60 protein-coding genes (2 of these 60 only partly in view) are annotated in these 54148 nt (G+C 74.1%); 30 read left to right on the top strand and 30 right to left on the bottom strand.

Annotated features, from left to right (window positions below; all coding sequences use genetic code 11):
- The 4 genes from AC6JBM_RS12200 to AC6JBM_RS12185 all read right to left on the bottom strand — a co-directional run.
- Positions 1 to 1452: the 5' portion of a glycoside hydrolase family 3 N-terminal domain-containing protein gene (locus AC6JBM_RS12200; protein WP_497983712.1), read on the bottom strand. Its footprint begins 741 nt before the window's first position; 1452 of the gene's 2193 nt are visible here — the first part of the coding sequence; the start codon lies at positions 1450 to 1452; its stop codon lies off the left edge, out of view.
- 6 nt (positions 1453 to 1458) lie between these two features.
- A complete protein-coding gene (locus tag AC6JBM_RS12195; protein WP_497983711.1) occupies positions 1459 to 2718 on the bottom strand; it encodes an MFS transporter in 1260 nt (419 codons plus the stop codon).
- A 94-nt stretch (positions 2719 to 2812) separates the two neighbouring features.
- The gene (locus AC6JBM_RS12190) at positions 2813 to 4006 is read right to left on the bottom strand and encodes a Dyp-type peroxidase (RefSeq protein ID WP_497983710.1); all 1194 of its coding nucleotides are present in this window, start codon (positions 4004 to 4006) and stop codon (positions 2813 to 2815) included.
- Position 4007: 1 nt separating this feature from the next.
- On the bottom strand, positions 4008 to 4496 hold the full coding sequence (locus tag AC6JBM_RS12185; protein ID WP_497983709.1) for a copper chaperone PCu(A)C: 489 nt from the start codon (positions 4494 to 4496) through the stop codon (positions 4008 to 4010).
- Between the two features lie 68 nt (positions 4497 to 4564).
- Here AC6JBM_RS12185 and AC6JBM_RS12180 point away from each other — a divergent pair, with 68 nt between their 5' ends.
- Positions 4565 to 5113: a copper resistance CopC family protein gene (locus AC6JBM_RS12180; RefSeq protein WP_497983708.1), complete on the top strand. Its 549-nt coding sequence runs from the start codon at positions 4565 to 4567 to the stop codon at positions 5111 to 5113.
- On the opposite strand, the gene AC6JBM_RS12175 is transcribed toward AC6JBM_RS12180, so the two are convergent.
- Together AC6JBM_RS12175 and AC6JBM_RS12170 are read right to left on the bottom strand one after the other, a co-directional pair.
- Positions 5040 to 6461 (bottom strand): PepSY-associated TM helix domain-containing protein, encoded by a 1422-nt coding sequence (locus AC6JBM_RS12175; protein WP_497983707.1) that lies wholly within the window; start codon positions 6459 to 6461, stop codon positions 5040 to 5042. The genes AC6JBM_RS12180 and AC6JBM_RS12175 overlap by 74 nt on opposite strands.
- 45 nt (positions 6462 to 6506) lie before the next feature.
- Complete coding sequence (locus AC6JBM_RS12170; RefSeq protein ID WP_497983706.1) at positions 6507 to 8405, bottom strand: bifunctional copper resistance protein CopD/cytochrome c oxidase assembly protein; 1899 nt, start codon at positions 8403 to 8405, stop codon at positions 6507 to 6509.
- A gap of 154 nt (positions 8406 to 8559) precedes the next feature.
- On the opposite strand from AC6JBM_RS12170, the gene AC6JBM_RS12165 reads away from it, so the two are divergent.
- The gene (locus AC6JBM_RS12165; RefSeq protein ID WP_497983705.1) at positions 8560 to 9264 is read left to right on the top strand and encodes a YcnI family protein; all 705 of its coding nucleotides are present in this window, start codon (positions 8560 to 8562) and stop codon (positions 9262 to 9264) included.
- Between the two features lie 13 nt (positions 9265 to 9277).
- Here the strand turns inward: AC6JBM_RS12165 and AC6JBM_RS12160 are convergent, their stop codons facing one another.
- The 3 genes from AC6JBM_RS12160 to AC6JBM_RS12150 are packed head-to-tail and all read right to left on the bottom strand — an operon-like array spanning position 9278 to position 12383.
- Positions 9278 to 10012, bottom strand: a complete 735-nt coding sequence (locus tag AC6JBM_RS12160) for an SDR family oxidoreductase (protein WP_497983704.1) — start codon at positions 10010 to 10012, stop codon at positions 9278 to 9280.
- A gap of 41 nt (positions 10013 to 10053) precedes the next feature.
- Positions 10054 to 11199, bottom strand: a complete 1146-nt coding sequence (locus tag AC6JBM_RS12155) for an acyl-CoA dehydrogenase family protein (RefSeq protein ID WP_497983703.1) — start codon at positions 11197 to 11199, stop codon at positions 10054 to 10056.
- The gene (locus tag AC6JBM_RS12150) at positions 11199 to 12383 is read right to left on the bottom strand and encodes a thiolase family protein (RefSeq protein WP_497983702.1); all 1185 of its coding nucleotides are present in this window, start codon (positions 12381 to 12383) and stop codon (positions 11199 to 11201) included. The genes AC6JBM_RS12155 and AC6JBM_RS12150 overlap by 1 nt, the downstream gene beginning before the upstream one ends.
- 95 nt (positions 12384 to 12478) lie before the next feature.
- Between AC6JBM_RS12150 and AC6JBM_RS12145 the strand changes: the two genes are divergently transcribed.
- Complete coding sequence (locus tag AC6JBM_RS12145; protein WP_497983701.1) at positions 12479 to 13105, top strand: TetR/AcrR family transcriptional regulator; 627 nt, start codon at positions 12479 to 12481, stop codon at positions 13103 to 13105.
- 9 nt (positions 13106 to 13114) lie between these two features.
- Here AC6JBM_RS12145 and AC6JBM_RS12140 read toward each other — a convergent pair whose 3' ends face one another.
- The 3 genes from AC6JBM_RS12140 to AC6JBM_RS12130 are packed head-to-tail and all read right to left on the bottom strand — an operon-like array spanning position 13115 to position 16138.
- A complete protein-coding gene (locus AC6JBM_RS12140) occupies positions 13115 to 13867 on the bottom strand; it encodes an SDR family oxidoreductase (RefSeq protein WP_497983700.1) in 753 nt (250 codons plus the stop codon).
- A 28-nt stretch (positions 13868 to 13895) separates the two neighbouring features.
- Positions 13896 to 15101 carry an acyl-CoA dehydrogenase family protein gene (locus tag AC6JBM_RS12135; RefSeq protein WP_497983699.1) on the bottom strand — a complete coding sequence of 402 codons (1206 nt, stop codon included), beginning with the start codon at positions 15099 to 15101 and terminating at the stop codon, positions 13896 to 13898.
- A complete protein-coding gene (locus AC6JBM_RS12130; protein WP_497983698.1) occupies positions 15101 to 16138 on the bottom strand; it encodes a phosphotransferase family protein in 1038 nt (345 codons plus the stop codon). Before AC6JBM_RS12130 ends, AC6JBM_RS12135 begins: the two co-directional genes overlap by 1 nt.
- 93 nt (positions 16139 to 16231) lie before the next feature.
- Between AC6JBM_RS12130 and AC6JBM_RS12125 the strand changes: the two genes are divergently transcribed.
- Positions 16232 to 17053: a TetR-type transcription factor C-terminal domain-containing protein gene (locus tag AC6JBM_RS12125; RefSeq protein ID WP_497983697.1), complete on the top strand. Its 822-nt coding sequence runs from the start codon at positions 16232 to 16234 to the stop codon at positions 17051 to 17053.
- Positions 17054 to 17434: 381 nt separating this feature from the next.
- Here AC6JBM_RS12125 and AC6JBM_RS12120 read toward each other — a convergent pair whose 3' ends face one another.
- The 3 genes from AC6JBM_RS12120 to AC6JBM_RS12110 all read right to left on the bottom strand — a co-directional run bounded on the left by AC6JBM_RS12120 (position 17435) and on the right by AC6JBM_RS12110 (position 19254).
- A complete protein-coding gene (locus AC6JBM_RS12120) occupies positions 17435 to 17755 on the bottom strand; it encodes a hypothetical protein (RefSeq protein WP_497983696.1) in 321 nt (106 codons plus the stop codon).
- 9 nt (positions 17756 to 17764) lie between these two features.
- Entirely contained in the window at positions 17765 to 18289 is a 525-nt protein-coding gene (locus AC6JBM_RS12115) for a hypothetical protein (RefSeq protein WP_497983695.1), read from the bottom strand.
- A 188-nt stretch (positions 18290 to 18477) separates the two neighbouring features.
- Positions 18478 to 19254, bottom strand: a complete 777-nt coding sequence (locus tag AC6JBM_RS12110; protein WP_497983694.1) for a HoxN/HupN/NixA family nickel/cobalt transporter — start codon at positions 19252 to 19254, stop codon at positions 18478 to 18480.
- A 308-nt stretch (positions 19255 to 19562) separates the two neighbouring features.
- On the opposite strand from AC6JBM_RS12110, the gene AC6JBM_RS12105 reads away from it, so the two are divergent.
- Genes AC6JBM_RS12105 through AC6JBM_RS12080 form a run of 6 tightly spaced genes read left to right on the top strand, consistent with a single transcriptional unit; the run spans position 19563 to position 24211 of the window.
- On the top strand, positions 19563 to 19916 hold the full coding sequence (locus AC6JBM_RS12105; protein WP_497983693.1) for a DNA-binding protein: 354 nt from the start codon (positions 19563 to 19565) through the stop codon (positions 19914 to 19916).
- On the top strand, positions 19913 to 20848 hold the full coding sequence (locus AC6JBM_RS12100; protein ID WP_497983692.1) for a PEP/pyruvate-binding domain-containing protein: 936 nt from the start codon (positions 19913 to 19915) through the stop codon (positions 20846 to 20848). The genes AC6JBM_RS12105 and AC6JBM_RS12100 overlap by 4 nt, the downstream gene beginning before the upstream one ends.
- A complete protein-coding gene (locus tag AC6JBM_RS12095; RefSeq protein WP_497983691.1) occupies positions 20845 to 21393 on the top strand; it encodes a transcriptional regulator in 549 nt (182 codons plus the stop codon). The genes AC6JBM_RS12100 and AC6JBM_RS12095 overlap by 4 nt, the downstream gene beginning before the upstream one ends.
- A gap of 14 nt (positions 21394 to 21407) precedes the next feature.
- A complete protein-coding gene (locus AC6JBM_RS12090) occupies positions 21408 to 22283 on the top strand; it encodes an LLM class flavin-dependent oxidoreductase (protein ID WP_497983690.1) in 876 nt (291 codons plus the stop codon).
- Between the two features lie 22 nt (positions 22284 to 22305).
- Positions 22306 to 23064: an SDR family NAD(P)-dependent oxidoreductase gene (locus AC6JBM_RS12085; protein ID WP_497983689.1), complete on the top strand. Its 759-nt coding sequence runs from the start codon at positions 22306 to 22308 to the stop codon at positions 23062 to 23064.
- A 58-nt stretch (positions 23065 to 23122) separates the two neighbouring features.
- Complete coding sequence (locus AC6JBM_RS12080; RefSeq protein WP_497983688.1) at positions 23123 to 24211, top strand: FAD-dependent oxidoreductase; 1089 nt, start codon at positions 23123 to 23125, stop codon at positions 24209 to 24211.
- Positions 24212 to 24224: 13 nt separating this feature from the next.
- Here AC6JBM_RS12080 and AC6JBM_RS12075 read toward each other — a convergent pair whose 3' ends face one another.
- The 3 genes from AC6JBM_RS12075 to AC6JBM_RS12065 form a co-directional block, all read right to left on the bottom strand.
- Positions 24225 to 26786, bottom strand: a complete 2562-nt coding sequence (locus AC6JBM_RS12075) for an FAD/NAD(P)-binding protein (protein ID WP_497983687.1) — start codon at positions 26784 to 26786, stop codon at positions 24225 to 24227.
- A 94-nt stretch (positions 26787 to 26880) separates the two neighbouring features.
- Positions 26881 to 27513 (bottom strand): trimeric intracellular cation channel family protein, encoded by a 633-nt coding sequence (locus tag AC6JBM_RS12070; RefSeq protein ID WP_497983686.1) that lies wholly within the window; start codon positions 27511 to 27513, stop codon positions 26881 to 26883.
- Between the two features lie 68 nt (positions 27514 to 27581).
- On the bottom strand, positions 27582 to 28472 hold the full coding sequence (locus AC6JBM_RS12065; RefSeq protein ID WP_497983685.1) for an AraC family transcriptional regulator: 891 nt from the start codon (positions 28470 to 28472) through the stop codon (positions 27582 to 27584).
- A 139-nt stretch (positions 28473 to 28611) separates the two neighbouring features.
- Between AC6JBM_RS12065 and AC6JBM_RS12060 the strand changes: the two genes are divergently transcribed.
- On the top strand, positions 28612 to 29190 hold the full coding sequence (locus tag AC6JBM_RS12060; RefSeq protein WP_497983684.1) for a hypothetical protein: 579 nt from the start codon (positions 28612 to 28614) through the stop codon (positions 29188 to 29190).
- A gap of 285 nt (positions 29191 to 29475) precedes the next feature.
- On the opposite strand, the gene AC6JBM_RS12055 is transcribed toward AC6JBM_RS12060, so the two are convergent.
- Positions 29476 to 29916 (bottom strand): hypothetical protein, encoded by a 441-nt coding sequence (locus AC6JBM_RS12055; protein WP_497983683.1) that lies wholly within the window; start codon positions 29914 to 29916, stop codon positions 29476 to 29478.
- Positions 29917 to 30544: 628 nt separating this feature from the next.
- Here AC6JBM_RS12055 and AC6JBM_RS12050 point away from each other — a divergent pair.
- On the top strand, positions 30545 to 31096 hold the full coding sequence (locus AC6JBM_RS12050) for a hypothetical protein (RefSeq protein WP_497983682.1): 552 nt from the start codon (positions 30545 to 30547) through the stop codon (positions 31094 to 31096).
- Between the two features lie 8 nt (positions 31097 to 31104).
- Here AC6JBM_RS12050 and AC6JBM_RS12045 read toward each other — a convergent pair whose 3' ends face one another.
- The 3 genes from AC6JBM_RS12045 to AC6JBM_RS12035 all read right to left on the bottom strand — a co-directional run bounded on the left by AC6JBM_RS12045 (position 31105) and on the right by AC6JBM_RS12035 (position 32971).
- Entirely contained in the window at positions 31105 to 32259 is a 1155-nt protein-coding gene (locus tag AC6JBM_RS12045; RefSeq protein ID WP_497983681.1) for a hypothetical protein, read from the bottom strand.
- Complete coding sequence (locus tag AC6JBM_RS12040; protein WP_497983680.1) at positions 32244 to 32405, bottom strand: hypothetical protein; 162 nt, start codon at positions 32403 to 32405, stop codon at positions 32244 to 32246. Before AC6JBM_RS12040 ends, AC6JBM_RS12045 begins: the two co-directional genes overlap by 16 nt.
- Positions 32406 to 32482: 77 nt before the next feature.
- Positions 32483 to 32971 carry a VOC family protein gene (locus AC6JBM_RS12035; protein WP_497983679.1) on the bottom strand — a complete coding sequence of 163 codons (489 nt, stop codon included), beginning with the start codon at positions 32969 to 32971 and terminating at the stop codon, positions 32483 to 32485.
- 75 nt (positions 32972 to 33046) lie between these two features.
- Here AC6JBM_RS12035 and AC6JBM_RS12030 point away from each other — a divergent pair, with 75 nt between their 5' ends.
- From AC6JBM_RS12030 to soxR, 3 genes are read left to right on the top strand one after another with little or no spacing between them, the layout of a single operon-like run.
- Positions 33047 to 33634: a TetR/AcrR family transcriptional regulator gene (locus tag AC6JBM_RS12030; RefSeq protein WP_497983678.1), complete on the top strand. Its 588-nt coding sequence runs from the start codon at positions 33047 to 33049 to the stop codon at positions 33632 to 33634.
- A gap of 24 nt (positions 33635 to 33658) precedes the next feature.
- Positions 33659 to 34930, top strand: coding sequence for a glycosyltransferase (locus tag AC6JBM_RS12025; RefSeq protein WP_497983677.1), 1272 nt, complete (start codon positions 33659 to 33661; stop codon positions 34928 to 34930).
- A gap of 17 nt (positions 34931 to 34947) precedes the next feature.
- On the top strand, positions 34948 to 35430 hold the full coding sequence (soxR, locus tag AC6JBM_RS12020) for a redox-sensitive transcriptional activator SoxR (RefSeq protein ID WP_497983676.1): 483 nt from the start codon (positions 34948 to 34950) through the stop codon (positions 35428 to 35430).
- A gap of 2 nt (positions 35431 to 35432) precedes the next feature.
- Here soxR and fdxA read toward each other — a convergent pair whose 3' ends face one another.
- On the bottom strand, positions 35433 to 35765 hold the full coding sequence (gene fdxA, locus AC6JBM_RS12015; protein WP_497983675.1) for a ferredoxin: 333 nt from the start codon (positions 35763 to 35765) through the stop codon (positions 35433 to 35435).
- Between the two features lie 66 nt (positions 35766 to 35831).
- On the opposite strand from fdxA, the gene AC6JBM_RS12010 reads away from it, so the two are divergent.
- The gene (locus tag AC6JBM_RS12010) at positions 35832 to 36179 is read left to right on the top strand and encodes a hypothetical protein (protein ID WP_497983674.1); all 348 of its coding nucleotides are present in this window, start codon (positions 35832 to 35834) and stop codon (positions 36177 to 36179) included.
- Positions 36180 to 36189: 10 nt separating this feature from the next.
- On the opposite strand, the gene AC6JBM_RS12005 is transcribed toward AC6JBM_RS12010, so the two are convergent.
- The 3 genes from AC6JBM_RS12005 to AC6JBM_RS11995 are packed head-to-tail and all read right to left on the bottom strand — an operon-like array spanning position 36190 to position 39792.
- Complete coding sequence (locus AC6JBM_RS12005; protein WP_497983673.1) at positions 36190 to 37215, bottom strand: ABC transporter ATP-binding protein; 1026 nt, start codon at positions 37213 to 37215, stop codon at positions 36190 to 36192.
- On the bottom strand, positions 37212 to 38726 hold the full coding sequence (locus tag AC6JBM_RS12000) for an ABC transporter permease (RefSeq protein WP_497983672.1): 1515 nt from the start codon (positions 38724 to 38726) through the stop codon (positions 37212 to 37214). Before AC6JBM_RS12000 ends, AC6JBM_RS12005 begins: the two co-directional genes overlap by 4 nt.
- A 7-nt stretch (positions 38727 to 38733) precedes the next feature.
- Positions 38734 to 39792 (bottom strand): iron ABC transporter substrate-binding protein, encoded by a 1059-nt coding sequence (locus AC6JBM_RS11995; protein ID WP_497983671.1) that lies wholly within the window; start codon positions 39790 to 39792, stop codon positions 38734 to 38736.
- A gap of 94 nt (positions 39793 to 39886) precedes the next feature.
- Here AC6JBM_RS11995 and AC6JBM_RS11990 point away from each other — a divergent pair, with 94 nt between their 5' ends.
- The 3 genes from AC6JBM_RS11990 to AC6JBM_RS11980 are packed head-to-tail and all read left to right on the top strand — an operon-like array spanning position 39887 to position 42294.
- Complete coding sequence (locus AC6JBM_RS11990; protein ID WP_497983670.1) at positions 39887 to 40480, top strand: response regulator; 594 nt, start codon at positions 39887 to 39889, stop codon at positions 40478 to 40480.
- A complete protein-coding gene (locus tag AC6JBM_RS11985) occupies positions 40477 to 41757 on the top strand; it encodes a sensor histidine kinase (protein ID WP_497983669.1) in 1281 nt (426 codons plus the stop codon). The genes AC6JBM_RS11990 and AC6JBM_RS11985 overlap by 4 nt, the downstream gene beginning before the upstream one ends.
- 9 nt (positions 41758 to 41766) lie before the next feature.
- Positions 41767 to 42294 carry a hypothetical protein gene (locus AC6JBM_RS11980; protein WP_497983668.1) on the top strand — a complete coding sequence of 176 codons (528 nt, stop codon included), beginning with the start codon at positions 41767 to 41769 and terminating at the stop codon, positions 42292 to 42294.
- A 19-nt stretch (positions 42295 to 42313) separates the two neighbouring features.
- On the opposite strand, the gene AC6JBM_RS11975 is transcribed toward AC6JBM_RS11980, so the two are convergent.
- The 3 genes from AC6JBM_RS11975 to AC6JBM_RS11965 form a co-directional block, all read right to left on the bottom strand.
- Positions 42314 to 42526 carry a hypothetical protein gene (locus AC6JBM_RS11975; RefSeq protein ID WP_497983667.1) on the bottom strand — a complete coding sequence of 71 codons (213 nt, stop codon included), beginning with the start codon at positions 42524 to 42526 and terminating at the stop codon, positions 42314 to 42316.
- Positions 42527 to 42753: 227 nt separating this feature from the next.
- Positions 42754 to 43692: a quinone oxidoreductase family protein gene (locus AC6JBM_RS11970; protein ID WP_497983666.1), complete on the bottom strand. Its 939-nt coding sequence runs from the start codon at positions 43690 to 43692 to the stop codon at positions 42754 to 42756.
- 17 nt (positions 43693 to 43709) lie between these two features.
- Positions 43710 to 44816, bottom strand: a complete 1107-nt coding sequence (locus AC6JBM_RS11965; protein WP_497983665.1) for an LLM class flavin-dependent oxidoreductase — start codon at positions 44814 to 44816, stop codon at positions 43710 to 43712.
- Positions 44817 to 44890: 74 nt separating this feature from the next.
- On the opposite strand from AC6JBM_RS11965, the gene AC6JBM_RS11960 reads away from it, so the two are divergent.
- The 4 genes from AC6JBM_RS11960 (at position 44891) to AC6JBM_RS11945 (ending at position 46933) form a co-directional block, all read left to right on the top strand.
- Positions 44891 to 45160 (top strand): hypothetical protein, encoded by a 270-nt coding sequence (locus AC6JBM_RS11960; RefSeq protein ID WP_350616850.1) that lies wholly within the window; start codon positions 44891 to 44893, stop codon positions 45158 to 45160.
- A 643-nt stretch (positions 45161 to 45803) separates the two neighbouring features.
- The gene (locus AC6JBM_RS11955; RefSeq protein WP_497983664.1) at positions 45804 to 45977 is read left to right on the top strand and encodes a hypothetical protein; all 174 of its coding nucleotides are present in this window, start codon (positions 45804 to 45806) and stop codon (positions 45975 to 45977) included.
- Entirely contained in the window at positions 45974 to 46489 is a 516-nt protein-coding gene (locus AC6JBM_RS11950; protein WP_497983663.1) for a GrpB family protein, read from the top strand. The genes AC6JBM_RS11955 and AC6JBM_RS11950 overlap by 4 nt, the downstream gene beginning before the upstream one ends.
- A gap of 39 nt (positions 46490 to 46528) precedes the next feature.
- Positions 46529 to 46933, top strand: coding sequence for a DUF3618 domain-containing protein (locus AC6JBM_RS11945; protein WP_497983662.1), 405 nt, complete (start codon positions 46529 to 46531; stop codon positions 46931 to 46933).
- Between the two features lie 110 nt (positions 46934 to 47043).
- Here the strand turns inward: AC6JBM_RS11945 and AC6JBM_RS11940 are convergent, their stop codons facing one another.
- Entirely contained in the window at positions 47044 to 47391 is a 348-nt protein-coding gene (locus AC6JBM_RS11940; RefSeq protein WP_497983661.1) for an STAS domain-containing protein, read from the bottom strand.
- 155 nt (positions 47392 to 47546) lie between these two features.
- Between AC6JBM_RS11940 and AC6JBM_RS11935 the strand changes: the two genes are divergently transcribed.
- From AC6JBM_RS11935 to AC6JBM_RS11905, 7 genes are all read left to right on the top strand, one after another.
- Positions 47547 to 48185, top strand: a complete 639-nt coding sequence (locus AC6JBM_RS11935) for a GntR family transcriptional regulator (protein WP_497983660.1) — start codon at positions 47547 to 47549, stop codon at positions 48183 to 48185.
- A 107-nt stretch (positions 48186 to 48292) separates the two neighbouring features.
- Entirely contained in the window at positions 48293 to 49930 is a 1638-nt protein-coding gene (locus tag AC6JBM_RS11930) for an ABC transporter substrate-binding protein (RefSeq protein WP_497983659.1), read from the top strand.
- On the top strand, positions 49927 to 50706 hold the full coding sequence (locus tag AC6JBM_RS11925) for a DUF1684 domain-containing protein (protein ID WP_497983658.1): 780 nt from the start codon (positions 49927 to 49929) through the stop codon (positions 50704 to 50706). Before AC6JBM_RS11930 ends, AC6JBM_RS11925 begins: the two co-directional genes overlap by 4 nt.
- A complete protein-coding gene (locus AC6JBM_RS11920) occupies positions 50690 to 51634 on the top strand; it encodes an ABC transporter permease (protein WP_497983657.1) in 945 nt (314 codons plus the stop codon). The genes AC6JBM_RS11925 and AC6JBM_RS11920 overlap by 17 nt, the downstream gene beginning before the upstream one ends.
- Positions 51624 to 52409 (top strand): ABC transporter permease, encoded by a 786-nt coding sequence (locus tag AC6JBM_RS11915; protein WP_497983656.1) that lies wholly within the window; start codon positions 51624 to 51626, stop codon positions 52407 to 52409. Before AC6JBM_RS11920 ends, AC6JBM_RS11915 begins: the two co-directional genes overlap by 11 nt.
- Positions 52410 to 52422: 13 nt before the next feature.
- Complete coding sequence (locus AC6JBM_RS11910; RefSeq protein WP_497983655.1) at positions 52423 to 53745, top strand: tetratricopeptide repeat protein; 1323 nt, start codon at positions 52423 to 52425, stop codon at positions 53743 to 53745.
- Positions 53742 to 54148, top strand: partial view of a dipeptide ABC transporter ATP-binding protein gene (locus AC6JBM_RS11905; protein ID WP_497983654.1) — the beginning only. Its footprint extends 1177 nt past the window's final position; 407 of the gene's 1584 nt are visible here — the first part of the coding sequence; its start codon is at positions 53742 to 53744; the stop codon falls past the right edge of the window. The genes AC6JBM_RS11910 and AC6JBM_RS11905 overlap by 4 nt, the downstream gene beginning before the upstream one ends.

Genomic DNA, 54148 nt, shown 5'->3' with positions numbered 1-54148 from the left:
GATCATGTTCTGGTGCTCCCCCAGCACCACGATCGCGACGTCCGAGGACTCGGCGAGCGCGACGGCCCGGGCGAACTCGGCGTCGGCGTCGAACCCGTCGGGGTCCTCGGGACGGTTGCCGCCGAACTGGTCGAACATCGACGGGAACTCGCGCTGGGACACGGGCACACCCTGGGCGTAGGACACCTCGGCGCCCGTCGCGCGCCGGATGCCGTCCAGCACCGTGACCGTCTCGGCGAGGTCGAAGTCGAACACCCACGGGCCGAGCGTCTCGCGCTGGGAGTCGGCGAGCGGCCCGAGCACGGCGATCGAGCCGAGCGCCCCGGGGTCGAGCGGCAGGAGGTCGCCGTCGTTCTTCAGCAGTACCGCACTGCGCCGCGCCGCCTCGCGCGCCGCGACACGATGCTCCGGGTCGGCCAGCACCTCCCGGGCCCGGTCCTCGTCCACGAACGGCTCGTCGAGCAGCCCGAGCCGGAGCTTCGCCTCGAGGATGCGCCGCACGCTCGCGTCGATCGCGTCATTCGCCGCCGGTACATCCGGCAGATGGTCGTAGGCGGGCTCCGACACGGCCATCTCGAGGTCGACGCCGGCCGTGACCGCGCGGGCCGCCGCGTCCGCCGGGTCGGCGGCGAACCCGTGCGTCTGCAGGTTCTTGACCGCGTTGGCGTCGCTGACCACGAACCCGGTGAAGCCCCACGTGTCCCGCAGCACCTTGGTCAGCAGCCAGTGGCTGCCGGAGGCGGGGACGCCGTTGAGGTCCATGTACGCGGTCATGATGTTGCCCGCCCCGGCCTCGACGGCGGCCTGGAACGGGGGCAGGTAGGTGTTCCACAGCTCGTACTCGGAGATGTTGGCCTCGTCGTAGTCGCGGCCGCCCAGGGACGCGCCGTATCCCGCGAAGTGCTTGGGACCGGCGATGATCCCGCCGCCCTGGAAGCCGCGGACCTGCGCGGCGGCCACGGCGGCGCCCAGGAACGGGTCCTCGCCGGCGCCCTCGATGATGCGGCCCCAGCGCGGGTCGCGGGCGATGTCGACCATCGGCGCGAACGTCCAGTGGATGCCGACGGCCCGCGCCTCCCGTCCCGCGATCGCCTGGCCGCGCTCGATCGTCTCCGGGTCCCAGGAGGCGGCCATCGCGATCGGCACCGGGAAGATGGTCCGCAGGCCGTGGATGACGTCGAAGCCGAACAGCGCCGGGATGCCCTGCGGGTTGCCGTCGATCGCGAGGCGCTGGAGCCGGTTGACCTCGGCCGGGTCGGTGACGAACAGCAGCGAGCCGGCCCCGCCGCGGCGCAGCGCCGCCTCGGTCGCCCGCGGCTGCTCGTCGGCGTCGACGCCCAGCGCGGGATCGGCCTCGCCGGGGAGCGTGAAGTAGAAGTACTGGGTCAGCTGACCGGCCTTCTCCGCCGGCGACATGCCCGCCAGGAGCGCCTCGATCCGCTCGTCGGTCATCGCGGCCTACCTCACCTTTCTGATCGGCAGTACGACCAGTGCGCCGATGAGCGACGCCACACCGGCGCTGTACAACAGCAGGGTGTAATTCTGGTTCGTGGCGCTGCCCAGCGCCAGCAGCGCCGCGCCGATGACGGGCGCGACGGTCTGCGGCAGGGCGTTGGCGATGTTGAACACGCCGAGGTCCTTGCCGGCGTCGTCCGGGTTGGGCAGCACGTCGACGACGAGCGCCAGGTCCACCCCCACGTAGATGCCGGAGGCCACGCCGAGCACGGCCTCGACGGCGTAGAACTGGCCGAGGGTCGTGACGTGGGACAGCGCCGCGGTTCCGGCGCCGAACAGCAGCGTCGAGCCGGCGACGAGGAACTTGCGGCGCCCGGTGCGGTCGGAGATCCGTCCGGCGATCCAGCCGCAGGCGATCAGGGCGATCGTGTAGATGAGCACGCCGACGGTCACCGCGGCGGGAGCGGAGTCGGCGGACAGCCCGACGCGGTCCTGCAGGAAGTAGAGCCGGAACGTGGTGAACATGTAGGTCGCCAGGGTGATGAGGAAGCGCGAGGCCCACGCGAGCGCGAAGTCGCGGTTTTCGCGCGGGTTCACCCAGAACCAGTCCTTGATGGGGGCCGGCGGCGGCCGGATGAGCAGCCGCTGGTCGGGCAGGACGATGGCGAACACCAGCATGGCCCCGATCGAGAGCACGGCCGGCGCCACGAACATGATCACGACCTGGTGCTGGAAGCGCTGCGCCACGTAGGTCCCGCCGAGGATGCCGACGTTCTGGGCGATGCCGAGCAGCGCCGAGACGCTGCCGCGCTGGAACGTCGGCACCTGGTCGGCGATGGTCGCGATGAACGGGGCCAGGGTCGCGTTGGCGCCCAGCTGGGCCAGGCACCAGCCGGCCGTGACGACCGCGACCGACTGGCCGAGCGCCATGACGAGCAGGGCCAGGGTCATGACGACGGTACCGGCGACGATCCACGGCCGCCGCCGCCCCCACCGAGACGTGGTGCGGTCGGAGAGCCGGCCGAAGATCACGTTGCCGACGACCGCGAACAGCGCCCCGAAGCCGGCGACGGTCCCCAGCGCGGAGGTCTTCTGCTCGCCGGGGACGATCTGCTGCACCTTGATGCCGATGCCGACGATCGCGGGCCCGAGGAGCGCGACGTAGAACACGAACTGGGCGACGATGAGCCAGACGACGTAGCGCCGTCCGACCGGTCGCGTCGGCTCGGTGAACCAGTGGTGCTCCTGCTGGGTCGGGACCACACGGCGCGCTACCCCGGCGCCCTCGGCCTATGCACGCCGGCTCGCGGCGCGGCAGCGCAGCAGCGCGGCAGGCGCAGCAGCGCGGCAGGCGCGTTCAGCCGAGGAGGGTCTGGCCGATCCAGTCGCCCTCCTCGCAGCCGGGCGGGATCGCGAACACCGCCGAGCCGATCGGGGTGATCCACTCGTTGAGCAGGTCCGCCTCGGCGAGGTTGCGCTGGATGGGCAGGAACTGCCGGGCGATGTCGCGCTGGAAGGAGGCGAAGACGAGGCCGGCGTCCGCGGTGCCGTCCGCGGCCGGGGGCTCGTCGTAGTTGTACGGGCGGCGGAAGATGCGCTGCCGGTCGCTGAGCACGTGCGCCCGGGCCGCGTGCGAGAACTCCGAGATGACCGGGAAGCCGATGGCGTTCTTCGCCCCCAGGTCGAGCGGGTCGTGCTCGTGCCGGCCGGTGAGCGGGGCGCCGTCGGCGAGGCGGCGGCCGACCGCGAACTCCTTGCCCACCGTGTCCGCCGCGTCCCACGTCTCGAGCTCGGCCCGGATGCGGCGCAGCACGAGGGTCGTGCCACCACCCCGCAGCCACGCCGGCCCCTCGTCGGTCCACACGGCCCCGGCGAAGACGTCGGTGCCGGGCTCGGGATTGGCGGTGCCGTCGACCTGGCCGAGCACGTTGCGCTGGGTCACCCCGTCGTCCTGCATGCCGCGAGCTCGCCGGAAGCCGCGCTGCACCCAGCGCACGGACGCGAACGCCCGGGCGTCCTTGACGAGCATGCGCTGCGCGTGGGCCACGGTGACCGGGTCGTCGGCGCAGATCTGCAGCAGCAGGTCCCCGCCGCACCACTGCGGCCGCAGCCGGTCGATCCCGAACGCGGGCAGCGGCCGCAGCGACTCGGGCCGCTGCGCGACCAGCCCGGCGGCGTCGAACAGGCCCGGCCCGAACCCGAACGTGACGGTGAGCCGGGCGGGCACGGCGGCGAGCTCCGGCTGCCCGTCGGCGAGCGGTGGCGTGCCCCGGGTGAGCCGGGCGGCGTCGTCCGTGAGCAGGCGCATGAGCCGTGCGAGCGCGGCGCGGCCGGTGCCGGGCTTGAGATCGAGCGCGACGAACGCGGCGTGCGCCTGCGCGGGCGTCTCGATGCCGGCCTGGTGCGGGCCGTGGAACGGCACGACCTGCCCGCCGAAGTCCACAGTGGACGGCTCCGGCCCGGTGGTCGTCACGAGCGCCGCCGCGCCGGCCCCGGCCAGCGTCAGCGCGCCGCCGGCGAGCAGGGCCCGCCGCGGGACCCGGTGCGGCACGTCAGCCCATCCCGGGCTGGTAGGACTCGTTGCCGCCGGCGAAGTCCTTGCCCAGCGCGGTGAACCGCACGGTGTCGCCGCCCTGCAGGGTGAGCGTGAAGGTGACCTGGTCGCCGGGCTTCACCGGGGTCTTCACGTCCATGAGCATGAAGTGGTCGCCGCCGGGCTTGAACTCGTGGCTGCCGTGGGCCGGGATGGTGAAGCCGCCCTCCTTGGGCTTCATCGCCATCTTGCCGTCGACCATCGTGGTCTCGTGCAGCTCCATCATCGGCGAGGCGGTGGACGTGACCGACACGATGGTGACGTCCTTGCCGCCGGTGTTCATCACGGTGCCGTACGCGGCCGACATGCCCGAGTCGGCGGTCTTCACCCACGGGTCCCGCACGACGAGCGCGGACTGCGAGGGGACCGCGGAAGGCGTGCTGGAGGCGCCACACCCCGCGAGGGTGAGCAGCAGTGCGGCGCCGAACGTGCGCAGCGGCAACGACATCGAACATCCTTAGTACAGTGTGGACAGTCACGGGGATAGTCGCCGCGACATGGCCTAAAGTTCCCGGCATGCGTTGCACCATTCGCGTTCTTCTCGTCGCCGCGGCGCTCGTGCTGCTCGCCCCGGCGACGCCCGCGTTCGCGCACTCCCGGCTCGTGGCCAGCGATCCGGCCGACGGGGCCACGGTGAGCACACCGTTGGACGCCGTCGCGCTGACGTTCAGCGACGGCGTCCAGCAGCAGTTCAGCACGGTCGTGGTGACCGGCGCCGACGGTTCGTCCTATGTAGACAGAGCGCCGCGCGTCGCCGACCGGACCCTCACCCAGCCGATCAGGCCGTTGCCGAACGGTGCGGTGCGGGTCGCCTGGCGCACGGTCTCCGCCGACGGTCATCCGATCGAGGGGCAGTTCTCCTTCACGGTCTCCGGTTCCGGGGTGCGGGCCGCGACCGCCGCCCCCTCGGCGACGACGGCGGCGACGACGGACACGACGAAGGACGCAGCCGGGGGCTCCGGCGCGATGCCGTGGGTCGTCGGCGGCGTCGTCATCGCACTGCTGGCCGGCGCCGCGTTCGCAGGCTCGCGGCGGCGTCGGCGACCAGGAACGCCAGCAGCGTGACGCCGAAGGTGGGCAGCGCCCAGCCGATCGCCGCGGTGACGAGCACACCGGCGACGAGCAGCGGCGGGCGCACCCCGCGCCAGGCGCCCCGGGCCGGCGGCGGGCCGGCCGGGGCCCGGCGATCGGCGCGCGTCGGGCGGCGCTGCCACCACATGCGGTAGCCCCACGTGATGACGCAGAGCAGGCCGATCGCGAGCGCGGCGAGCAGCAGCTGGTTGGCCAGGCCGAACAGGTAGCCCATGTGCGCCTGCACGCCCAGGGCGCTCAGTTTCGCGAGGAGGGGCCAGTCGGCGTAGTCGGTGCGGTGCACGATCGTGCCGCTGTCCGGGTCGATGGCGACCTTGTCGAAGTGGACCGGCCAGACGTTGTCGTTCTCGACGACCGACCAGGCCGCGCCCGCCTCGGCCGGGGGTGAGATCTCGATCGGGCCGGAGAGCCCGCCGGCCAGCGCGATGCGCAGCACGGCGTCGATCCGGGCCGGGTCGCCCGCGGCCGTGGCCGGGGCCTCGCCGTGGTGGGTGGCCCCGGCGGGGGCGGCCGCGCCGGTCAGGGAGGTGTCGAGGGCCGGGCGGCGGGCGTCCATCGCTTCGAGGGCGTCGCCGAAGTTGCCGCCCGCCCAGCGCGACCAGGTCAGGCCGGTGGCGGAGAGGAAGAGCAGGCCGACGACGAGCCAGACGCCGGTCGCGGCGTGGAAGCCGCGGGTGCGGCGGACGCCCTTGGCCGCCTTGAGGTCGTACAACAGGAAACGCTCGGCCCGGCGTCGCCGCTGGCGCTTCCACCAGAGGATCAGGCCGCCGAGCACGAGGACCCACAGCCAGCTCGCGGCGGTCTCGGAGTAGACGCGGCCGAGCGCGCCGAGGTGCAGGTTGCGGTGCAGGTCGTCGAGCCAGGTCATGAGCGGGGTCTCGCCGAACCAGGTGGTGAGCCGGCCGCGGATCTCGCCGGTGTACGGGTCGACGTACACGGTGTGCTGCCGCTCCCCCAGCTCCGGCAGGCTGAACACCACGCGCGTGGTGGCGTCCGGCGCGGCGGCGGGGATGACGGTCGCGAGGGTGCCGTCGGGGTGGGCGGCGATCGCGGCGGCGACCTGCTCCGACAGCGGCAGGGGCAGGCCCGGGCCGACCTGGGCGGCGTGCAGCTCGCGGTCGTAGACGAGCCGGTCCAGCTGCGGGCTGAACGCGAACAGCAGGCCGGTGACGGCGGCGACGGCCAGCAGTGGTGCGACGAGGACGCCGCCGTAGAAGTGCAGGCGGGTCAGCAGCGGGACGAGCGACCACGCGCGGCCCGTGGCGGCGGGCCCGGGTGGCAGCTCCTCGGTGGGCGGCGAGACATCGGTGGCGACTGACATAACCCCCTAGTCGACCGGCGGAACGGGAAAGTTCCGTCTGACCTTTCAGCGGCGCTCGGCGGTTTCCGCGGCCCGGCGCAGGAACGCGTTGTACCGGGCCAGCTCGTCCTCCTCGCCGGTCTCCTCGGCGCGGTCGGCGGCCCGGTCGAGGCGTCGCTGCTCGCGCTCGTCGGCGCGGATCCAGCGCACGACGAGCAGGAGCAGGATCGCGACCGCCGGGATCTCGCCGAAGCCCCACGCGAGCCCGGCGCCGACCCGCTGGTCGTCGAGCAGGCCGCTCGCCCAGGCCGGGTGCACGGAGGTGTACCAGTGCGCCGCGATCACGCTCCGGGACTGCATGAGCGCGATGCCGAGGAACGCGTGGAACGCCATGCCCGCGAAGTGCACGAGCACCAGGATCGGCGGCGATGTCGTCCGGCGCCCGGGGTCGACGCCGATGAGGACCCAGAAGAACAGGTACCCGCTCAGGACGAAGTGCACGAGCATCGCCAGGTGCCCCACGTGGTACCGCATGAGGAAGCCCAGCAGGTCGCTGAAGTACAACGCATACAGGCCGATCACGTACTGAGCCAGGGCCACGACGGGATGGGACAGCAGGCGCAGGACCCGGCTGTGCAGCACCAGCAGCAGCCAGTCGCGCGCGCCCCGGACCCGCGGGTCGGCCGGCGGGCGGAGGGTGCGCAGGGCGAGGGTCACCGGGGCGCCGCCGACGAGCAGGATCGGCACGAGCATCGCGAGCACCAGGTGCTGGGCCATGTGCGCGGAGAACAGCACGTAGGCGTAGCGGGCGAACCCCGACACGGTGAACGCGGCGAGCAGGGCCACGCCGCCGAGCCAGCTCGCGGTGCGCGCGACGGGCCAGCGGTGCCCGGCCCGGTGCAGGCGCCACACACCGGTCAGGTAGGCGGCCACGGCGAGTACGACCGCCGCCAGGAAGAACCCGTCCAGCAGCGGCGGCCAGAACACCCGCGCGGCCGACAGCGGGGCGGGGGCCGGGAAGCCCAGCAGGTCCGTGACGGGGTCGGTGTCGACCGGGTTCGCCGGCACCGGGGTCGGCGTGCGGGACAGCGCGACGGCGAGCCCGAGCGTGGCGGCGAACAGGATCAGTTCGCCGGTCAGGAGGCGGCGGAGGTTGCCCGGTGGCGTTTTCCGCCGGTGTACCGCCCCGAAGACCCCGGCCGCGACGAGCGCGGCCACCTTGCCGAGCACGAGCAGCCCGTAGCGCGAGTGCCACAGCTCCCCGAGCGCTCCCAGCCGCACCGCCGCGTTCGCGACCCCGCTGACCGCGACGGCGACCCAGCAGCCCAGCGCCAGCCGGCTGTAGCCGCGGACGGTGCCGGCCAGCAGCTTGTCGCCGCGCAGCGTGACGAGCGCGGCGAGGCCGCCGGCCCAGAGCGCGGCGGCGACGATGTGCACGGCCAGGCTCGTGACCGCGAGCTGATGGTTGCCGGCTCCGGCGGAGTGGCCGGTCAGCGCCGGCGGTACCAGGGCCGCACCGGCCACGAGGGCGACGACCGCCGTGCCGGTGCGCGTGAGCACGAGCCGGGCCGCGACCGCCACGGCGGCGGCGAGGACGGCCTGCGCGAGGGCGGACTGCCCCTGCGAGACGGACCAGGCGAGGCTGCGCACCCCGGCGAACGTCACCCGCGACACCGGCTGCCCGAGCAGGTCCGAGAGCGTCAGCGGCAGCAGCGCGAGGGAGGCGACGGCCCAGCCGGCCGCCCACCAGGCCGCACGGCGCAGCATCCGGTACGCCGCCGGCCCGAGCAGCCGCCCGTCGCCGGGCAGCAGGAAGGCGGCCGTCACCGTGAAGCCGACGGTCGCCACGGCGCACACGTCGGCCGCGGCCCGGGCCAGCGGCAGACCCCACGCGGTGAGCGCGCCGGGGTCGGGCAGGCCGACGATGGCGCGGCCGGTGATCCCGCCGCCCCAGCGCAGGGCCACGACCAGGGTCGCGAGCAGCGCGGCGAGCCCGACGGAAAGGCTTAAACCGCGCTTAATGGTCATATCGGGAAAATGCTCTAGCCTGATGCATCACTGTGTTGGTCGGCGGGACCGCCCGTGAAGTTCCCGCGATCTCCTCGAAAGGGGCCACCCCATGCGCCTGCGCACCGCCGCCGTCGTCCTCGCGGTCGCCGCCGCCGTGCTCGCGGTGCCGTCCGCCGCCGCGGCGCACGTGACCGTGAACCCGAACACCGCGACCCAGGGCGGCTACACGAAGGTGACCTTCCGCGTGCCGAACGAGAAGGACTCCGCGAGCACCGTCAAGCTCGAGGTCGCCATCCCCACCGACAAGCCGATCGCGTCCGTGTCGCTCAAGCCGGTGGCGGGCTGGACCGCGGCCACCGAGACCACGAAGCTCACGACCCCGATCAAGTCCGGCGACGGCGACATCACCGAGGCCGTCTCGAAGATCACGTGGACCGCCGGCCCGGGCGCCGAGATCAGGCCGCACCAGTTCCAGGAGTTCGACGTCTCCCTCGGGCCCCTGCCGGCGACCGATGCGATCGTGTTCAAAGCGCTGCAGTCGTACTCCGACGGCGACGTCGTGCGCTGGATCGACGAGCCCGCCGCGGGCGCCGAGGCCGAGCACCCCGCTCCGGTGCTGAAGCTGTCGAAGGCCGGGGCCCCGGCGACCGCACCGGCGAGCGGGGCCGCCCAGGACGTGAACGCGATCATGACCAGCGGCAAGAGCGCCGGCGACGGCACCGCCATCACGCTCGGCGTCATCGCCCTCGTGCTGGGCCTGGCCGGACTCGTCGCCGGGGTGCTCGCGTATCGCCGCTCGGGCCGCCCCGCCTAGATCGCGGCGGCGCTCACATCGAGATCCCGCCGTCGACGGGCAGCACCGTGCCGGTGATGTACCCGGCCTCGGCCGAGGCCAGGAAGGCGACCGCGGCGCACATCTCGCTCGGCGCGGCGAAGCGGCCCATCGGGATGGCCGCGGTCAGCTGCTGCTTCTTCTCCGGCGGGATCGAGGAGACCATCCGGGTCTCGGCGTTGGGCGACACGGCGTTGACCGTCACGCCGAACCCGGCCAGCTCCTTGGCGGCCGTCTTCGTGAACCCGATGATGCCCGCCTTGGCCGCGGCGTAGTTCGCCTGGCCGATGTTGCCGTGCAGGCCGGTGTACGAGGTGACGTTGACGACCCGCCCGTACTGCTGGGCGCGGAAGTGGGCGACGGCGGCCCGGGTGAGCCGGAACGTGCCGCCCAGGTGCACCGCCAGCACGGCGTCCCAGTCCTCGTCGGTGAGCTTCCACAGCACCTTGTCGCGCAGGATGCCGGCGTTGTTGACCACGATGTCGAGCCGGCCGGTGTCGTCGACCGCGCGCTGTACCGCGGCCTGCACGGCCTCGGTGCTGCTCACGTCGGTCGGCACGCCGGCGGCGCCGACCTCGGCCGCGGCCTTGGCGACCTCCTCGGCGTCGTGGTCGAGCAGGTACACGCGGGCGCCCGCGCCCTGCAGGTGACGGGCGATCTCCAGGCCGATGCCGCGGGCGGCGCCGGTCACGATCGCGGTGCGCCCGGTGAAGTCGAAGCTGACGCTCATCGGTCGGTCCTTTCTCGAGGCTGGTCTCGTGGCTGGTTGGTTCAGAAGCCGAGGTCCCGGCCGATCAGCTCTTTCATGATCTCGTTGGAGCCGGCCCAGATCCGCGTCACCCGCGCGTCGCGCCAGGCGCGGGCGACGCGCTGCTCGGTCATGTACCCGTAGCCGCCGTGCAGCTGGACGCAGTGGTCGAGGATCTCGTTCTGCACCTGGGCGGACCACCACTTGGCCTTCGCGGCGTCGACGGCGGACAGCTCGCCGCGGGAGTGGGCGAGCACGCACTGGTCGACGTAGGCCTGTGTGACGTCCGCCCGCGTGACGAGGTCGGCGAGCAGGAACTTGTTGTGCTGGAAGCTGCCGATCGGGCTGCCGAACGCCCGGCGCTGCCCGGCGTAGGCGATGGTCTCCTCGAGGATCTGCCGGGCGTGCGCGATGTTGGCCACCGCCGCGCCGAGCCGCTCCTGCGGCAGCCGCTGCATCATGTGGGCGAAGCCCCGGTCGAGCTCGCCGATCATGTTCGCGCCGGGCACGACGACGTCGTCGAAGAACAGCTCGGCGGTGTCGGCCTCGGGCTGGCCGATCTTGTCGAGCTTGTTGCCCACGGTGAAGCCGGGCGTGCCGCGCTCGACGCCGAACAGGGTGATGCCCTTGGCCCGCGAGCCGGGCGTGGTGCGCGCGGCGACGACCACCAGGTCGGCCGAGTAGCCGTTGGTGATGAACGTCTTGGACCCGTTGAGCACCCAGTCCTCGCCGCGGGGCTCCGCGCTGGTGCGCAGCGCCGCGAGGTCGGAGCCGGCCGACGGCTCCGTCATGCCGATCGCGGTCACGACCTCGCCGGACGCGACCGCCGGCAGCCACCGGTCGCGCTGCCCCGGCGAGGTGAGCTCGACCAGATACGGCGTGACGACGTCGAAGTGGATGCTCAGCGAGGACGCCAGCGCCATGGCGACCCTGGCCAGCTCCTCGATGAGCACGGCGTTGTACCGGTAGTCGCCGGCGGCCGACCCCCCGTGCTCCTGCGGGATCTCCAGGCCGAGGTAGCCCTGGGCGCCGGCGGCCCGCCAGAGGTCGCGCGGGATCGCCTTGTCCTGGGCGTAGCGCTCGACGTGCGGCCAGACCTCGCGGCGCAGGAACTGCCGGACCGAGTCGCGGAACGCCTCGTGGTCGTCGGTGTACGGGCGGCGCAGCATCAGCCGACCCGCCGCAGCAGCGCCGCGAGCGCCTGGCCGCCGCCGATGCACATGGTGACGACCCCCAGTTCGAGATCGCGGCGGACGAGGTCCCGGGCGACGCGCAGGGTCAGGATCGCGCCGGTCGCGCCGACCGGGTGCCCCAGGGCGATGGCGCCGCCGTACGGGTTCACCGTGTCCGGATCGAGCTTGGCGTCACGGATGACGGCGACGGCCTGGGACGCGAAGGCCTCGTTGAGCTCGACGGTGCCGATGTCGGAGGGGGCGGTGCCGGTGCGCTCGAAGAGCTTGCGCAGCGCGAGCACCGGCGCGTAGCCCATGAGCTCGGGCTCCATCGCGGCGGTCACCACGGCCTCGACCGCCACCCTGGCCTCGAGCCCGCGGGCGGCGGCGAGCGACGCCCGGGTGAGCACGACCGCCGCCGCGCCATCGTTGATGCCCGACGAGTTCCCGGCGGTGACCGTGCCGCCCTCCTGGAACGCCGGTCGCAGCGCCGTCAGCGCCGTCAGCGTCGTGTCGGGGCGGGGGTGCTCGTCCTCGGACACGACCGTCACGGCGCGACGGGTGCGCACCTCGACGGGGACGATCTCCTCCGCGAAGGCCGCCCGCGCCGCGGCGCTCCCGGCCCGCCGCTGCGAGCGCAGCGCGAACTCGTCCTGCTCGGCCCGGCCGACCCCGTAGCGGGCGGCGACGTTCTCGGCGGTGACGCCCATGTGGACGTCGTGCACGGGGTCGGTGAGCATCATGAGCGTGCCGTCGACCAGCCGCCGGTCGCCCAGCTTCCAGGAGCCGCGGACGCCGAAGTCGTAGAACGGCATCCGGCTCATGCTCTCGTCGCCGCCGGCGAGCGCGATGTCCGCCGAACCGCAGCGGATCTGCATGGCGGCGGACCAGATCGCCTGGAGTCCCGACCCGCAGAGCCGGTTCACCGTGTACGCCGGGACGGCGGCCGGCAGCCCGGCGGCGAGGGCGACGCGCCGGGCGTTGAAGGCGTCGCCGCCGACCTGGCCGATGCAGCCCATCACGACCTCGTCGATGTCCGCGCCGTCGACGCCGCTGCGTTGCAGTGCGGCGCGGGCGGCGATCGCGCCGAGCTCGTGCGCCGGGACGTCCCGCAATGCGCCGCCGAAGTCGCCGATCGGGGTCCTCGCCCCGTCCAGCACCACGATCTTGTCGTCGGTCATGCTCCGCTCCAAACTAAGCAATCGCTTAGAAAGTTATGGTGAACAGGTAACATGCAGACCCGGGCGCGCGTCAATGGACTGTGGAGGATCTCGCAATGACCCGTGGCACCACCGGCAACGCCCGCGGCGAGCTGGCCCGCGCCCGGCTGCTGGACGCCGCGCTGCAGGCCTTCGCCCGCCGCGGCTTCCACGGCACCGGGACGCGCGACATCGCCGAGGCGGCGGGGATGAGCCCGGCCGCGGTCTACGTGCACTACCGCACCAAGGAGGAGCTGCTCTTCGAGCTCTCGCTGGCCGGGCACCGCCAGGTCCGGCAGGTGATGGACGAGGCCTTGACCGGCAGCTCGGCCGAGGCCGGGTCGGCGGACCCGGCCCGGCGGTTGCGCGACGTGGTCCGGGCGTTCACCGCGTGGCACGCCCGCGCCCAGATCCACGCGCGCGTGGTGCAGTACGAGATGGCGGCGCTCGGCCCGCAGCACGCGGCCGAGATCGCCGGGCTGCGGCGCGAGATCGAGTCGCTCATGCGCCGGCTGGTGACCGACGGGCGCGACGCCGGCGTGTTCGGGGTGGCGAACCCGCACATGGCCGCGCTCGCCATCCTGTCGCTGGGCATCGACGTGGCGCGCTGGTATCGGCCGGACGGGGCGTGGGGCCCCGACGAGATCGGCGCGCAGTACGGGGACCTGGCGCTGGACCTGGTCCGCTGGACACGAGCTGACTGACCGACCCTCCTACACGCCGCCGCCGAGGGTGAGGCCGCCGTCGACGGTCAGGGTGTGGCCCGTGATCCAGGCCGCGTCGCCGGAGAGCAGGAAGCTCACGGCCCCGGCGATGTCCTCGGGGGCGCCGAGGCGCTTGAGCGGGTAGTTGCGCACCACCTGCTCCTCCTTGCCCTCGAAGAGCGCGGTGGCGAAGCGGGTCTTGACGACCGCCGGCGCGACGGCGTTGACCCGGATGCCCGGGCCGAGCTCGTGGGCGAGCTCCTCGGTGAGGTGGATCAGGGCGGCCTTCGACGCCCCGTACATCGCGATGTTGGGGGCGGCGCGCAGCCCGGCCACCGAGGCGACGTTCACGACCGCGCCGCCGTTGGCCCCCATCCAGGCCGCGTGGACCTTCTTCACCCACTCCAGCGCGGCGATCACGTTGACCCCGAAGATCTTGGCGCTGGCGGCCGGGTCGAGGTCGAGCAGCGATCCGTATGCCGGGTTGATGCCGGTGTTGTTGACCAGGTAGTCGATGCGGCCGTACCGCTCCAGGGCGGTGGCGACGACCTCCTGCTGGCAGGCCGGGTCGTCGGCGCCGCCGGCGACGAAGGCGGCGTTGTCCGGGCCGAGCTTCTCCACGGCCGCGGCGAGCGCGTCGGGCTTGCGCGCGGTGATGACGACCCGCGCCCCCTCCGCGACGAGCCGCTCGGCGACCGCCAAGCCGATGCCGCGGCTGGCGCCGGTGACGATCGCTGCCTTGCCCGCGTGCGTTGCGCTCATGACTGCCTCTCCTGACCCGTGGGTCACGTCAGTGCTGCGTCGGGGACTCGCGCTTGAGCTCGGCGCGCGCGACGGTGCGCCGGTGCACGGCGTCGGGGCCGTCGACGATGCGCAGGACCCGCGCCCAGGCGTAGAAGTAGGCGAGCGGGAAGTCGTCGCTCACCCCCGCGGCGCCGAAGACCTCGATCGCGCGGTCGATGACGGCCGTCGCAACCGCGGGCGCCGCGACCTTGATGCCGGCGATCTCCGAGCGGGCGCCGCTGGCACCGTGCTTGTCGATGAGCCACGCGGTGCGCTGGACGTACAGGCGGACCTGGTCGATCTCGATGCGGGACTTCGCGATCAGCTCCTGCACCACGCCCTGGTCGGCCAGGGTGGTGCCGAACGCGACCCGCTGCTTGGAGCGGCGCACCATCAGCGCCAGGGCACGCTCGGCCATGCCGATCGCGCGCATCGCGTGGTGGATGCGGCCGGGGCCGAGCCGCGCCTGGGAGATCAGGAAGCCGTCGCCCTCCTCGGCCAGCCGGTTGGCGACGGGGACGCGGACGTCGGTGAAGGCGAGCTCGGAGTGGCCGTGCTGGTCCTGGTAGCCGAAGATCGGCAGGTGGCGCACGATCTCCAGGCCGGGTGTGTCGCGGGGGACGAGCACCATCGACTGCTGCCGGTGGGCGGCCGCCTGCGGGTCGGTCTTGCCCATGACGATGAAGATCTTGCAGCGCTCGTCCGCCACGCCGGTGATCCACCACTTGCGGCCGTTGATGACGTACTCGTCCCCGTCACGCACGATCGACAGCTCGATGTTGGTGGCGTCGGAGGAGGCGACCTGCGGCTCGGTCATCGCGAACGCCGAGCGGATCTCGCCCGCGAGCAGCGGCTCGAGCCACTGCCGGCGCTGCTGCTCGGTGGCGAAGAGCTCGAGCGTCTCCATGTTGCCGGTGTCGGGCGCCTGGCAGTTGATCGCCTCCGGTGCGATCACCGGCGACCACCCGGTGATCTCGGCCACCGAGGCGTACTCCAGGTTCGTCATGCCGCTGAGCTTGGGCAGGAAGAGGTTCCACAGCCCACGCCGGCGGGCCGAGGCCTTGAGCCGCTCCATGACCGGCGGGTTGGAGTGCTCGCCGTGCTCGCGCAGGTGCTCGTGCCACTCCCGCTCGGCCGGCAGGATCTCCTCGTTCATGAAGTCCCACATGCGCTCGCACGCGTCGCCGGCCTTGGCCGACAGCTCGAAGTCCATCACGGCTTCCCTTCGTCGAGGATGGCGAGTCCGCGGCTCGCGATGCGTTCGATCTCGGCGTCGAGATCGCCGAACTCCTGCCCGGCCATCTGGCCGCCGGCGGTGCGCGCGGCGATCCCCTGGGCGATTCCGGCGAACTTGAAGTGCGCGAACGCGACGTACCAGTGCAGCTGGGCCAGATCCCGGCCGGACGCGCGCCCGTAGCGCTCGGCGACGTAGGCGCGGCCGGGGAAGCCCGGCTCCGCGGTCAGGCCCGGCGTCAGGGTGAGCCGGGGCTCGCCGCGCTCCACCCAGTAGAACAGCGTCATGCCCAGGTCGGCGAGCGGGTCGCCGAGGGTCGAGAGCTCCCAGTCCAGCACGGCGTTGACCCGCGACGGGTCAGCCGCGTCGAAGATGCAGTTGTCGAGCCGGTAGTCGCCGTGGACGATCGCGGCGCGCGCCGGCTCGGGCCACTCGTGCCCGGCCAGCCGCGCGGCGAGTGCGTCGACGGCCGCGACGTCGTGCGTCTTGGCCGACTCCCACTGCCTGGTCCAGGTGCGCACCTGCCGGGCCACGAACTGCTGCGGCCGGCCGTAGTCGCCGAGCCCGACCGCCTCGGGCTCGACCTCGTGGAGCACGGCGAGGGTGTCGACGAGCGCGTCGGCGGCGGCGAGCCGCCCGGCCGGGGTGGGGACGAACCCCTCCAGCGCGGCGTCGGTCATCACGACACCCGGCACCTTCTCCATCACGTAGAAGGGCACCTCGAGCAGGTCGGGCTCGCGCTGCTCCAGGACGATCGCCGCCACCGGCACGCCGGTCGCGGCCAGCGCCCGCTGCACCCGCGCCTCGCGGCCCATGTCGTGGGCGCGCGGGAGGAGCCGGCCCGTCGGAGGCCGGCGCAGGATCAGCGAGCCGGCCGCGCTGGTGAGCTCGAAGGTGAGGTTGGACTTGCCGCCGGTGATGAGCCGCGCCTCGAGGCGGGTCCACCGCTCGTCGCCCGTCGCGTCCGCGAGGAGCGGCCCCAGTCGGCCCGGGCGGATCAGATCGGTGACGTCCACGGCAGCACTATAGAACGATCGCTCGGTGCTGGCTATTAGTTCTCTTGGTAAACGCGGGTGTGGGATTGCTCGCTGTTCAGATATCCTGAACACATGGCGGTCACGCTGGGAACCCGGATGCGGGCGGCACGACAACGCCGCGGGCTGTCGGTGCGCGCGCTGGCGGACCGGCTCGGCGTCAGCGCGGCGACGATCAGCGCGATCGAGAACGACCGGACCGGGGTCTCGGTGCAGCGGCTGCTCCAGCTCGCCGCGGCGCTGGACGTGTCCGCCGGGTTCCTGCTGCACAACGCTCCGGCCGCCCAGCCTTCCGGCGCCCCGAGGGCCTGGCGGGTCTTCGGGCCGGCGGACGTCGACCCGGTGCTGGCCGCCGCGATCGAGGAGTTCGTCCGCGCCGGCTATCACGGGACGACCATGCGCACGATCGCGGCCAGGGCCGGGATGAGCATCCCCGGCATCTACCACCACTACGAGAGCAAGCAGGCGCTTCTGGTACGCATCCTGGATCTCACGATGGACGAGATCGACTGGCGCATCCGGGAGGCCACCGCCGACGCCGACGGCCCCCTGGATCGCCTGGCGCGGCTCGTCGAGGCGCTCGCGCTCTTCCACACGTCCCGGCCCGAGCTGGCGTTCATCGGGGCCAGCGAGATGCGCAGCATCGACGAGCCCGACCGCGGTCGCGTCGCGGCACGGCGGGCCGCGGTGCAGCACCGGATCGACCAGGAGATCACCCACGCCGTCGAGCGCGGCGACGCGCGCACCGCAATGCCGCTGGAGACCGGGCGGGCCATCGCCACGATGTGCACCTCGCTGCCGCAGTGGTTCGACCCCGCCGGCCCGACGAGCCCGGCCGAGATCGCCCGCGAATACGCCGGCCTGGCGCTGCGGATGATCGGGGCCGAGGCCGTCTGACCGGGCGCGGCGGGCGCAGCTCGACGTGCTCGCACGGCCAGCGCCTGGGCGACGGCCGACCGGTACTCGCCGACCAGCGCCCGCTCCGTCCGGCGCACCGCGCCGAACGCCGAACGGGCCGAACGGCGTCCAGCGCAGGACGGCGAACACCGGGACGAACCAGGCGCCCAGCTCGAGCTTGCGCCCACACGACCTCGACCACGGTGCCGGCCGACGCTGCGTGGATCGCCCGAGCGCGCGCGGCACCGGCGGGTGCAGGCGGAACGACATCCGCTCGCCGGCGCCGAACTCCGCGGTCACGGCGGCGCGCGCGGACGGACTCGACGTCGCGTGCGAAGCGCTCCGCGAGCCGCGATCCCTGGTAGGCGACCAGCTCCGCGCTCAGGCGGTCCGCCACCTCGCGCAGCCCCGAGCACTCCGCGGCGCGCACGAGCGCGGCGCGGGCGGGCGGCCGCGAGCCTGGCGCGGGCGGGCCGGCATCGCGGCCGCGCAGGCGCGCGGGTCCGCGACCGCCTGCCGGCCGCCGCGGAACGTCTGGATGTTCGCCGCGACGCGCACGCCGTCGAGCGTGAGCGCCGCCTCGACGGCGGCCGGGTCGAGCGGGATCGCCCCGGCCTGCACCGCGACCCCGACGAGCAGGATGTTCGCGAACTGGTCGTCGCCGAGCAGGGCCGTGGAGGCCTCGCGGGCGTCCAGCGTCACGTGGTGGCCCTACCGGGTCGGCGCGAGGGTGCACGCGACGAGGTCGTCAACGTCGGGGAAGCTCGCCGAGGCGTCGGTGACCATGGCGCCGGAGGGCGTCCGGGAGGTCGACAGCACGGCGATGGTCCGCCGGTGGTCGGCGACCCCGAGGTTGCGCTCGTCGGCCGCCACCAGCAGGTCGCGGCCGGTGCAGAGGTCGCACTCCCCCGGGGCGACCTTGTTCGCGCCGGCGAGCGGCGTGCGCGAGAAGCGCAGGTCCGACACGACGGCGCCGCCCTTCTGCGCCATGCCCATCTGGTCGAGACTGAACGCCCGCGCGGCGAGGTCGGGCGCGGGCCCGCGCTTGCGCTTGCGCTTGCGGCGCAGCTCGGTCGCGCACTGCCAGTCGTGGACGATGACGGTTACGTCGTGGACGGCGGCCGGCTCCCGCTGCACCGCGACGAGCTGGTCGCGGTGGCGTACCGACGCGCCCCGGGGCAGGCGGCGACGCCGGTAGCGCTTCGGATCGCCGGTCGTGACGACGACGGCCCGCACACCCTCGGCGGGCAGCTCGGCGCCGGGCGCGCCGGCCTCGACGCCGCGACCACCGGCTCCCCCGAGCCGCGGTGCGGGGCGTGCCGGACGTGGCCCGGTGGTGGCGCCACGCCGGGCGCATCTTCGCCACCGGTGACGACCTCAGGGCGGCCCGGGCGTTCCCGGGCCGCCACGAGCCCGGTGCGTGACTACGCGGCCATCAGCTGGGCCGCGCTGACGGTGACGAGACCGGCGCCGAACAGCGCGATGCCGCTCGCGGCGAGGATCGGGGCCAGGCGGCCGGCGCGGCGCAGGGCCGCGACCGAGCGGGCGTTGCGCGTGACGAGCGAGGTGCCGGCCACGGCGAGCGCGCCGACGGCGAAGAGCACGACGGCCATGCCGATGCCGAACGTGAGCACCAGCAGCAGCGCGAAGCCGGCGCGGCCGAGAAAGAGCCCGGTCGCCAGCACGAGGAACGCGGACGGCGACGGGGTCAGGCCGCCGGAGATGCCGAGCAGGACCAGGCCCGGGCGTTTGCCGTGCTCGTGGCCGTGGTCATGACTGTGGCCGTGGTCATGACTGTGGCCGTGGTCGTGGCCGTGGCCGTGGCCGTGGTGGTGCGCGCGGGCGTGGCGCAGGTGGCGGCGGAGCATCCAGAGGCCGGTGGCCAGGACGAGCACGCCCGCGGCGACCTGCAGCCAGGTGGTGAGCCGCTCCATGCCGATCACGCCGGACAGGGACAGGAAGGTCCAGGCCACGCCGATCACGAGGACCGAGACGGTGTGCATGGCCGCGACCGAGCCGCCGAGCCAGGCCGCGTCGCGGATGCGGCCGCGCGAGCCCGCCAGATAGGCGGCGGCGAGCGTCTTGCCGTGCCCGGGGGCCACGGCGTGCCCGGCGCCGGCGAGGAAGGCGAGCAGGAATGCGAGCGGGGCGATGCCGGGCGCGTGGATCAGATCCTGCAGCCGGTCGGACAGGTCGGGCACGGCGGTCCAGTCTTCCGGCGGCCGGTGATCATCAGGGGTCGCCCGGATGAACTCTTCACCGGCCCGGTCACGCCGGGACCGGCTCGGGGGCGGGCGCCGCGGGGACGCGGCGCTGCTGGCGGCGTTGTTCATCGCGGGGTACGCCACCCGTGCTGGTCGAGACCGCGCGCCGCCTGATCGCCGGGGCCGGGCGGGCGACCTGGCGGACGAGCACCGGGCGCGCTTCGAGCGGCTGTTCGCCACCCTCCGCCACGGGATTACTTCAACAGACTGTTGACAAACAGATTGTTGAAGGCCACGCTGGGCGGGTGCACGAGGAGCAGGAGGCGCAGCGGCGGCTGACCGAGCGCGGCGGGCGGGACCTGCCGCGGCTGCCGTGGCTCGCCGACCGGCAACCGCACGACGCCCACACGCTGATCCGGCAGGCCCTGTGGCGGGCGAACACCGACCGCGACGCGCTGGAGCTGCCCGAGGACCTGCTCGCCGCCATCACCCTGCTCGCCGCGGCCCGGGCCGAGCTCGACCAGCTCGAGGCCGGCCTGCTCTTCGTCGCCCGCGCCGAGGGGCTCACCTGGACGCAGATCGCGCGCCCGCTCGGGCTGCGCACCGCGCAGGCGGCGCAGCAGCGGCACGAGCGCGTCCTCGGCCGGCTCGCCCCGTGAGCATCGTCGCGCTCGCCGACGCCGGACCGGAGTGCGGCGGCAAGGCCCACGCGCTCGGCCGGCTGCTGCGGGCCGGGTTCCCGGTGCCGGACGGGTTCGTGATCGTCGGGCCGGTCGACGCCGGGGCGATCGCGTCGCGCCTCGGCGACAGGCCCGTCGCGGTGCGCTCCTCGGGACTCGCCGAGGACTCGGCGGGGGCTTCGTTCGCCGGGCAGTACGACACCATGCTGAACGTCCCGAGGGACAACGTCGCGGCCGTCGTCGAGCGCTGCGCCGCCGGCACCGAGCGGGCCCGCGACTACGGGCGCCACCTCGGGATCGCCGCGCGGCCGGTCCCCGTGCTGGTGCAGGAGATGGTCGACGCCGACACCGCCGGGGTGCTGTTCACCCGCGACCCCCGCGACGGCCGGGACACCGTGGTCATCGAGGCGGCCCGGGGCCTCGGCGACGCCCTCGTCTCCGGGCGCGTCCAGCCCGACGACGACTGCCTCTCCCCCGCCGAGCGCGAACGGCTCGCCGCCCTGGGCCGCCGGTGCGCGGACTTCTTCGGCGGGCCGCAGGACGTCGAGTGGGCGATCGCGGACGGCCGCGCCTGGGTCCTGCAGTCGCGCCCGATCACCACGCTGGGCGCCAGCGCGGGCCGGGCGAGCGGGCCGGTGCGCATCGTGCGCTCGGTGGACGACTTCGGCCGCGTCCGGCGCGGCGACGTGCTGGTGTGCCGGACCACCGACCCGGCCTGGACCCCGCTGTTCCGCGTCGTGGCCGCGGTCGTCACCGAGACCGGCGGGGTGCTGTGCCACGCGGCGATCGTGGCCCGCGAGTTCGGCATTCCCGCCGTCGTGGGCGTGGGCCCGTCGATTCGCCGATTCACCGACGGCAGCGTCGTGACGGTCGACGGCGCCGCGGGCACCATCACCGAGGAGCGGGCATGATGCTGGTGCTGCACGCCGTGCGGCTCAAGGGATTCGCCGACACCGCGGCCGTCGCGGCCCGGTTCGGCCTCGACCCCGGCCGCACCGGGGAAGACCTGCTCGACGCCGAGGCCTTCGGCCACGTGTCGCGGTCCGCGTTCGCCGGCCTGAGCGGCTGGTCGCTCACCGAGCGCGGGCGCCGGCACAACGAGGCCCAGCTGCGCGACGAGCTCGACGGGGCGGGCGCCCGCGCCGCCGTCGACGCCGTCCACGACCGCTTCGTGCCGCTCAACGCGCGCGCGAACGCGGCGTTCACCGCGTGGCAGCTCGAAACCGACCGGAGCACAGACACGTTCCACGCGCTCGCCGGGGAGCTGCGCGGCCTGGAGCGTGACCTGACCGCACGCCTGGACCGGTTCGCGGGCTACCACGAGCGGTTCGCCACGGCGCTGGGCCGCTCGGCCGCCGACCCGGCCTGGATCACCGGCGTCGAGGTGGACTCGTGCCACCGGGTGTGGTTCGAGCTGCACGAGGACCTCATCGCCACGCTCGGCATCACGCGCTGACTAGAATCGCCCGGATGCGCATCGGAGTCCTGCTGTTCCCCGCTGATCCCTGGCCGCAGACCGTCGCCCGGGCGCGGCATCTGGAGTCGCTGGGCTACGCGCATCTGTGGACCTACGATCATCTTTCCTGGCGGCGGTACCGTGACGAGCCCTGGCACGCGACGGTCCCCTGGCTGACGGGGCTCGCCGCGGCCACCTCCCGCGTCCGGCTCGGCACGATGGTGACGTCGCCGAACTTCCGCCACCCGGTGACGCTCGCCAAGGACGCGATGACCCTCGACCACATCAGCGAGGGGCGGCTCACGCTCGGCGTCGGCGCGGGCGGCACCGGCTTCGACGCGACCGTCCTCGGCGGCGAGGCGCCGGCGCCGAAGGAGCGCACCGCGCGGTTCGTCGAGTTCACGGAGGTGCTCGACGCCGTGCTGCGCGAGCCCGCCCACAGCCACCGCGGCCAGCACTACACCGCCGACGAGGCCCGCACCTACCCCGGCTGCGTCCAGCGTCCCCGGGTGCCGCTCGCCATCGCCGCCGCCGGCCCCCGGGCGCTCGATCTGGCCGCCCGCATCGGCGAGGGCTGGATCACGTACGGCGAGCCGAACGCCGCCGACCAGTCCGCGGCCGCGACCGAGGCGGCGGTGCGCCGGCAGGCCGCGATCCTCGACGAGCGGCTGGCCGCGCACGGCCGCCCGGCCCGGGCGATCGAGCGCTACTTCCTCGTCGGCAACACGGCGGAGCGCCCCCTGGCGAGCGTCGACGCGTTCGAGGACTTCATCGGCCGCTACGAGCGGCTCGGCTTCACCGACATCGTCTTCCACGACCCGCGCCCGGGCGACCCGGTCTTCACCGAGGACCCGAAGGTCGTCGACGCCATCGCCGAGCGCTGCTGCTGACCGCACCAGGAGAGGACGTCCGATGCCCGCCACTTCCGGGACCGGCGACCACGCGACCGGACGGGTCGCCCTCGTCACCGGGGCCAGCCGCCCCCACGGCCTCGGGATGGCCGTCGCCCGCGAGCTCGCCGCGAACGGCTTCCATGCCGTCCTGGCCGGCCGCGACCTCGGCCAGACCCGGCTGCGGGCGGAGGAGCTGTCGGCCGAGGGCCTGACGGCCACCGCGGTCCACATCGACCTGAGCGATCCCGCCACCATCGCCGGGGCCGCGGCGCACCTCGATGCCGAGTTCGGCCGCCTCGACGCACTGGTGCACAACGCCTCGCTGATGCCCGACTGGGAAACCTCCAGCCTGCTGGAGGCCGACGCCGGCCGGGTGCGGGCCGCCTTCGAGGTGTGCGTCTTCGGCCCGTGGTCGCTCACGCAGGCCTGCCTGCCGCTGCTGCTGGCGGCGCCGGCGGCCCGGATCGTCCAGGTGTCCAGCGGCGCCGCGATGCAGGTCCGCGCCGGCGCCGCGATGCCCCGCCCCGTCGGCGCGCCCGGCTACTCGATGGCCAAGTTCACCGCGGACGCCCTGACCGCGTCGCTCGCCGTCGAGCTGCGCGACGCCGGAATCCTGGTCAACGCCGTCGATCCGGGGCGGTTCGCCAGCCACCCGGAGCTGGGCGACGACAACGACGGGCGGCCGACGGCCGAGAGCGCGCGCTGGGTGGCGTGGGCGGCCATGCTGCCGGAGGGCGGCCCTACCGGCATGCTTCTGGAGGACGGCGAGCCGGTCTAATCTGATTTACCATATAGGTTTAGTAGACTTCTACCCCTCCGGCCTCTACCGTGGCCGGATGAACTCGTACGACGTCGTGGTGGTGGGCGGCGGGGCGATGGGCTCGGCGGCCGCGTGGCAGCTGGCCCGCCGGGGCGCCGGCGTGGTGCTGCTGGAGCAGTACGCGGCCGGGCACGCCAACGGCGCGTCGCACGGCGCATCCCGCATCTTCCGGCTGTCGTACCCGGATGCGGTGTACGTCGCGCTCGCCCATGAGGCGCTGGGGCTGTGGCGGGAGCTCGAGGACGCCACCGGCGCACGCCTGCTGACCATCACCGGCGGCGTCGACCAGGGCACACCGCCGGAGCTGGCCGCCGGGTACGCCGCCGCGCGCGTCCCGCACGAGTCGCTGGAGCCCCGGGCGGCCGCCGAGCGCTGGCCCGGCATCCGGTTCGAGTCACGTGCGCTGTACTTCCCGGACAGCGGCCGCCTGCACGCCGACCGCGCGGTCGCGGCGCTCCAGGACGATGCGGCCGCGCTCGGCGCCGTCGTGCGGCACTCGGCGAGGGTGACCGCGATCGAGGTCCTCGGCGAGGACAAGGTGCTCGTGCACACCGAGGGCGAGACGTACTCCGCCCGCCGGGTCGTGGCCGCGGTGAGCGCCTGGGCCGCCAAGCTCGTCGGCGGGCTGGTCCCGCTGCCGCCGCTGCGCGTGACGCAGGAGCAGCCCGCCCACTTCGCCGCCCGCGTCCCCGAGGCGGACTGGCCGAGCTTCGGCCACCGCTTCGCCGTGCCCGGGCGCTTCTACGGCGGCATCTACGGACTGGCCACGCCGGGCGAGGGGATCAAGGTCGGCTTCCACGGCGTCGGGCCCGAGGTCGACCCGGACCGCCGTGACTTCACGCCGGAGCCGGGGCAGCTGGCGGCGCTGCGGGAGTACGCCCGCCAGTGGCTGCCCGGCGTCGACCCCGACGTGTTCGCGCCCATCAGCTGCACCTACACCACGACGCCCGACTCGGACTTCGTCCTGGACCGCCACGGCCCGGTCGTCGTCGCGACCGGCTTCTCCGGGCACGGCTTCAAGTTCACGCCCGCGATCGGCCGGGTCCTGGCCGACCTCGCCCTGGACGGCCCGCGCCCGGACCGCCGCTTCGCCTCGACCCGCTGACCGGAGCTGCCGTTCACGGTGCTGCGGAGCCCCTCGACCTCCTCAGCCCGAGCTTGTCGCGGGCCGACAGGGCGCTGAGCAGCGTGTCGTCGATGATCTCGCGCTGGGCGTCGCTGCCCCCGAGCCGCACCCACTCGCCCGTGCGGCGGGAGATCAGCTCGACGGTCAGCGCGTAGTCCCCGCCCAGGTAGGCGATCAGCGCGCGCACGAGCACCGCGACGAGATCGAAGGCCGGCTCGGTGCGGGCGGTGGCGTACCGGCGCAGGTCCGCCAGTCCGTCGAGGTCACCGGCGGCGGCCAGCGCGAGGGCGGCGTGCCAGGCGATGAACGCGGTCCGGGGCTCGCGCAGCAGCCCGTCGGGCACCGCGCCGAGCACCGCCTCGATCGGCACCGGCGAAGGCGGGGCGCCGAGCACCTGGCACCGCCACAGCAGCGACGCGGAGTCGACGAGCGCCCGCACGCCGCTGACCGCCCGCGGCGACAGCGGTCCCCGCAGGCGGGCCGCCACCTCGCTCCAGCGCTCGAGGGCCACCTCGTGCAGTGCCGCGTGCCAGGAGTAGTGCGCGCCCTGGAACGCGTCGCGGCCCGGGCCCGCGATCCAGCCGTCGAGCCACTCGAGGCCGGCGCGGTGCTCGCCGGTCTCGTAGTACACGTGGCTGCGGGCGTGCGCGGCGTGGCCCCCGGCCGGGTCGGCGGCGAGCGCCTGGTCGGCGAGGTCGGCGCTCTGGGCCCACCGGTGCTGCTCCTGCCGTACGAACGCGAGGAGGCCGAGGTACCACCAGTCCTCGCCGTACACCGGAGCCAGCCGCTCGACGATGGCCCAGGCGTGCTGCGGCACCTGGGTGGCGCCGCCGAACGCGATCGTCGGGACGCACGCGTTGACGACGAGGGCGTCGCGGGGGAACTCGTCGATGTGCGCGAGTAGCCCGGCCGGGTCGCCGGCCCGGACGCGGGCGGCGACGGCCCGCAGCAGGCTGCCGGTGCGGGCGTCGGTGCGCGCCCGGGCCGCCCGTTCGGCCTCGGCCAGGGCGGCGCCGGCGTCGGCGCCGATGACCCCCTCGACGGCGAGCAGTGCCCGGACGGTGTGCGCGAGCGCGAACGACGGGTCCTCCGCCGTCGCCGCGACCAGGGCCTCCTCCGCGCCCCGCTGGACGCGCAGCACCCGCCGCACGGCGTCGTCGAAGTGCTCGGCGGCCCGCGCGGTGGCGAGGACCGGCAGCCCGTACTGGTCGCGGCGGACCCGGCGGGCGGGGGCGCGGCGCGGTGACGGGGTGTCGCCCAGCCGCTCGGCGAGGGCGAGCGCCTGGGCCCGGATCTCCGGCACCGCGGTGGTCTCCAGCAGCTGACCCCGGCGCGTGCTGCCGAGGGTCCACAGGCCCGGGACCCGGTTGCCGTAGGCGTCGCGCAGCTGCCCGTCGTCGGTGGTCGCCCAGCCCATCCCGAGGGTGCCGCTGGTGACGTACCCCTCGGCGAACAGCTGCTGGATGAGCGGGTTCGTCGAGCCGGCGAGGTCGGGGTCGGGGCCGGTGGTGTTGACGACCCAGGTGCCGGGGTCGGCGCTGGCGATGGCGACCGACGGGTGCTCGGTCGTGATCGCGAGCCGGCCCTCGGCCCGCAGCGCGGCGATCGCGTCGGCGACGTCGGGCGCCATGCGGTGCCGGGCGTTGTCCCAGCGGCGCAGGTCCCGGCGCAGGAACTCGCGCCGCTCGGCCACGGGCAGCCCGGCCCAGATCGCCTGGGTGTGGGGGCGCATGCCGTCGATCGCGGGGCGCCAGTCGCCGCTGGCCGCGACCGACTCGCGGACGCGGCGGTGCATCAGCCGCCGCAGCTGCTTGACGGTGGCGGGGAACTCGGTCTCCACCAGCGGCATCGGCAGGCGGACCTCGCGCGTGTGCGCGAAGGGCAGCAGGCCGTTGCGGGACGTCGCGGTGATCGGGCGCCGGGTCAGGGCCGAGAGCGACACGGCGACGTCGACCGCGGTCAGCCCGGTGCCGACGATGAGGACGGGGTCGTCGGGGCCGACGCCGTCGAGCGCGCCGGGCCGCCACGGGTCGGCGACGAAGCGGGGCTGCACGCGCAGGCGGCGCGGTACCCACGCCTGGGCCGGCGGCTCGATGCCGATGGCGAGCACGACCTCGGTCGCGACCACCGGGGCGGCCCCGTCGATGGTGATCGTCCACCCGTCGGGATGGCGGTGCACGCCGGTGGCCCCGCCGCGGATCAGGCGCACGTCCGCGTGGTCACCGGCGGCCGCCTCGGCGGTGAGCGCGGCGAGGTAGGCGCCGAACGCGGCGCGGGGCGCGAAGTCGTCGCCGGTCAGGCCGTCCCACCCGTTGGCGGCGAGCCAGCGGGTGAAGTGGCCGGGCTCGCCGGGCCACGCACTCATCGCCGAGGCCCGGACGTTGAGCAGGTGGGCCGGGTCCTGCGTGCGGTAGGCGGTGCCGCTGCCGAAGTCCCCCGGGCCGCGGTCGATCAGCGCGACCCGGAGCCGGGCGGCCGCGAGCCGCGAGAGGTGCGCGAGGACCAGCGCGCCCGCCGCTCCCCCGCCGACGATCGCCACGTCGACATCACTCACGGTGCTACCCACCCTCGACCCATGGCCCATTTTCCATATCGGCTTAGTATCCTATTACCCCTACCCGATCTTCAACGCTACCGCCACGCCGTCGCTAGGCGCGCCGGCGCGTCCATGCGCGCGGGGCGCGCCAGTGCCGGACCATGGCCACGACGCGGAAGCCGAACACGAAGACCGCGGCGGCGGGGGCGGCGACGGTCAGCGGCCAGTGCAGCTTGTACGCGACGGTGACCGCGGCCGCGCCGACCATCGCCGGGATCGAGTACAGGTCCGTGTCGTACTTGACCACGGCCGGCGTCTCGCGCGCGATGACGTCGCGCAGCAGCCCGCCGCCGACGCCGGTCGTGACGCCCAGGACCGCGGACTGCACCGGGCCGAGGCCGTGGGCGAGCGCCTTGAGGGTGCCGGTGACGCAGAACAGTCCCAGCCCGGCCGCGTCGAACAGGAGCACCCCGAAGTTGAGCCGCTCGACGACCGGGTGGGCGAAGAACGCGACGGTCGCGGCGGCGAGGGGGATGAGGAGGTACCAGGCGTTGCGGAACGCGCCGGGCGGGGTGTCGCCGATGACGAGGTCGCGCACCACCCCGCCGCCGAGCGCGGTGACCTCGGCCAGGATGAGAATGCCGACGGCGTCGAAGCCCTTCTGGATCGCGACCAGCGCACCCGAGATCGCGAACACGAAGATGCCGGCGAACTCGAGAACGCCCAGCGCGGTGTGACTCGACATCGGACCAGTGTCGCGCGGCGCCCGCCGGCACACGGGCGCCGCGCCAGCACTGTGTTACAGGCCGCCGGCTATCGCACGGGGCCAGCCCCGCTCGCCGGTTCGACCGGCAGCCACAGTTCGCATGTCGCGGTGCTGAAGTCCGCCGCGCGCTCGAGGACCGCGACGATCGACGGGCCCGGCCGCAGACGCCACGGGTTGGAGGGGAACCACTCGGTTGCGGTCGCGGCCCAGGTCTCCTGCAGAGCCCGCGGGTAGGGCCCGGCGGTGCGGAAGACCGCCCACCGGCCGGCCGGCACCTCGATGGCGTGGAGGTCGTCAGGGGCCGGCGTGTCCCGGGAGACAGCGACCCCGTGCAGGTAGGTGAGTGGACTGCCCTCCGTGGCGTCGGGGTCGAGGTCGTCGCTGACCTGCAGCAGGCCCGCCGGCTCGGTGTCGCTGAGGGCCTTCAGCCGGACGTGCTCCTCCTGCGGCAGTGCGGTGACGAGGTGCTGGATGTGCGGGTTGACGCCCTGGTGGATCAGCGGAACCCGGGCCGCGTGTCCGACGAGCCGGAACGCGGGCCGGTCGACGATGCGGGTGTCCATGGGGATGCTCCCTTCGACGGTCAGGCGGAACCTGATCTGTGGTTGTGTGCGAAGAGGGCCTCCGTCACGGCGTACGTCACCAGGACCGGCGCCGTGGACCGCGCGGAACGCACGCCCGAACGCCTCGGTCGAGCCGTATCCGTGACGGACCGCGATGCTCAGCAGATCGTCCTCACCCCGCACGACGGCCGCAGCCGCAACGGTCATGCGGCGCCGGCGCACGTACTCCGACAACGGCATGCCGGCCAACGACGAGAACATCCGGCGCAGGTGGTACTCGGTCGTGCCGAACGCCCTGGCCAGTCCGCTGACGTCGAGCTCCTCCGCGAGATGCTCCTCGACGAGGTCGACGAGCCGGTTGAGTGCCGAGATCACGAGGCCCTCCTTTCACCGTCAACCCTGGCCGAACGCACCCCGCCCGCGCCCGACTGCTGTGGCCCGATCCGATCATGTGCATCGGTAGGCCTGAGACACGGTAGTGTGCGCCGGTGGACTGGGACGCCTTCGAGACGGCATGGCACGACTGAGCCCGATGTGGCGATACAGCTACGTCGGGCCGCCTGAGCTACGCGCCCAGGCGGCGACCGCGGACGCCGTCACCGCCGATACGGCCGCGGCCCTCGGGCAGTGGCTCACCGGTCGCGATCGCGGCGAGCTCGCCGAGCCCTTCACCTTCGTCGTGACACTCGACGGCACACTCCGGCTGGCACCCCGACGCTCCGAACACGTCGCGCTGGCGGCCGGGCACGATGTCCTCGCGGCCGGCGAGATCGCGTTCGCGCCCGCCGGCTCCGGCTGGCACGTCGTCGAGGTCACCAACCAGTCGACCGGATACTGTCCCGACCCGGACTCGTGGCCGGCCGTCGGCGAGGCCCTGGACCGCATCGGCGTGCGACATCCAGGCGACTTCACCGACAAGGTCACGTTTCGACGGTGCCCGTCCTGCGGCGAGCGCAACATCGTGCGGGATGACGACTTCACCTGCGCCCAGTGCGACGGCGCCCTGCCTTCGCACTGGAACTTCGCGCGGCGGCGAGCCGCATCACCGACGCGATCGGCACCCACACCGACGACGAAGCCGTATGGGGGCTGATCGACGTTTCTCGACCTCGTCGCATCATCGATGTTCGGCGGCGGCCTCACGAAGGAAGAGCTCCGCATCGAGGCCGCACGGCTGCTGGAGACCTACCCCGAGCCCTGATGCGTGTCAGCACCGACCCCGTCTCCGAATCAGCGAGCGGCGAGCTCGTGGACCTGACCGGCGGGTAACTCCGGCAGAGCACGCAGTCGGTACCCGGCGCCGGGCTCCTCGTCGCCGCCGAGCGCGCGCAATGAGTGACCGATGATCGTCACGGTCCGTCGCCGTGCCGATGTGCGGTCAGCCGACCAGTTGTTGGGGAGGGACCGCGGCGGCGATGGTATCCGCCCACTTACGAAACGACACGTAGCGGGATGCGGGCATCAGCCAGGCCGTCGCTTCCAAGACGTCCACATGACCGTACCCGGCCCATTCCCAGGACAAGAAGGTCATGGCTGTCATCCGAAGCCGGACGCGGTGCCGAATAGCGCGAATGTCCTGGTTGGTGAGGCCGTACGAGCGCAGCCGTTCTTCGCATCCGGTACGGGTTACCTCGTCGTACTCATTGTCGAGAAACGGTTCCAGCAGGTAGGACCAGATGTCAGGCCTGTGCATGACGGTGACCCCGGCCGTTGCGAGGCCGGCCGCCAACGCCGCTCGGTGTTCGTGGTGGATGAAGATCGTGCGCCCATCGGTGAGCCGCAACTCTGGTGGTTTGGCGTACGGTTCCGCGTTGTCCACGGCCGACCAGGGCACGAATCTCCCGGAGTAGTGCCATTCCGGTGCACGCCGGGGCCATCCGAACGTGACGCCGCTCGTATTGACGTGGACCACGGTCGCGACCGGACCCCGATACCTCACACCAACCAGCTTTACACCGTCGTGCGCAGCGGTCACCGCTGTAGCTCGAAGTGTGATCCGATAGGCAACATCAATACCCTGCAGCTTCCGGTGAACGAGCGTCGTGACTACCGGAAGAGCAGATCCGGTCCACAGCCGACCGAGTCGATGGCCGGCGGCCTCCCCGCACTGACCCGTGGCGGGATGGTCTCGTGTCAGTTCAAGGTGGGCAGCGGGCTGAACGGGCTCCCGGGCACGCCGGTGAGGCACTGCCCGGTGACCGGCCCGGCGGACACCGCCGTGGAAGGCGCCGCGGACGACGTCGGTCCGGCCGTCGCGCCAGGACGGCACGCGGCCAGTCCAAGCACGGGCACGGCCACGCCCAGGGCCGCCGGCCTCCCCATGATCTTGACCAACGGACGCCGGGCCGGGCCCAAGCCCGCAACGCCATATGCGGTCGCTGCCGGCAACCCCGGTTGCGGCGGTGGCCGCCCACATCGGCCGACCGATGAGGCGGTAGCGTGCGCCGGTGGATTGGGACGCGTTCGAGACGGCATGGCACGACATCGGATGCCGCACCCTGACCGGCCTGGCCGCGGCGCATCCGGGCGAGCCGATCTACGCCGCGGCCTTCCATCTCTTCTACAGCGACGGCAGCAAAATCCTCCCGCCGGCCCTGGCCGCCAACACCGAGGCGGCGGTGAACCAGCTGCACGGGTACTCGACGCGGTTCGCCCCGCCGGAGTGGCGATGGGACGTCCTGGACGCCGCGAGCGATGCGATGCGGCCGTGGTACCAGCGCATCACCGAGGAATTCTTCCCGCCCGCCGGCAACGAGGCTGAAAACGACGCGGCGTTGGACGCGCACGACGCCGCCATGGCGCGAGTCTGCAAGGCGATGACCGCGACCGCTCGCCAGGGCCGCATCCACAGCTCGCTCCCGCCCGGCTTCCTCGTCCTCATCCTCGAGGGTCAGCGGGGCGATGAGGAGGCCGACCTGATCCGCGCGAGCGTCGAGCCCCAGGTGCTCGCGACCGTCCCCGAACTGGCCGACTACCTGCGCGAGATCGAGGCGGCGTGACCGGACGGTCATCTGTCCTGGGATGACCGGAAGGCGGGGAACGTCGCCGGCGGCGGGGTTGTGGCGTCCTGCCAGCGGGCGGTCATCGCCGAGGCCAGCCGGGCGAACCAGTCCGCCATCGCCGGCAGCGTCGCGGCCCGCTCGGCGAGCCGGGTGAACACCCCGATCTGTTGCACAAGCTGCGCTCGACGACGCCGGCGGGTGTGCGCGGGCTGTCCGGCGCCGGCCAGCAGCGGCAGCCGCTGTACTCGAACAGCGAGGGCCGCCGCGGCGCCGACCACGAGCGCCTGGTCGAGGCGGCCGAGTACGTCACCGGGCAGTTCGCGACGATAGGCGCGATCGGCCTCGGCCACCACGCTGTCCGGCAGCGTCGCCCAGTGGGTGCTGTAGGTGGGGAACGGGAAGTGCAGGAACGACGCGTCGAAGCCGAGGTGCCCGAAGATCGCGCCTTCGAAGTCCACGATCCGCACGCCGCGCGGCGTCACCAATGCGTTGCCGGGATTGAGGTCGGTGTGCGTCAGGGCCGCGAACGGGCCGGCGTCGGCGATCCGATCCTGGACGAACGCGGCGTCGCCGGCCGCGGAGCGCGCGTCCGGCAGGCCCAGCTCGGCGCACGCGACCTCCACGTCCTGCCACCTGTCCGCACCGGGCCAGGGCAGTCCAGGGCCGGCATCCGCCTCCGGCGCGCCGAGATCGGCCAGCGCCTGCCGGTACCGCTCACCCGCGGCGCGAGTGCCGGCGTGCAGCCGCCCGACGGCCGTGCCGAACTCCACGACGGCTCGCGTGGCGGCGTCCGCATCCGCGCCGAGGAGGACGGCTTCCAGTGTCGGCCAGTCCCCCAGATCGGTGGTAACCACGACACCCGGCACCTGGTCGGCGGCGATCAGCCGCGCGGTGACCCCGGTGGGCGCGGCCGTCCGCAACGCTGCCTCCTCGCGTCGCAGGTGGGCGGGGCCGCCGTGACCGGCCCCGTCCACCCGGCGGGTCTTGACCACCACGGTCCGGCCGATGCCAGGCAGGTCGCGGTCGAACGTCAGCCGCGTCACCGGAGCCCAGTCGTGCCCGAGTGACTCCTCCGCCACCAGCGAGACTGACCCGCCAGGCACGGGGCGCAACAGCGCGAGGACCGTGTCGCGCCGGCACGCGGTCAGGGAGTAGCCCACGACTGCTCCAGCAGCGCGACGCCCTCAGGGTGCCGCAGGACGCGCGAGGCGGTGGCCTGCTGCTCGGCCGTCCACGGTGTCGTGCCGGTGGCCGCCTGGGCGGCAATGTGCAGCGACCCCTCCCGCAGCACGTCCATGCCCCGCACCCAACGACTATAGATCGCATGTGACGGGCGATCCGCCGAGATCGGCGCGCGTCGTAGTACCAACGGACCTCCAAGGCCTATGTCAGGGACTTCATCGCCTTGTCCAGCGTGCCGAAGATGACGTCCGAGCCGCCGGCCCAGTGTGGTACCGGATCGGGCTGGCCCGGGGCCGGCGCCCACAGCCACCAGATGTTCGCCCACGGGTCGAGCATCCGGCCGAGCGTCGACTCGCCGTAGAACGGGGTCGGCTCGGTGACGACGGTGGCGTCGTGCGCGACGGCCCGCCGCAGCACCGTGGCGACGTCGCGCACCCACACCTGCAGCAGGCCGGGGCGCGACGGCCAGCCCTCGAGCCGGTCGGCGACCATCAGATCGACGGTGCCGAGGCGAAGCTGGGCGTGGATCAGCTTGCCGTCGGGCATGGGGGTTCTCGCCTCGGCGGCCTCCTCGACGCCGAAGACGTCGGACACGAAGCCGACGAAACCGGCCGCGTCGTCCACGATCACGAAGGGGTTGAGCACGGCGCCGGCGGTCGGGACCGACTGCGGCGGTAGCAGGATCTCCATACGGGCAAGTCTCCCGGCGGATCCGGTCAGGTTCTGGCCGCCGCGGGCCGCGAATTTCGTGTTAACCTCGTTGACATGAATTCGCGCGCGTACCGGATGGGCGCACGGGCCGACGCCGCGCGGCTCACCGGTGAGCGCATCATCCAGGCGCTGGTCTCGCTCTACCTGGAGCAGCCGCTCGACGACATCCGTCTCGGCGACGTCGCCGAGCGGGCCGGGGTCACCGTGCAGACCGTGATCCGGCGCTTCGGCAGCAAGGAAGGCCTGGTCGCCGCCGCGGTCGAGTCGGTCGCCGGGCAGGTCGCCGAGCAGCGCGGCACGGCGCGGCCCGGCGACACCGCCGACGCCGTGCGCGTGCTGGTCGAGCACTACGAGCAGGTCGGCGACCTGTCGCTCAAGCTGCTCGCGGACGAGCCCGCCTCCCCCGCCATCGGGCCGATCGCCGACACCGGACGGCGGGTCCACCGCGACTGGTGCCGGACCGTGTTCGCGCCCACGCTCGCGCGCCTCGACGGCGACGAGCATCGGCGGCGGCTGGCCCAGCTGGTCGCCGTGTGCGACGTGTACGTCTGGAAGCTGCTGCGCCGCGACGCGGGCCTGAGCCGGGAGCAGACCGAGCTCGCCCTGCGCGAACTGCTGAGCCCGCTCACCCAGGAGCCATAAAGGAGCCCGGAAAGGAGCCCTGCCATGGCCACCGTCCTCGCCTACACCTCGCCCGCCAAGGGTCACGTCTTCCCGATGACCGCGATCCTCCTGGAGCTCGCCGCCCGCGGGCACCGCATCGTCGTGCGCACGCTCGCCTCCGAGGTCCCCACCCTGCGCTCCCTCGGGTTCGACGCCGGCCCGGTCGACGAGCGGATCCCCGCCATCCGGGAGCCGTCGCCGCAGCCCCGCGGCACGCTCGCCGCGCTGCGGGCCGGCATCGCCGTGTTCGCCCGGCGGGCGCCGTTCGAGGCGGCCGATCTGCGGGCCGCGATCGAGCGGCATCGGCCCGACGTCGTGCTCGCCGACGTCAACGCCTGGGGCGCGCTCGCCGAGGCCGAGCGCTGGGCCGCCGGGCGGGCCGGGCGGCTGTTCGTGGAGGTGTTCCCGTACACCCCGGCGATTCCGTCGCGGGATGCCCCGCCGTTCGGGCCGGGGCTGCCGCCCGCCGCCGGGCCGCTCGGGCGGCTGCGCGACGCGGTGCTGCGGCCGCTGATCTTCGGCAGCCTGGAGCGGACCGTGCTGCCGCCGCTGAACATCGTGCGCCGCGAGGTCGGGATCGGCCCGGTCGCCGACGCCCGCGAGCTGTTCACCCGGGCCGCGCTCATGGTGGTCACGACGGCCGAGCCGTTCGAGTACCCGCGCAGCGACTGGCCCGAGCAGGCGGTGCTGGTCGGGCCGTGCGAGTGGGAGCCGCCGGCCGCCGAGCCCGGGTGGCTGGCCGCGGTGCGCGAGCCGATCGTGCTGGTCACGACGTCGTCGGAGGCGCAGGACGACGGGCGGCTGATCAGGGTCGCGCTCGAGGCCCTCGCCGACGAGCCGTTCCACGTCGTCGCCACGATGCCGGCCGGCGTCGACGGGACGTACACCTCCCGGGGCGGCCACCACGTCGAGGAGTTCGTCCCGCACTCGGCGGTGCTGGCGCGGGCCGTCGTCGCCGTCACGCACGGCGGCATGGGCGCCACGCAGAAGGCGCTCGCGCGGGGCGTGCCGGTCTGCGCGGTGCCGTTCGGCCGCGACCAGCACGAGGTCGCCCGGCGCGTGGTGAGCGCCGGTGCCGGCTCGATGCTGCGACCGTCACGCCTGAGCCCGCAACGTCTGCGCGCCGCGATTGTTCAAGCCCGCCGTTGTACCGCAGCAGCCCAACGCATCCGAGACGCGTTCTCGGCCGCCGGCGGGGCCGCGGCCGCCGCCGACGCGATCGAGCGGAGGATTCCGGCGTCCGACCACGACGGTCTTGATCTCAACCCCGCTTGAGGTTCTACGGTCCACGGGTGTCAACGGAGCCGATCGCGCACCCGAATGACCTGCTCACCGTCGGGGAGGTCGCCGCCCGTACCGGCGTCGCCCCCTCCGCGCTGCGGTTCTACGAGGCGGAGGGGCTCATCACGGCCGAGCGCACCCGCGGCAACCAGCGGCTGTACCGGCGGCACATGCTGCGTCGCATCGCGATCATCCTGGCGGCCCGGCGGCTCGGCATCTCGCTCGCCGACGTCGCGGAGATCTTCACGACCCTGCCCGCCGACGAGGCGCCGAGCCACCGGGAGTGGGTGCGGGTGTCGCGGCTGTGGAAGCGCGAGCTGGAGGACCGGCGGCGGTACATCATGAACCTCGAACGGCAGCTCACCGCCTGCATCGGCTGCGGCTGCCTCTCGATGCGCCTGTGCGACCTGCTCAATCCCGACGACCGGCTCCGCACGCGCGGCCCGGGACCGGTCCGGCTGCACGAGCCGAGCGGGCGGGACGATCCGGCGTGAGCTCAGGCGGGGCCGGCCCCGTGGACCTGCGGCGGCAGGGCCGCGACGACCGCGTGGTCGGCCGCGACGGCTGCCTTCGAGGCCCCGCCGGGCGAGCCGATCGCCGCGAAGAACTCGGCGTTGACGGCGACGTACCCGCCGAGCCCGGCGGGAAGGTCGTCCTCGAAGTAGATGGCCTCGACCGGGCAGGCCGGCTCGCAGGCGCCGCAGTCGATGCACTCGTCCGGCTGGACGTACAGCATCCGCTCCCCCTCGTAGATGCAGTCGATCGGGCACACGTCGAGGCACGCCTTGTCCATCACATCCACGCACGGCAGCGCGATCACGTAGGTCATGCGGCGGAGACTAGGAGCTCAAGCACACTTGAGCTCAAGCACGATTCCGACGACGGGAGTTCCCCGGTGCCGATGACACTGACCACCGAGCAACTGGGCGATGTGCCGGACATGAGCCCGGCGACGCTGGACGAGGTGCTCGCGCCCGACGCGTTCGGCGCCTTCGCCGCGCTCGGCGCGTCCGAGGAGGAGTTCATCCAGGCCGGCAACGTGTGGGAGGCCGGGCCGGCGTGCGCGGACTTCATCCAGGCGAACGGTTCCGACCCGTGGGTGCTGGAGTACCGCGAGGGCGGCCGGCTGTTCCGGGCCGAGGGGCACGTCACGCTGCGGCAGGTGCGGCAGGCGTTCCAGTCGTACCTGTCCGAGGGGCCGCAGTGGCGCACCGCGCACACCTGGAGCGAGGTCACGCTGTAGGAGCGCCCGGTCACGTCGCGGGATACGCGAGCACGCCACCGGTGACGGCGACGTGCACCGCGGTGCCGATCGCGTGGGTGACGGTACCGTCGGCTCGGGCTTGCATGGTGCTGCCGTCGGGCAGTTCGAGCGTGAGCACCGTGTCGGCGCCGAGGAACTCGGCCGCGCGGACGGTCGCCGGGGTGCCCTCGGGGCCGAGCCGGAGCTGGTCGGGGCGGATGAACACGTGCCCCTCGCCGTCCGGGCGGGGTTCGGCCAGCGGCAGCGGGCCGAGCGCGCATGCGGCCGCGCCCGCGGCGATCTTGGCGGGCAGGGTGGTGCCGGGTCCGAGCAGGCGGGCGGTGGCGAGGTCGGCCGGGCGGGCGTAGACGTCGCGGGCCGGGCCGGTCTGGGTGAACGTGCCGCCGGTCATGACGGCGACCTGGTCGGCCATCGACAGCGCCTCGGCCTGGTCGTGGGTGACGAGCAGGGTCGTCACCCCCTCGGCGCGCAGCGCGTTCGCGACCGCCGTGCGGGTCGCGGCGCGCAGGGCGGTGTCGAGGGAGGAGAAGGGCTCGTCGAGCAGGACCAGGGCGGGCCGGCGGGCCAGGGCCCGGGCGAGGGCCACGCGCTGCTGCTGGCCGCCGGAGAGCTCGTGCGGGTGGCGGCGGGCGAGGGCCGGGTCGAGGCTCACCAGCTCCAGCAGCTCGGTGACCCGCGCCTTGGCGTTCGCGGTGCGGCGGGTGAGGCCGTAGGCGATGTTGGCGTACACCGTCAGATGGGGGAACAACGCGCCCTCCTGGGCGACGTAGCCGATGTCGCGCCGCTCGGGTGGCAGGCCGCGGCGCCCGGCGGTGACCTCGCGGCCGGCGATGGCGACGGTGCCGGCGTCGGGGCGGTCGAAGCCGGCGACGAGCCGCAGCAGGGTCGTCTTGCCGCACCCGGACGGGCCGAGGATGGCCGTGGTGGTGCCCGCGGCGACGTCGAGGGCGGCGCCGGTCAGGACCGGGACCCGGCCGTAGCGCTTGTGCAGGCCGCGGATCGACAGGGCGCTCATGAGGTTCCCTTGGTGGACTGGCGCAGCAGGAGGTACGCGGCCGGCACCGACAGCAGGATCAGGCCGACCGCGTACGGCGCGGCGCGCGGGTAGTCGATCTCGGACGTGGCCGACCAGAACTCGGTCGCGAGGGTGCGGGTGCCGGTCGGGGCGAGCAGGAGCGTCGCGGTCAGCTCGGTGGACACGGCGAGGAACACGAGCGCGGCGGCCGCCAGGATGCCGGGGGCGGTGAGCGGCAGCGTCACGCGCCGGAACGTGCCGAGCGCGGTGCGGCCCAGGGCGCGCGAGGCCTCGTCGAGGGCGGGCGGGGCCTGGCCGATCGCCGAGCGCAGGCTCACCATCGCGCGGGGCAGGAACAGCATGACGTACGCCGCGACCGCGAGGGCCGTCGTCTGGTACAGCGGGCGCGTGTACCGGATCGCCGCGCTGACCAGGGCCAGCCCGACGACGACGCCGGGCACCGCGCTGGCCAGGTAGGTGCTGCGCTCCAGGACGGTGGCCAGGCCGCCGCGGTGCCGGACGGCGAGCCAGGCCAGGGGGAAGCCGGCGGCGACGGCGACCGCGGCCGCGAGCGCGCCGAGCTGGGCGGTGCTCCAGAGGGTCGGCAGCAGCAGGCCGGGCGCCCACGCGTCGGCGGTGGTGAAGGTGAGCCAGTGCCCGACGCTGTACGCGGGCACGCCGATCGCCAGCCCGAGCAGCCCGAGCAGGGCCAGCAGCACCGGCCCGGTCCACGGGCCGAGGCTCGCCCGGACCGCGGGGCGGGGTGCACCGGCGCCGAGGCGGGCGGTGCGGGCCCGGCCGCGGACCAGCACCTCGAGCGTCACGAACGCGAGGCAGCACAGGACGAGGACGGCCGCGAGCACGTTCGCGGCGGTGGAGGCGAAGGTGGACTGGTACTGCGCGATGATCGCGGTCGCGAAAGTCGGATAGCGCAGCTGCTCGATCGCGCCGTACTCGGCGAGCAGGTGCAGCGCGACGAGCAGCGCCCCGCCGAGCAGGGCCGGGCGCAGGCGCGGCAGCACGACCCGGGCGAACACGGCCACGGGCCCCGAGCCGAGGGAGCGGGCGCTCTCCTCGGCCGCGGGGTCCAGGCCGCGCACCGCCGCCGCCACGGGCAGCAGCACGAACGGGTAGTACGACAGCGTCGCCACGAGCGTCGAGCCGGCGAGCCCGTGCAGGCCGGGCCGCACGGTGATCCAGGCGTAGCTGTTGATGAACGCCGGGATCGTCAGCGGGGCCGACAGCAGCGCGAGCCAGGCCGAGCGCCCCGGCAGGGAGGTGCGCTCGACCAGCCACGCCAGCGCGGTCCCGAGCACCACGCAGCCCGCGGTCGCGGTGGCGCACAGCGCCAGGGTGTTGCCCAGCAGCTCGGCGATGAGCGGCCGGAACACCAGCGGCCGGATGCCCGCCCAGCCGACCTGGGCCGTGTAGAACGCGATGTACAGCAGGGGGATCGCCGCGAACACCGCGACCGGGACACAGAGCGCGAGCAGGCGCGGCGACGGCTTCACCACCGGATCAGATGAGCCCGGCCGTCGTCATCAGGTCGACGACGCTCTTGCTGTTGAGCTTGGACGGGTCGACCTTCGGCGCGCCGAGCCCGGCGAGGGGCTTGAGCGCGGCGTTGGAGGCGACGTCCTTGCCGACGGAGTACTCGAAGGAGGTGCCGCTCGCGAGCGCCGTCTGGGCCTCCTTGCCGGTGATGAAGTTCACCAGCGCCTGGGCCTCGGCCGGGTGCTTGCTGGACTTGAGCACGCCGCCGCCGGAGATGCTCACGAACGCGCCCGGGTCGCCGTTGCCGAAGAAGTGCAGCTTGACGTTGGTGCTGTTCTCCTTGGTCTTGGCCTGGTCGCCGTACCAGTAGTAGTGGTAGATGATCGCGGTGGCCGCGGTGCCGGCGTTGACCGCCTTCATCGCCGCGGTGTTGCCGGTGAACGCCTGCCCGTTGGCCTTGAGCGCGGCGAGCCAGGCGCCGGTCGCCTGGGCGCCCTTGAGCTCGAGCATCGCGCTGACGATGGCCTGGAAGTCGGCCCCCTTGGGCGCCGCGCCGTAGCGGTTCTTCCACTTCGGGTCCTGCATGTCCATGATCGACTTCGGCAGGTCCGCCTCGCCGATCAGGGTGGGGTTGTACGCCAGGACGGTCGACCGCGCCGCGATGCCGACCCATTTGCCGGTCGACGGCGCGTACTCGGCCGGCACCTGGGCGAGGGTCGCCGGGTCGATGGGCGCGAACAGGCCCGCGTTCTCGACCAGCGACATCGCCGGGGAGTTCTCGGTGAGGAACACGTCGGCGGGCGAGGCGGCCCCCTCGGCGACGAGCTGGTTGCCCAGCTCCAGGTCGCTGCCCTGGCGGATCTGCACCTTGATGCCGGTCTTGGCGGTGAACGCCTCGACCCAGGCCTTGGCCACGGTGTCGTGCTGGGCGTTGTACAGCGTCAGGGTCACATTGCGGTCCAGCGGTGCGCCCGACGACGGCGCGGCGGCCGGCTCCGCCGCGTCGCTCCCGCAGGCGGCGAGCAGCGTGAGCACCGCGGGCACGGCGAGCAGCGACAGGATGCGGGCACGGTTGATCAGCACAGAGGCGTCCTTCGGTCAGGTTAGGCTTGCCTAAACAACCCTGCCGGTGCTTCCATACAGCTCCAACCCCCCAAAATTGAGGGAGTCGCCGGTCATGCCCACCCGGGCCGTGCTGCTCGTCGACGATCACCGCGTGTTCGCCGACGCGCTCGCGTTCGCCCTCGACGCCCAGCCGGACCTGCGCTGCGTGGCCGTGGCCGGCTCGGTCCGCGGTGCCCTCGAGGCCGCCGCGGGCTGCGCGTTCGACGTGGCCATCGTGGACCTGAACCTGCCCGACGGGGGCGGCCTCACGGTCGTCGGGCACCTGCGCTCGCTGCGGCCGGACGCCCAGCTCATCGTCCTGACCGGCCACGACCGGCCCGGCCTCGCCGACCGGGCCCGCCGAGCCGGGGCCGACGTGTTCCTGCCCAAGGACGACGCCCTGCGCAGTGTCCTCGACGCGATCCGCGGCACCGGCGCGGCCCCGCAACCGGTCCCCCGGCTCAGCCCGCGCGAGTCGGAGGTGCTCGCGCTGCTCGCCGCGGGCCGGCCCGCCTCCCGCATCGCGAGCGAGCTGGAGCTGTCCGTGCACACCGTGCGCGACTACCTCAAGACCATCCGCGCCAAGCTCGGCGTCCAGTCCCAGCTCGACGCGGTGCTGGCCGCCGACCGGCTCGGCCTCGTGGCCCGCGCGGACCGGTTCCGATGAGGGTGCACCTGCTGCGCCACGCCGCGATCGCGGGCCTCGCCGCCGCCGTCGTCACGGTCGCGGCCCTGGCCGGCGCCTGGCGCACCGGCCGCCAGCAGTCCGGCCGCGACGCCACCCAGGTGTCGAAGACCGTCGCCGACGCGGTGATCGGCAGCCTCTCCGAGTACGACTTCGCGAAGCCCACCGGCTTCGACCGCGCCGAGGTCATGGACCGCCTGGCGCCGTTCCTGCGCTCGGGCACGCTCTACCGGGTCAAGCTCTGGATCGTCTGCGGCGACCAGGCCCGCATCGTCGTGTCGGACGTACCCGGCCTGGAGGGCACACGGCGGCCCCGCGACGCCGAGCCGCTGCGCTCGATCGGCTCGGGCGAACTGCGCAGCCGCGACGTGCCGGACGACCGCGAGCACCGCTACGAGAGCGGCCGGCGCCGCTCGCTGCAGGAGGCGTTCCTGGACTTCCGCGACGCCGGGGGCCACGCGATGAGCCTGGAGGCGTACGTGCCGGTCGACTCCGGCGACGCCGCCGCCCGGGCCGTCGCCACCCAGCTACCGCTCCTGCTCGGCGGGGTGCTCGGCCTCGCCCTGGCGACCCTCCCGCTGAGCCTGGCCGCGGCCCGCCGGGCCCGCCGCCACGCCGAGCACGGGGCCGCCCTGGCCGCCGTGGCGCTGACCGCGGCCGACCGGGAGCGCCGCGAGCTCGCCCAGCGGCTGCACGACGGCCCGATCCAGCAGCTGGCCGCGGCGAACGTGGTGCTGTCGGTGGACCCGGCGACGCCGCTGGCCCGCACCATCGTCCGCGACAGCATCCGGGAGCTGCGCACGCTCACCGACGACGTACTGCCGCCCGAGCTGACCGCGGCCGACCTGGCGACACGGCTGCCGGGCCTGCTGCGCGCCGCGGTGCCGGAGCCGATCGCGCTCGACGTGCGCATCACCGGCGCCGCGGCCCTCACCGACGAGCGGGCGCTGCTGCTCGCCCGCGCCGCCCGCGAGCTGGTCCGCAACGCCGTGCGGCACGGCCGGCCGAGCACGGTCACCGTCACGCTCGCCCTCGCCGACCCGCTGCGGCTGACCGTCCGCGACGACGGCGCGGGCTTCGACCCGCGGCGGCCGGCGGGGCCGGGCCACTTCGGGCTCGCGCTCACGGCCCAGGCGGTCGCGGGCGCGGGCGGCTCGTTCGCGATCCGCTCACGCCCGGGCGGGGGCTGCTCGGCAACGATACGCCTGGATGCCGAGGACACCGATCCGCGCCGCGTCCAGGCGCCCGAAATCCGCTAGAGTGCCGGTATGCCAACGGTGCCGCGCGGCTATGTGCCCGGCCGGAGCGCGCTCATCCGGTCCGGTGGAGACGCCGGACCGCGCCAGGCGAACCCGCCGGCCGGCGGGTTCGGGCGGCTGATGCGGGTCTTGGGGGCGCCGCTGCTCCTGATGGGCCCGTTCCTGGTCTTCGCCGCCGCCTTCCTCGCCACCAGCGAGCCCACCGGCAACCGGTGGATCATGGCCGCCGCCGGGGTCGGGGTCACCGTGTCATGCGTGCGGCTGCACCGGTTCGAGTCGCGGCTGGACGACCAGGCCCGGCGGGACCAGCGCCGGCTCGAGACGGCCGGGGTCCCCGCGACCGCCGAGATCACGGCCGTGCGACCCGCGTCGCTGGGCGAGGAGAGCGGGATCGAGCTGAGCCTGCTGATCAGCGGGCCCGGGTTCGAACCGTTCGCATCCGCCTCGCAGTGCAAGGACGACTCGGCCCTGAAGGTCGCAGCGCGCCTCAACGCCGTGGTCGACCCGGCCGACGGTCTGTACGCGATCGTGCCCTGACCCCGCGACGCCTGACGGTTCACAGGTCGCGGGCGCGGCCGTCGGCGGCGAAGCCCTGCGCGGCCGCCACGACCCGCTCGACGAACTCGGCAAGGCCGGCGCCGACAACCGTGACGCCGGGGCCGCGGTACACCCCGTCGAGGTAGTCGGCGTCGCGCAGCCGGAACACGCGGCCGTCCGTGACGGCGACGGCGAACCGGTCACCGTCGCCGGTGCCGCCGAACACGATCACGGCGGCGACGCCGGCGATGCGGGCCGCGGTCAGCTCGTCGGCGCGGTGCAGGAACAGCCCGTTGCCGACGCCGGGCAGCGTGACCGGGCCGGCCGCGCGCAGCAGCGCGACGAGGTCGCCGGGTGTCGAGGGCAGGCGCTCACGCAGCCGGGCGAGCGCCGCCTCGGGCTCCGGGGGTTCCGCGCCGGGCCCGGCGGCCGCTCGCAGGCGCGCGCCCCATGGCGCGGTCAGGGGATCAGGGCGACTTTGCCGCCCGGGTGGCCGCTGCGCACGAGCTCGATCGCCGCGAGGGCCTCGGCCAGCGGGAACGTCTTGGCCACCGGCACGACGAGGCGGCCCTCGGCGGCCCAGCCGAGCAGGCGGGCGCGGACGCTGTCGCGGTACTCGGCGCTGTCCGGCAACGCCCCGGCGATCGCCCGGATGCCGGCGTCGCGCGACCGGTCCGACGGGACGATCGTGACCGCGCGGCTCGCGTCCGGCAGCAGCTGCGCCACGGAGTCGATGGCCTCGTCGGTGCCGACGGTGTCGATGACCGCCGCGACCCCGTCCGGCGCGGCCGCCCGCACCCGGCCGACCAGCCCGGGACCGTAGGCGATCGCCTGCGCCCCGGCCCGGCGGAGCAGGTCGAAGTTGCGCTCGCTCGCGGTACCGATGACGGAGACGCCCTTGAGGCGAGCCTGCTGCAGCACGCTGATCCCGACCGCGCCGGACGCGCCGTGCACGAGCACCGTCTCACCCGCCGCGGCGCGCACGACGTGCAGGGCCTCCGCCGCCGTGGTCCCGGCGAGCAGCAGGTTCGCCGCGGCGGGGAAGTCCAGCGCCTCGGGCTTGGCGAAGACGTCCTTCGCGGGGACGGTGACCTGGGAGGCGTACCCCCCGTTGATCCGGAACGCGACGACCGCATCGCCGGGCGCACCGCCGCCGGACGCGATCTCGGTGTCCGGCCCGATCGCGCTGAGCACCCCGGCGACCTCGTAGCCGATCGGCAGCGGCAGCTCGCGGCCGGCCCCACGGTCGGCGGCGATGTGCTTGTAGTCGGCCGGGTTCACCCCCGCGGCCCGCACGTCGATCGTCACCTCGCCCGCCCGCGGGGGCCGGACGTCGGTCTCGACGAGCGTGAGCACCTCGGGCCCGCCGTAGTCGGGCGCGATCCATCGCAGAGCCATTGGTTCTCCCTACCCCGTCAGTGCGCGAGCAACCCGGCCCGGCGCAGGATCGGCAGGACGCCCTCGCCGAAGTGGTACGCCTCTTCCAGGTGCGGCTGCCCGGACAGGATGAAGTGGTCGATGCCGAGATCATGGTACTCACGGATGCGCTCGGCGACCTCGGCGTGGCTACCCACGAGCGCGGTCCCGGCCCCGCCGCGGACGAGCCCGTAGCCGGCCCAGACGTTCGGGTACACCTCCAGCCGGTCGCGCCGGCCGCCGTGCAGGGCCGACATGCGCTGCTGGCCCACCGACTCCCCCGCGGCGAACCCGTGCTGCACCTGCGCCACCCGCTCGTCGTCGATGCGGTCGAGCAGGCGCCCGGCCTCGGCCCACGCGGCCTCGGCGGTGTCGCGGCTCAGCACGTGGAAGCGGATGCCGTAGGACAGGGTGCGCCCGGCCTCGGCGGCCAGCTTGCGCATCCGCTCGAGCCGCTCGGCGATCTGCGGCGGCGTCTCACCCCACGCGAGGTAGGTGTCGACGTGCCGGGCCGCGACCCGCTCCGCCGCCGGGCTCGCCCCGCCGAAGAAGATGGCCGGCGGCCGCCACGGCTCGAACGGGATCCGGGCCTGCTCGACCCGGTAGTGCGCCCCGGTGAAGTCGAACGGCTCCGGGGCGTCGCCGACCCCGCGCAGCACGGCGAGGAAGTCGTCGGTGCGGGCGTAGCGCTGGTCGTGGTCGAGGTGGTCGCCGAAGCGCCGCTGCTCGACCGGGTCGCCGCCGGTGACGATGTTGAGCAGCAGCCGCCCGCCGGAGATCCGCTGGAAGGTGGCGGCCTGGTGGGCGGCGAGGGTGGGCGTGACCAGGCCGGGGCGGAAGGCGACGAGGAACTTGAGCGTCTTCGTCACCTGGGTGAGCGCCGCGGTGGTGATCCAGGCGTCCTCGCACCAGGTGCCGGTCGGGGTGAGCACCGCCTCGAAGCCGAGCTGCTCGGCCGAGCGCGCGATCTGCCCGAGGTAGTCGATGCCCGGCCGCCGGAACCCCTCGGCGACGGCGCCGAGCGTGTGCTGCGACCCGTCGCCGGATCCGACGATGTCCCGGCTGTCGCCGTTGGTCGGCAGATACCAATGCAGGTGAATGCCCATACCCCATATTATCCACTGGTTTGATAGACAACAACGGTCGCGGATCTTGGGCAGGTGTCGTAGGCTCGCGGCTCGTGACGATTGAATTCGCTGCTGAGACCCCCGAGACGCTGTCCGCCGAGCCGGCCGAGGAGCCGGGCGCCGGGCCGGCCGTCATGTATACCGCGTACTTCTCCGCCATCGACGAGCTCGTCGAGCACATCCGCGCCGCCGAGGTGCTCAACCTCGGCTTCCGCGTCGAGTCCTACCTGGTCACGCCCGAGGACGCGCCGGACACCACCCAGGTCGAGTTCGAGTTCACGCTGCTGAGCGAGCTGCCGGCCCGCGACGAAGAGCGCGACTGACCTTCATCGCCGCCGGCCGGCGGCGCAGCACGCGACCACGGGTGCGACTGACGCTCAGCCGCGGCCGATGGCCGTGCAGCACGCGACCGCGGCCAGGAACGGACCCTCGGCGAGCCGGCCCAGCCACGCGCGGCCGGCTCGCCGAGGGCGCCGGCCCTCCAGGGCCGCTCGGCGACATCGGGCATGCGCAGGACCGCCTCGGCGCTCGCGCAGTCGACCCAGCCGCGGGCGTCGATCTGTCGAGATAGCGGCCCGTGGCGACGTCGCGGATCACGGCGTCGTCGTCCCACGAATGCCGGGCGATGCCGAGCACGCTCGTGTTGGCGAACGCGGCCCGCTCGACCGCCCCGATCCGCCCGGCCGGCTCCCCGGCCGCGGGCGGGAGCGGGTGGTCGCCGAGCGTGACGAGCCCGAACCCCGCCCGCTCGGCGACCCCGGCGCCGAGCGGCGGGATGAGAGCCGTCGCCATCGATCTCCACGGCAAGCGCGAGCGTCATACCTATAAAACCTATGGGCTAGATAGCAATTTGGCTACACCCGTTGACATCGGCCACAGCAGCGCGCTGCACTCTTCCCATGACGTCGTGTCCGGCCTGACGCGCCACCCTCCCAGCCGCCCGTCCACCGTCGCGAGGAACCCGTCATGCCAGCGCCGCACGCCCGCAAGCGTCAGTCCACAGTCGACGCCCATCGTTACGACACCGCGTACGTCGTCATCGCCGTGCCGATCCCCGGCGCCGAGCCGGACGACGTGGCACCCCCGCTCGTGTACCTCACGCAGCCCCACGGCCGCCACGACCGCAACCGCCACCCGTGACCCGCCGCGACCCGATCGTCATCGTCCCGTACGACGATCGCTGGCCGGCCGCCTTCGCCCGGGAGCGATCCCGCGTCGAGGCAGCTTTGCACGGCCACCTCGTCGGCCGCGTCGAGCACATCGGCAGCACCGCGGTCCCCGGCCTGCCCGCCAAGCCCATCATCGACATGCTGGCCCGCATCGAGGACTTCGACGACTCGGCTGGCCTGGGCGCGGACCTGGCCCGGATCGGCTGGGTACACGCCCCGGAGCCGGACGACACCGAGCGCCGCAAGTGGTCCTTCTGCTACCCCAGCGTGGCGTACCGCGTGTACCACCTGCACGTGTACGAGGCCCGCTCCCCGGCGCCGGCCCGGCTGCTGCGGTTCCGCGATCACCTGCGCACCCACCCGGAGCTGGCGGCCGAGTACGCCCGCATCAAGACCGCGCTGGCCGCGGCCGACAAACGGGACCGCCCGCGCTACCGGGCCGGCAAGGCGCCCTTCATCGAGCAGGTGCTGCGGAACTCCTGATGGCGTTTATCGATCATTCGATGGGGGCATCACCGCGGCATGACCACGGTCGCTCCTCGTCCGGACGCGCAGGCGCTGCGCGCGGAGATCGCTCGCACCCGGGCCGCGCTCGGCGAGACGGTCGAGGCGCTCGCGGCCAAGGCCGACGTCAAGGCGCGTGTCAGGGCTCGCGTCGAAGCGAAGGCGAACGACCTCAAGGCCCTCGCGGGGCAGGCGCAGGCCCGGGCCGGTGTCGTCGCCGGTCGAGTGCGGGCTCAGGCGTCGCACGTCGCGGGCGAGGTGGCCGGGCGCGCGGGCAGGACCGCCGGCACCGTCAACGCCGCGGTCCGCGATCCCGGGCTGCGGGCGAAGCTGCGCCGGCCGGTGCCCATGGCCGCCGCTGGGACGGCCGCGGCCGCCACGGCCGCCGTCGCGGTGCTCGCGCTGCGCAGCCGCCGCCGCTGACCCCGCCCGAACCCGACCGCCCAAGTCCAGGATCCCCGCGCAGGCCGAGCCGCGCTGCGCAGCCGCTGACGCCGCTCGAACCCGACCGCCCGAGTCCAGGATCCCCGGGTTCAGGCCTCGGTGATGTTCAGCACGGTGTCGAGGCCGGTCACGGCCAGGATGCGGCGCAGGTTGTGGTCCGGGCCGCGCAGGCTGAACCGCCGGCCCGCCAGGTGCGCCGCCTTGTGCGCGCGGATCAGCGACGCGAGGCCCGACGAGTCCGTGAAGCCGACGCGCGAAAGATCGGCCGTGACGGCCGGCGCGCCCTCGTCGTAGGCCCGCTGGACGGCCGCGCCGAAGCGCGCCGCGGTGTGGTAGTCGAGGGCGCCGGCCACGGTGAGCAGGACGCCTCCGGCCGCGTCGGCCCCGGCGGTCACGGTGAGCGTCGCCTGCGAGTCGGCCTGCTGGTTCTCGGCCATGTACGTCCTCGTCGTCCCCCATCTTGCCCTGCGCTGCGGCGCCAGCCTAACGCGCCAGCCCGGGATCCGCTGAGTTGCGTCCCGCCGCCCGACCGGAGGCGCCGGGCGGCGGGATGCCTACACTCGCGCCGTCGAACCCCGCGGGAGGAGAACCGGTGCCTGGAGCGAACCGTGACTCGGCCACGACGCAGTACGAGCGGCTCCGCGGTGAGATCGTCGCCGGCGGGCTCGCGCCGGGCACGGTGCTGCTCGAGACGGTGCTCGCCGAACGACTCGGGGTGTCGCGCACGCCGGTGCGGGAGGCGCTCGCGATGCTCGAGCGCGACGGGCTGCTGGAGCGGGACCGGCGCGGCTACCGGGTGCGGACCCGCAGCCCCGAGGAGCTGCTGGAGATCTACGAGGCCCGGATCGCGCTGGAGTCCACGTGCGCGGCCGGGGCGGCGGGGCGGCGCTCCGACCTCGACCTCGCGCGGTTGCGGCACCTGACCGGGGAGGCGGCGGCCGCGACCGATCCGGTCCGGCTGCGTGAGCTGCAGGCGGGCTGGCACCGGGCGCTGCGGGCGGCGGCGGGCAACGCCACCATCATCGACCTGCTGGAGCGGCTGGACTCGCTGCTGGCGGTGTACGACGCGGACGAGCCGACCCTCGCCGACCGGGACGTCGCCGCGCGGGAGCACGCGCGGATCGTGGCGGCGGTCGCGGCCGGCGACGCCGAGGAGGCGCGGCGGGCCACCATCGCGCATCTCGACCGCTCGCGCGAGGCCCGCCTGGCCAAGCTGGCCACCCGCCCCTAGGGCCGAGCAGCAAGAAACGTCACAGGGCGGAGCCCCTTGCCGCCGTGTCGACGCGTGTATACGCTCGCCCCAATTCCTAGCAAGCATGTCTGAATACTGGAGTTCGCATGGTCCGCAGTAGGCTGGTCGTGGCCGCGGCGTCGGTGACGCTGCTGGCCGCGTGCGGCACGTCCGAGTCACCCGGCGACGCCGGGGCCGCCGGTGCGCCGGTGCGCGGCGGCACCGTCGTGTTCGCCACCGATGTCGAGCCCACGTGCCTCGACCCCGCCGCGCCGAGCCAGATCGCCACGCAGATCCTGCAGCGCAACGTGTACGACTCCCTGATCTTCCAGGACGCGAAGGGCGCCTTCCACCCGTGGCTGGCCAGCTCCTGGGACGTGTCCGCGGACGGCAAGAGCTACACGTTCCACCTGCGCGACGGCGTGACGTTCCACGACGGCACCAAGTTCGACGCGACCGCGGCCAAGGCCACCTTCGACCACTTCGTCGACCCGGCCACCAAGGCGCCGCTCGCCGGCTCGCTGCCCTTCGCCTCGGCGACGGCCACCGATCCGAGCACGCTCGTCGTCCAGCTCAAGTCGCCGTTCGCCCCGTTCCTGCAGCTGGTGTCGTTCTCCGTGCTCGGCATCCAGTCCCCCGCGGCCCTGGCGAAGGGCCAGGCCGCCCTCTGCGCGGGCGGGCCGGGCGCGGCCGTGGGCACCGGCCCCTTCACCACCGCCGCGTACACCAAGGGGCAGAGCCTCACCTTCGCGCGGTACGACACCTATGACTGGCCCCCGGAGGGCTCCGCGCACCAGGGCGCGGCCTATCTCGACAAGGTCGAGATCCGTTTCCTGCCCGAGAACGCGATCCGGGTCGGCGCGGTCAGCAGCGGCCAGGCCCAGCTCGCCGCGAACGTCCCGCCGGTGACGGCGGCCGCGTTCGAGGGCGCCGGCGGGGTGCGCGTGCTCAGCGCGGCCGCGGCCGGGACGCCGTTCACCGCCTACCTCAACACCAAGCGGGCCCCGTTCGACGACGTCAAGGTGCGCCAGGCGTTCCAGCGTGGCATCGACATCGAGAACATCGTGAAGTCCGTGTACGCGGGCCGGTTCCCGCGCGCGTGGAGCCCGCTCACGCCGAGCACGCCGTACTCGTACGACAGCAGCCTCGAAAACAGCTGGCCGCAGGACCTGACCCTCGCCAACCGGCTCCTCGACGAGGCGGGCTGGAGCCAGCGGGACGCGCAGGGCTTCCGGGTCAAGGACGGCAAGCGCCTGAGCGCCGTGTGGGTGCAGAACAGCACCGTCATGCGCGAGCAGCGCGACGTGACCGCCCAGGCGATCGCGGACAACGCGAAGAAGCTCGGCTTCGAGGTGACGGTGCAGGGCTTGGACGCGGGCACGTTCACCGCCCGCGCCAAGGCCGGCGACTACGACATCACCGACCAGAGCAACCAGCGCGCCGACCCGGACATGCTCTACAACGTGTGGTCCTCGAAGTTCGCGGCGACCAAGGGCGGGGCGAACTACGCCAACGTCGACGACCCGCGGGTGGACGCGTGGCTGGCGCAGGGCACGACGGCGCTCAAGCAGGAGGACCGGCCGGCCGCCTACCAGCCGCTGCAGCACTGGGTCATCGACAACGCCGCGGCGGTGCCGATCTACGTGCCGCAGTACCTGCTCGGCGCGTCCAACGCGGTCCAGGGCGTGCAGTTCACGGTCTCGGGCTACCCGGACTCCTTCTACACCGTGTGGCGGACCAAGTGAGTGCCGAAGTGAGCGCCGAGTTCGACGCGTGGCTGGCCGAGCGCGCCGAGGAGGTCGCGGGCCCGGCCGGCCACACCGCCCTGACCGGCACCCACCCGGTCGCCGGGCCGCTGGTCATCGACGGCGTCCCCGGCGTCTGGGACGTGCGCGACGGCAGGCTGGTCGTCTCCGTCGGCGACGGCGAGCACCTGGCCCGCAACGGCTCGCCGTTGCGGGGCACCACCCCGGTCGAGGGCGATCTCGAGGCGCCCGGCGTCACCATCCGCACGTTCGTGCGCGACGACGGGCCGGTGGTGCGCACCTACGAGCACGCCGCGCCGGGCCGGCTGGGGTTCGGCGGCATCGACCGCTTCCCGTACGACGCCCGCTGGCGCGTCCCGGCCGCGTTCGAGCCGTTCGCCGAGCCCGCGGCGATCCCGGTCCCGTACCAGCGCGACGACGTGGTCCGCGCGCACGTCGTGCCGGGCGAGCTGTCGTTCACGCTGGACGGCACCGAGCACCGGGTCCGGGCGTTCGCGGGCCACGGCGGGCTGTGGTTCGTGTTCGCCGACGCCACGACCGGGGTGAGCACCTACCGGCCGGGGCGGTTCGTCGAGGCCCTGGCGGTGCCGGGCGAATACGCCGACGGATACGTTGTGGACTTCAACCGCGCGTACCTGCCGCCGTGCGCGTTCTCGGACTGGTACAACTGCCCGCTCCCGCCCCGGGAAAACATCCTGTCGACCGCGGTCGAGGCGGGCGAGCGGGCGGTGCGCGGCCGTGGCCGTCCGGCGTGACGGCCGCCGGCTCGCCCGCCGGGCGCTGATCGCCGTGGTGCAGCTGTGGGGGGCCGCGACGCTGTGCTTCGCCACGCTGCACCTGATCCCCGGCGACCCCGTCGACATCGTCATGGGCAACCAGGCGCTGGTCTCGCCGGAGCTCAAGGAGCGGGTGCGGGCCGAGTACGGCCTCGACGACCCGGTCCTCGTGCAGTACGCGCGGCTGCTCGGCCACCTGGTCCGCGGCGACCTGGGCACCTCCTACCAGCTCCAGCGGCCGGTCTGGGGCGCCCTGGCCGAGCAGGTGCTGCCCACCGTCCAGCTGGCCGGGGCGGCGCTGCTGCTCGCGGTCGCGCTGGCGGTGGGCGCGGCGGTGCTCGTGCCGGAGCGCAGCCGCGCGGCCCGGGCGCTCTTCTCCGGGCTGGAGATGGTGGCGGTGTCGCTGCCGCAGTACTGGCTGGGCATCCTGCTCATCACGTTCCTCTCGCTGCGCTGGCACCTGTTCCCGGTCATCGAGGCCGGCACGCTGCGCAGTCTCGTGCTGCCCGCCGTCGCGGTGGCCCTGCCGATCGCCGGCACCCTCGCGCAGGTGCTGCGCGAGGAGATGGACACGGCGCTGGCCCAGCCGTTCGTGGCCGCGGCCCGGGCCCGGGGCGCCGGCGCGCTGGCCGTGCGGACCGGGCACGCGCTGCGGCACTGCCTGATCCCGGCCACCACGCTCACCGGCTGGTTCGTCGGGAGTCTGCTCGGCGGCTCGGTGCTCATCGAGCAGGTCTTCGGCCGGCCCGGGCTCGGGCAGGTCGCGCTGACCGCGGTCACGAACAAGGACCTGCCGATGGTCACCGGGGTCGTCATGCTGGCCGCGGCCGTGTACGTCGTGGTGAACCTCCTCGTCGAGGCGGCCTACCTCGTCATCGACCCGAGGGTGCGCCGCGATGAGGGCTAGGACGATCGTCGCCGCGCTGGTCGTGCTGGCCGTCGCCGCCGCGGCGCTGTGGCCGCAGCTGTTCACCGGCCTCGACCCGAACGCGACCGACCCCCTGGCGTCGTTCCGCCCGCCGGGGGCCGGCCACCCGTTCGGCACCGACCAGCTCGGCCGGGACCTGTTCGCCCGGGCCGTCCACGGCGCCCGGCACTCGCTGCGGATCGCGGCCGGGGCCACCCTCGTCGCGCTCGTCGTCGCCGTGCCGATCGGCATCCTGGCCGCGCTCGGCGGGCGGTTCGCCGACACCGTCGTCACCCGGGTGCTCGACGTGCTGCTGTCGTTCCCGGCGCTGCTGCTCGCCCTCGGCGTCGTGACGGTCGCGGGGCGGGGCGAGCTCAGCCTGCTGCTCGCGATCGGGCTGGCCGACATGCCCGGCTACGCCCGGCTGCTGCGCTCGCGGCTGCTCGTGGTGCGCGAGGCCGGATACGTCGAGGCGGCCACCGGGCTCGGCGTCGGGCCGTGGACCTCGCTGCGGCGGCACATCCTGCCCAACGCGGCCGGGCCGCTGCTCGTCACCGCCACGCTCGGGCTCGGCGTGGCCGTCATCTTCGCGTCCGGGCTGAGCTTCCTCGGCCTCGGCACCCAGCCGCCGACCCCGGAGTGGGGCGCGATGCTGGCCGAGGGCCGCTCGACGCTCGCCGTCGCCTGGTGGGCCGGGGTCTTCCCGGGCCTGCTCATCACCGTGACCGCGGTCGCCGTGACCGTCCTCGGGCGCGATCTGCGCCGGCGAGTGTAAGGAGAACTCCCCCGTGCCACAGGATCGATACGGGCAGACAGATCGATACGGGCAGACGGTGTCCACCGCCGACCCGGACGCGGCCGCCGCCTACTTCGCGGCCGTCGACCAGTACCTCGCCCTGGACGACACCGCCGTCGACACCTTCGCCCGGGCCGTCGAGCTCGACCCCGGATTCGCCGCGGCGCACCTCGGCCTCGGCCTGAGCCTCGCGTCGGCGGGCCGCGACCCGGAGGCCCGCGAGGCGTTCACCGCCGCCGCCCGGCTGCGCCGCGAGGGACACCACACGAGCGAGCGCGAGGCCCGGCAGATCGACCTCGTCACCGCGCCGCCGCGCGCCCTCGCCGCCTACGCCGAGCACCTGGAGCGGCACCCCGGCGACCTGCTCGTGCTCGGGTTCGCCGCGGGGCTGCTCAGCGGCCGCCGGATCGCCGCCGGGACCGGGCGCGACGGCGTGCTCGCGCTCGCCGCGCCGTCGGTGGCCGCGTTCCCGGGCGACTGGGCGCTGGCCGGGATCTGCGCGCTGGAGCTGGAGGAGGCCTGGGAGTTCACCGCGGCCGAGCGGGCCGCCGAGCTCTCGCTGCTGCACCGGCCGGACAACCGCGCGGCGTGTCACGGGTACGTCCACGTCCTGCACGAGACCGGCCGCCTCGACGCCGTGGAGTCGTTCCTGGGCGGCTGGTTCGCCACCCGGCACCCGCGCTCGCCGCTGCAGACGCACCTGCGCTGGCACCACGCCCTCGTCGCGCTCGAGCACGACGACGCCGAGACCGGCCTGCGCCGCTACCACGCCGCCATCGACCCCGGCGTGTCGGCCCGGCGCACGACCCTCGTCGACGCCGCCGCCGTGCTGTGGCGGCTGCACCTCGACGGGCACGACGGGCTGCCGTGGGACCCGGTCGCCGCGCTGGCCCGGGCCCAGCTGGCGGCCCCGCGCGGCGCGCTGTTCGACGTGCACGCCGCGCTCGCGTTCGCGGCGGCCGACCGGCCCGGGCTGGCGCGGCTGCGCGCCGCCTGGCTCGCCGAGACCGACCGGCCCAACCGCGGCGTCGTGCTCGCGGTCCTCGACGGTATCGCCGCCCACGCCGAGGGCCGGTTCGACGCGGCCGCCGAGCACCTCGGCGGCGTGCTGGCCGCGGTGAGCCTCGTCGGCGGGAGCCGGCTGCAGCAGGACATCGTCGTGGACACACTGTGCGACGCGCTGGCCCGCGCCGGAGACCCGGGCCGGGCCGCCGACATCCTCGCCGACCGCCGGCACCGGCGCCGCTCGCGGCGCGACGAGCGCTGGATCGCCGAGCTGCGCGGGGCAGTCCCGGCAACGGCGATCCCGGCATGAGCCCGGTGCTGGAGGCCGAGGACCTGCGGGTCGCGTTCCGCACGCGGCACGGCGTCGTCGAGGCGGTGCGCGGGATCGGCTTCACCCTCCACAAGGGACAGTGCCTGGCGATCGTGGGCGAGTCCGGGTCCGGCAAGAGCGCGACCGCCCGCGCCCTGCTCGGCCTCGCCGGGCCGGGCGCCACCGTCACCGCCGCGACCCTGCGCCTGGCCGGCCGGGACCTCATCGGGCTGACCGAGGGCCAGTGGCGGGGACTGCGCGGCCGGGACGTCGGCCTCGTCCCGCAGGACGCGCTCGGCTCGCTCAACCCGCTGCACCGGGTGCGGGCCGACGTCGGCGAGCCGCTGCGCCGGCACCGGCTCCTGCCCCGGGCGCTGCGGGCCGGGCGGGTCGTCGAGGCCCT

This window comes from Dactylosporangium thailandense, from assembly GCF_059739745.1.
This window is presented reverse-complemented; position numbering and strand designations above follow the sequence as displayed.

What these genes read in the sequence shown, in the direction of transcription:
- AC6JBM_RS12185 (WP_497983709.1), bottom strand. Translation starts at nt 4,496, where the DNA reads ATGTCGTTGCCGCTGCGCACGTTCGGCGCCGCACTGCTGCTCACCCTC.
- AC6JBM_RS12180 (WP_497983708.1), top strand. Translation starts at nt 4,565, where the DNA reads ATGCGTTGCACCATTCGCGTTCTTCTCGTCGCCGCGGCGCTCGTGCTG.
- AC6JBM_RS12175 (WP_497983707.1), bottom strand. Translation starts at nt 6,461, where the DNA reads ATGTCAGTCGCCACCGATGTCTCGCCGCCCACCGAGGAGCTGCCACCC.
- AC6JBM_RS12165 (WP_497983705.1), top strand. Translation starts at nt 8,560, where the DNA reads ATGCGCCTGCGCACCGCCGCCGTCGTCCTCGCGGTCGCCGCCGCCGTG.
- AC6JBM_RS12160 (WP_497983704.1), bottom strand. Translation starts at nt 10,012, where the DNA reads ATGAGCGTCAGCTTCGACTTCACCGGGCGCACCGCGATCGTGACCGGC.
- AC6JBM_RS12155 (WP_497983703.1), bottom strand. Translation starts at nt 11,199, where the DNA reads ATGCTGCGCCGCCCGTACACCGACGACCACGAGGCGTTCCGCGACTCG.
- AC6JBM_RS12150 (WP_497983702.1), bottom strand. Translation starts at nt 12,383, where the DNA reads ATGACCGACGACAAGATCGTGGTGCTGGACGGGGCGAGGACCCCGATC.
- AC6JBM_RS12145 (WP_497983701.1), top strand. Translation starts at nt 12,479, where the DNA reads ATGACCCGTGGCACCACCGGCAACGCCCGCGGCGAGCTGGCCCGCGCC.
- AC6JBM_RS12140 (WP_497983700.1), bottom strand. Translation starts at nt 13,867, where the DNA reads ATGAGCGCAACGCACGCGGGCAAGGCAGCGATCGTCACCGGCGCCAGC.
- AC6JBM_RS12135 (WP_497983699.1), bottom strand. Translation starts at nt 15,101, where the DNA reads ATGGACTTCGAGCTGTCGGCCAAGGCCGGCGACGCGTGCGAGCGCATG.
- AC6JBM_RS12125 (WP_497983697.1), top strand. Translation starts at nt 16,232, where the DNA reads ATGGCGGTCACGCTGGGAACCCGGATGCGGGCGGCACGACAACGCCGC.
- AC6JBM_RS12095 (WP_497983691.1), top strand. Translation starts at nt 20,845, where the DNA reads ATGATGCTGGTGCTGCACGCCGTGCGGCTCAAGGGATTCGCCGACACC.
- AC6JBM_RS12090 (WP_497983690.1), top strand. Translation starts at nt 21,408, where the DNA reads ATGCGCATCGGAGTCCTGCTGTTCCCCGCTGATCCCTGGCCGCAGACC.
- AC6JBM_RS12085 (WP_497983689.1), top strand. Translation starts at nt 22,306, where the DNA reads ATGCCCGCCACTTCCGGGACCGGCGACCACGCGACCGGACGGGTCGCC.
- AC6JBM_RS12080 (WP_497983688.1), top strand. Translation starts at nt 23,123, where the DNA reads ATGAACTCGTACGACGTCGTGGTGGTGGGCGGCGGGGCGATGGGCTCG.
- AC6JBM_RS12070 (WP_497983686.1), bottom strand. Translation starts at nt 27,513, where the DNA reads ATGTCGAGTCACACCGCGCTGGGCGTTCTCGAGTTCGCCGGCATCTTC.
- AC6JBM_RS12060 (WP_497983684.1), top strand. Translation starts at nt 28,612, where the DNA reads ATGGCACGACTGAGCCCGATGTGGCGATACAGCTACGTCGGGCCGCCT.
- AC6JBM_RS12035 (WP_497983679.1), bottom strand. Translation starts at nt 32,971, where the DNA reads ATGGAGATCCTGCTACCGCCGCAGTCGGTCCCGACCGCCGGCGCCGTG.
- AC6JBM_RS12030 (WP_497983678.1), top strand. Translation starts at nt 33,047, where the DNA reads ATGAATTCGCGCGCGTACCGGATGGGCGCACGGGCCGACGCCGCGCGG.
- AC6JBM_RS12025 (WP_497983677.1), top strand. Translation starts at nt 33,659, where the DNA reads ATGGCCACCGTCCTCGCCTACACCTCGCCCGCCAAGGGTCACGTCTTC.
- fdxA (WP_497983675.1), bottom strand. Translation starts at nt 35,765, where the DNA reads ATGACCTACGTGATCGCGCTGCCGTGCGTGGATGTGATGGACAAGGCG.
- AC6JBM_RS12005 (WP_497983673.1), bottom strand. Translation starts at nt 37,215, where the DNA reads ATGAGCGCCCTGTCGATCCGCGGCCTGCACAAGCGCTACGGCCGGGTC.
- AC6JBM_RS11990 (WP_497983670.1), top strand. Translation starts at nt 39,887, where the DNA reads ATGCCCACCCGGGCCGTGCTGCTCGTCGACGATCACCGCGTGTTCGCC.
- AC6JBM_RS11985 (WP_497983669.1), top strand. Translation starts at nt 40,477, where the DNA reads ATGAGGGTGCACCTGCTGCGCCACGCCGCGATCGCGGGCCTCGCCGCC.
- AC6JBM_RS11980 (WP_497983668.1), top strand. Translation starts at nt 41,767, where the DNA reads ATGCCAACGGTGCCGCGCGGCTATGTGCCCGGCCGGAGCGCGCTCATC.
- AC6JBM_RS11970 (WP_497983666.1), bottom strand. Translation starts at nt 43,692, where the DNA reads ATGGCTCTGCGATGGATCGCGCCCGACTACGGCGGGCCCGAGGTGCTC.
- AC6JBM_RS11965 (WP_497983665.1), bottom strand. Translation starts at nt 44,816, where the DNA reads ATGGGCATTCACCTGCATTGGTATCTGCCGACCAACGGCGACAGCCGG.
- AC6JBM_RS11955 (WP_497983664.1), top strand. Translation starts at nt 45,804, where the DNA reads ATGCCAGCGCCGCACGCCCGCAAGCGTCAGTCCACAGTCGACGCCCAT.
- AC6JBM_RS11945 (WP_497983662.1), top strand. Translation starts at nt 46,529, where the DNA reads ATGACCACGGTCGCTCCTCGTCCGGACGCGCAGGCGCTGCGCGCGGAG.
- AC6JBM_RS11940 (WP_497983661.1), bottom strand. Translation starts at nt 47,391, where the DNA reads ATGGCCGAGAACCAGCAGGCCGACTCGCAGGCGACGCTCACCGTGACC.
- AC6JBM_RS11930 (WP_497983659.1), top strand. Translation starts at nt 48,293, where the DNA reads ATGGTCCGCAGTAGGCTGGTCGTGGCCGCGGCGTCGGTGACGCTGCTG.
- AC6JBM_RS11915 (WP_497983656.1), top strand. Translation starts at nt 51,624, where the DNA reads ATGAGGGCTAGGACGATCGTCGCCGCGCTGGTCGTGCTGGCCGTCGCC.